This is a genomic window from Roseateles saccharophilus (assembly GCF_004342485.1).
In the GTDB taxonomy this organism is placed as follows: Bacteria; Pseudomonadota; Gammaproteobacteria; order Burkholderiales; family Burkholderiaceae_C; genus Pelomonas; species Pelomonas saccharophila.
This window is the reverse complement of record NZ_SMBU01000013.1, coordinates 1-56,612: the sequence shown is the minus strand read 5'-3', so window position 1 is coordinate 56,612 and position 56,612 is coordinate 1. Positions and strand designations below refer to the sequence as shown.

Below are 56,612 nucleotides of genomic sequence, written 5' to 3'. Positions count from 1 at the left end.
GACTGGGTGACGATCGCGTTCAGCGCAGCCAGCAGGTCGGCGTTGGCATTCGCCTTCGCGGTGTTCCACTGCATCGTGCCCTCGGCCACGAAGTCGTAGCTGACATTCACGGCGCCGCTTGGCATGCTGCCGGAGATGTAGCGGTTAGGCAGCGCGCCATCGAGGCGGACATAGCGCCACTTGGTGCCAGCCTCGACGTTTCCCTTGCTGAAGATACCCAGCGCATAGGCCGTGGAGGCGTTGTTGTCGGCATTGGTCAGGCAGGCAAGTGCGTCGCCCTCTGATAGGTTTTCAATCGTATTTGGGGTGCTGCCGTTGGCATTGGGCAACGGCTTGGTTGCGGTTGCTTGGCGGACAGCACTTAGGCCGTGGCCCGGGTCGCAGGGGGTGTTGTTGAGGAAGTACATTTGGGCAGCAGCCTGCGTGCCTGAACCTGGGTTTTCACGGCAGATATTGACTGTTTTGCCGTTGCCGCTGGTGCCCAATACCAAGCCCCAACCCTCGAGGCCGTCCGCACTTGTGTCTACGGCACCGGTCATGGCGGTGCGAATCCAGGTTCGGGGTAGGCTGGGACGGTTGGCGTCGTCATCCTTGGCGGTGTCGAGGCCTTGGGTCGCCTGCAGGGCTCGGTAGGCCTTGAGGTTGACGGCCACACCCAAGATGACTTGCATGTAGGGCTGCACGGTCAACGTGGAGAGATCGACAGGCAGTTTTGAATTGCTTTGCGGGTCGCCCAGGACGTTGTCCGTCAGGTTGGGCGACTGGTTCAGCAAAGGTGGCTCAATGTCTGAGATGCCGGCGTCGGGTGCGACCTGCTCGGTTTGCGAGCAGAGGGAGGTACGGGTGGTGATGTCTGTGTAGGCCGTGGGTTGCGAGCAGGAGGTCGCGCTCACCTTCATCATCTTGGTGGTTGCGTCGTTGGTGGCCACGTTTGCCACGCCAAATATTGCACCGCCGGTGTCTCGCTTGTGGATCAGTACCGGCGTGCCAGCGGCGTAGTTGCCCAGGGCCGTGGCCAGCGTGCAGGAGTAGGCGCGTGCGCCCGAGCCCTCGCCATCGCCGCTCGCGATCAGGTCGGCGGCGGAGTGGAAGACGTCGATGGTGCCAGCTCGGCAGATCGTCTGGACATAACCGGCGATGACGAAGCGGTAGGAGGAGGAGCCGGTCAGGCGGATTTCCTTCAGCGTGCTGTTGGCGCGCGCCGTGTCAACGGCCGTAGGGGAAAGGGCTTGGGCCGAATTTGCAGCCGCCAGAGTGGCGATGGCGATGAGCTTGATCTTCACGAGTTGACTCCCTGAAAAATACCGCTTACGGCGGCGCCAAACGCAAAAGAGCTATTCGCTGCACACGATGGCTCACCATTTCAGATGTGCAATGAATAGCCTTCCCGGCGACCTGTAGTTGAGGCCGTGCTGAAGGTTTCGACCGCAACAACACGGTAAAACCTAAAAAAAAATACGCCGGGCTCATTGAAAGGCCCGGGCCTTGAGCCCGGGTGTATCGAGGCAAGACTCGGGGCAGGTGACAGGCACCCGCCCCGAGCAGTGCCCTGCTTAGAACGTGTTGTAGATCGAGCAGCTGTCGCTCACGCCGTTCACTTGCGTGGCGTGCAGCAGGCGCGAGGAGTAGGGCTGCTGGGCGGCGGTCAGCGAGGTCCAGCTCGCCTGGATGTTGGACCACACCAACGGGGTGGCCATCACGCCGTCGGGCGAGTTGGCGGAGGACGTGACGGGCAGTGCGGCGATCGCGTCCGGCGTGTTGGACACGGTGGCGATGTTGGTCAGCGCGGCCAGCAGGTTGGCGTTAGCGCTCACCTTGGCGGTGTTCCACTGCATCGTGCCTTCGCCGACGAAGTCGTAGCTGCCGTTCACGGCACCGCTCGGCACGGTGCCAGCGATGTAGCGGTTCGGCAGCGCGCCGTCGACGCGGACATAGCGCCACTGCTTGCCGGTTTCCACGTTCTCGCGGCTGAAGAAGCCGATGGCGTAGTCCGTCGCGGCGTCGTTGTCGGCGGCGGTCAGACAGTTCAGCACGTCACCGGTCGACGAGTTCTCGATCACGTTCACGCCGCCGGTGTTTCCGTTGGGGGCCGGCTTGGTCGCGCCGGCTTGGCGGGCAGCCGCCAGACTCTCGGCCGGATTGCAGGGGTTCTGCAGGAAATAGGCCTGCGTGGTGGCTTGCGTGCCCGAACCCGGGTCGCGACGGCAGATGTTGACGGTCTTGCCGTTGCCACCGGTGCCGAGCACCAGACCCCAGCCTTGCAGGCCGGCGGAGCTCGTATCGACGTTGCCGGTCAGCACGCTGCGGATCCAGTTCTTGGACAGGCTGGGACGGTTGGCGTCGGTGTCGTCCTGGGCCAGGCCCTGGGCGGCCTGCAGGGCGCGGTAGGCCTTCAGGTTGACGGCCACGCCGAAGATGGCCTGCCAGTAAGGCTGGATGGTCAGCGCGGAGAGGTTGACCGGCGCCTTCGAGCCGCTCGTCGGGTCGCCCAGCGTGTTGTCGATCAGGTTGGGCGACTGATTCAGCATGTTGGGCTCGAGGTCGGAGAAGCCGGCGTCGGGCGCCACGTTCTCAGTCAGCGAGCACTGGGACGTCTTGGTGGTGATGTTGGTGTAAGCGACCGGGGCCGAGCACGAAGCCGCGCTGACCTTCATCATGACGGTCGTGGCGTCGTTGGCGGCGACGTTGGCCACGCCGATGATGGAGCCACCGGTGTCGCGCTTGTGGATCAGGATCGGCGTGCCGGCGGCGTAGTTGCCCAGGGCGGTGCCCAGCGTGCAGGAGTAGGCGCGGGCGCCCGAGCCGGCGCCGTCGCCGTTGGCGATCAGGTTGGCGGCCGAGAAGAAGACGTCGATCGTGCCGGCCTGGCAGATCGTCTGGATGTGGCCAGCGATGGCGAGGCGATAGGCGGAAGAGCCGACCAGGCGGATTTCCTTCAGCGTGCCATTGGCGCGGGCCGTGTCGATGGCGGCGGGCGACAGCGCGTGGGCGGAACCGGCGGCCACGAGGGCGGCCATGGCGATAAGCTTGAGTTTCATGAGTGGACTCGCAGAGGAAGAAGGGATGTAAGAGGCCACGGCCAGCGCGGCGGCGCCGCGGGCCGGATTGACTGCTCCTGCCTGGCGGTGATCGCCACCAGGCGGGGCACAGGACGGTGAGTTAGGCGCGGCGGCGGCGCACGACGAAGCCGACGGCAGCGAGGCCGGCGGCCAGCATCGCGTAGCTGCCGGGCTCGGGAATGGCAGCGACGGGGGCCGAGATGGACAGAGTGGAGCCGTCGAACGAGGCGCTGTAGCCGGTCAGCGTGGCGGTGGTCACCTTGGTGAGGGAGTTGGTGCCGTTGCCCTTCCAGTCCAGCAGCGTCGAGCTGGTGCCCACCGCATTGCCGATCTGGTTGCTCGCCTGGCCGATGGCAAAGAAGTTGGAGCCGAAATAGCCGGCCGTGCCGACGGCGTTGAAGCTGCTGCCATCGGCCACGGCGATGTGGTCGCTGGTGGCGCTGTCGAGTTGGTTGCTGGCAGTCTGGGCGATCAGGCCGGTGTTGTTGAACACGGAACCCTTGAAGGTCGTGTTGTTGATCGAGGCGAGCGTGGGCGTGGTGGTCGCGCGGGTGGAGATCAGTTCAACGTTGGAGTAGCCCGTGGTGCCAGTACCGTCGAACACGGCCAGCGCCCACTGCGGGGTGCTGCCGGCGACAAAACTCGAGAAGCCGACCAGGTTGGTCACGTTCTGGACGTAGGAGCTGAAGCTGGCGCTCTTCAGCGCGTTGACGGTGACGCCGGTGTCCAGCAGGAAGGAGCCCTTGTCGTTGCCGAGAACGAAGAAGAGTTCGGAGTTGCCGTTGGTCATAACGGCGATGCCGGCGTGGGCTTGCGAGACGGCGACGACCGCGAGGGCCGCGGCGGCGAGGGACTTGATCTTCATGTGAATCACTCCAAGGAGGGTTGGTGGTGGGGGCCCCAGCTTTTGGCTGGACGCCGTCACGCCTGGCTGCCTCCCCTGGATCGCTGCATCGCAATCGGCGGTGGCCTTGGGCGCCTGGGTCATGAAGACCCGCTTGTCAAAGAGCGGGGATCCGTGGATCCGATGGCCGGCATTCTTCTGGCGGCCGATGACATGCGCACCGGAGCGCAATTTGGTTCACAGTCCGTACGGACTACGTGCAAACCCTGAGGCCATCAAGTCAGGGGCACGTCGCGGCGGCGGGCCGCGGCCTGCGCGCCGGGCATGCTTTCCAGCAACTGCAGCGACATCGCCTGCGCCACGGCCTGGGCGCGGTTGGCGGCGCCCAGCTTGCGCAGGATCTTCTGCACGTGGTTCTTCACTGTCAGCGCGCTGATGCCGAGCTGCTCGGCGATCTGCTGGTTGCTCTTGCCCTCGCGCAGCCAGGTGAGGATCTCGCGTTCGCGTTGCGTGACGCCGCCGACCTTGATCGACGGGGGCACGGCCGCGCCGCCCGTGCCGACATCGCGCTCGACCGCCTGCACGCGCTGCCAGGCGCCGTGCACATGCGGGAGCAGCAGTTCCAGCCGCGCGGCATGCGCAGCGAGCGCGGCACCGTCCTGCGCCGCGAAGGCGAAGAAGCTCTCGATCTCCTGCGGGCGCTGCGGGCGCGACATGCCGTGCACGAGGATCTTCTCGAACTGCGCCGCCAGCAGCGCGTCGCGCACCGTGCCCAGTGAGGCGAAGGACAGCTCGGCCGTCGCGACGATGGTCGGGCGGCAGCGTGCTTCCAGCCAGCAGCCTTGCAGATGGCGCATCAGCAGGCTGCGCGCGTCGCCGAGGGCGTCCATCAGCACGGGTTCGAGGCCGAAGCTGTTGAAGACGTCGAACAGCAGTTCCCGTGAGGCACGGTCGTAGCTGCCGCAGACGGCGAGCTGGTGCGGGATCAGCCGGCCCAGATAGCTCTGCGTCCAGACGAAGAATTGGTAGCGGCGGCGCACGTTGAGTGCGGATTCGGCCGCGCGCACGATGGCTTCTACGGGATCGCTGGGGTTCAGCGTCACGGCCAGGGCGTCGTTGTGTGTCATGGGTGGCGCTTGAGCAGTGGGGGCGCGTCGTGCGCGAAGGAACAAAACTTCGCAGCGGACACACGAGGTCGAAACTCTAGGAAGGGCGGATGACCGTGCGTTGAAGGCCGGATGTCGGCATGAGCCGTTCGGCTCATGGTGTGCACAGGCCCTACTCCGAATGGATGGGTTTGTCCGCGGGAGGCGGCGCAACGAAGACCCAGTCATGTGCCGTCGAGCGGCCGTCGGCGGTCGCGAGCAGGTGGCGTGTCGAGCTGCTGCGCACGCCGACGATGCCGCGGCCGGCCTGTGGTTTCGGGGTCCCCTTGCCCTGGCTGTCGACGCCGGCGGCGATGGTCGCCTGGCCGAGCACCAGCTCCCAGTTGGGCCTGCCGGTGAAGGGATCGGCGTAGAGCTGGCGCAGGTGCCGCTGCGGCTTGGGGAAGCGTGTGTCGGCCAGCAGCTCCTCCAGCTGCTGGGGCAGCGGCAGATGGCCGACCGGCGTGCGCTCGGCGTAGCGCCCCAGCGCCGCGGCGATGGCCTCGCCACGAAAGCGCAGCTCGGCCTCGCGCTCGCGGCGCTGGCGCGTCTGCTCCAGTTCGCCCAGGGCCGCGAGCGCGACGCCGCCCAGGGCCAGCGCGAAGAGCAGCCAGAGGTAGGTGAAACCGCGAGTTTTGTGCCCCCACGTCGGCGAGTACGCCTCCTGCCCCCCACGGGGGCCGGCGCGCCTTGGGGCGGCCCGGCGGCGCGTGGGCGCGTCACCAGTCCGCATACAGGCTTCCATCGGGCGCCCGGCCGGCGGCGCCGCTGTGCACGTCGCCGACCTGGCCGCCCATCTCGGCCTCGGCCGGTGGTGGCTGCGTGACCCAGCTCGTGGCGCTTCCGGTCAGCGGGTCTTCGGGTAGCTGGCGCAGATAGCGGTCCTGCACGAGCTGATCGAGCGCGTCCGGGTAGTGCCCCTTGTCGGCCGCGTACTTGTCCAGCGCGTCGCGCATGACGGCCAGTGACGAGCGCAGGCTGTTGGCCTTGGCGCGGTCCACGGCGTTGAAGTAGCGCGGTGCCGCGATGCCGGCGAGCAGCGCCACGATCGCCATCACGACGATGAGCTCGATGAGGGTGAAGCCCGGCGCCCGTCGTTTCATCACCAGTCCCGGTAGCGTGAGCCGTCGAGGGCGACGGCGTCCGACATCGAGTGCACGTCGAACACGTCCTTGCCGGGCACGGGTGCGTCCGGCGGGCTGTCGTAGCTGCGCAGGGCCCAGGTCTGGGCGGCGGCCAGGGCCGGGTCGGCCAGCGGGTCGCGCGGCAGGCGGCGCAGGAAGTAGATGCGCTTCTTCTGCTGTGCGTCCCGGGCGTCGGGCACGCCGCGCACGAGGCTGTCGAGGTCGGGCGGGTAGCCGCTGTCGTCGGCCTTCAGCGTGATGCGGCCGTCCCTCGTCGCCTGGCGGTAGGCGTCGAGGGCGCCGCGCAGCGTGCGCAGCGCCTGGCGCAGTTCGGTCTCGCGCTGGCGCTTGTGCACCCAGACGGCCAGCGGCTGCGCCGCCGCGGCCAGGATGCCGACGATGGTGACCACCGCCAGCATCTCGACGAGGGTGAAGCCCCGCTCAGCGAACCTCGACATGGGAGCCGCCCTCCACCCGCACTTTCAGCGCCTCGCCGTTGGGCCCCGTGGCCTTTGCGTTCACGAACTGGAGCGAGCCGGAGCGCCCCGCCGCGTCGGGCCGGGCGCGCAGCACCACCACCTGCTGGGCTTCGGGCGCCAGCTCCACCTCGGCGAGGCCGCTGCCGGCCTGAGCGTCGTCGACGTCGGCCCGCGTGAAGAGGGCCGCGTCATAGGTCATCCTGCCGGCCACCGTGGCCCTGGACCGGTTGGCAAGCGTGACGGTCAGGTTCTCTCCCGCCGCGATGCTGTCCACCAGCTGCAGCTCGACGGTGGCCTCCTCGGGCTGGGCCGGGGCCTGGACCGGAGCCAGGGCCTGCTGCTGGCCCTGCGACCGGGCCGCCTGGGCCTTGGCGATGGCCGCAGACAACGGTCGGGCGCCCGCCGGCGTGGTGTCGCTCAGCGACGGCGCCGCCGCGTTGCCGCGCGAGGCGCGCAGCCTCAGGCCCTCGGCACCCGGGTTGGCGTCGAAGCCGGAGGCCAGCACGGTCTGGCCGGCGTCCGGCAGGCTGAGGTTGCGCAGCACATGCGGCGTGATCAGCAGCACGATCTCGGTCTTCTTGCGGCTGTCGGTGTGCACGCCGAACAGGCGCCCGAGCAGCGGTGTCTCGGACACATAGGGCACGCCGGCGATGGTCTTGCGGTCTTCGTCGTTGATGAGTCCGCCCAGCACCTGGGTCTCGCCGTCGCGCAGCCGCAGCGACGTGGACGCGTTGCGCGTGCCGATGCGGTAGGCGCTGGTGGGCTGCGGGCCGCCCGAGGTTTCCTTCACGCCCAGGCTGCTGACCTCGAGGTTGACCTTCATGACGACGTCGTTGTCCAGCTGCACGGTGGGTTCCACTTCCAGCTTGATGCCGACATCGATGTAGGTCACGGCCGTGGACACGCCGACGTTGGCCGTCGACGTGCTCGTGAACACGGGCACGCGGTCGCCGATCTGGATCTTGGCCTTCTCCTTGTTGCGAGCGCGCAGCTTGGGGTTGGCCAGCAGGTTGTTCGCGCCCGATTCGCCCTTGAGCCGCGCCGCGACGACGGGGTTGGCCACCAGCGTGCGAAAGCTGCCGCGGGAACTCCAGGGCACCATGGTCGCGGTGTCCGTGCTGCCGTAGGTCGCGTCGGTGGCCCAGTTCAGGCCGGCCTCGGCGCTGCGGTCGGTGCCCAGCTCGAGCACCTCCACGTCGAGCATCACCTCGGGCTCGGGCAGGTCCAGCCCGGCGACGAGCTGCTCGATCATCGCGATCACCTCGGGCGTGTCGCGCGCCACCAGCAGGTTCAGCCGCTCGTCGATGAAGACGTCGCGCGTCTTGGCCATCATGCGCACCAGCGCCTGGGCCTGCTTCACGTCGGCGTTGTTCAGGTAGAAGCTGCGCGTGACGAGCTCCTGGTGCTCGCGCTGCTTCTGCTGCGTGTTGGGGTAGATCAGCACCGAGTTGTCGTTGAGCAGCTTGCGTTCCAGCTGCTGCGTGCTCAGCACGATGCGCATGGCCTCGTCGACGCTGACGTCCTTCAGGTAGACGCTGACGCGGGCATCGGCCTTCACGTCCTTGTCGAACACGAAGTTGACGCCGGCCCCGCGGCTCAATGCCTCGAAGACGGTGCGCAGCGGCGCATCGCGGAACTCCAGACTCACGGGCTTCTGGTAGGCCGCCGCGAGCGTGGGCGCTGCGAGCGGCGGCGCGAAGGCCCGGCGCAGCTTCTGCTGGAGTGCCTGGGCGCGTGGCTGGCCGGGGTCTTCCGCCAGCACCTGGGCCACCGCCTCGCGCGCGGCATCCCGTTGGCCAGCCTGCAGCTGATGCTCGGCCTGGGTGAGCAGGGCCTCGTGGCGGCGCGCGCGGCCCAGCGCGAGCTGCAGCGCACGGGTGCGCGGCGCGAGCGGGTCTATGGCTTCCATGCGGAGCAGCAGGTCGGCGGCGGCCTCCAGCTGGCCGGCCGCGCGGGCGTTCTCGGCCTGCGCAGCCAGGCTCAGCAGGCCCAGCTCGGCCTCGCGCTGGCGCGCGCTGCGCAGTGCTTCGTCCTGCGGCGAGGCCGCGGCGGCATCGCGCAGCAGCCGCCAGGCGCTCTCGTGTTCACCCTGCCGGGCGAGCACCTCGGCCTCACGCAGAGCAGGGTGGCTGGCGCAGGCGGCCAGCAGCAGGACCAAGGCAATGACGGGAACGCGGCTCATGCGGAGGGTCTGGCAAAGGAGACGAACTGGGCCAGGCCCAGGGGCAAATAGGTCAGGCGCAAGCCACCGGCCTCGATGGCGTCGACGCGCCATTGGCCGTCCACCACGTCGCCCGCGGCGACCACCGCGCTGCGCTGCGCGTTGTTCAGGACGGCCCGGGGGCGCGAGTCGGTCATGCGGCCGACGAACTGGTACGGGAACGGCGGCGCGCTGGGCGGCGGCGGCGCGGCCTCGGCCTGGGCCGGCGGTGGCGCCAGCGGGGTCTCGCCCCAGGCGGCGCGGGCTTGCGGGTCGAGGGCCGGCCAGTCCGCGCGGGCGCTGGCGGCGGGGCCGGGCCAGTCGGCCATTGCCGATGCCGGCGTTGGCGTGGCCGAGATCGCGTGGCGCGGCCTGGCGACTGCGGCGGTGTCGGCCTCGTCGTCGCGCGACACCCAAAGCGTGGCTGCGAGGCTGAGGCCGAGGGCGCCGAAGAGCGCGAGCTGTCGTGGCGAGGGCCGCTTCATTTCGTGACCTGCATGTGCAGCACCCAGGCCAGCTCGGCCTTGAGCTGGCCGTCTGCATCGCGCCGCAGGCGGAGGGTTTCCAGCGCCAGCGCGGGGTCGCGCCTGAGCGCCTCGGCGACGAAGCCGCGCAGCGTGCTGTAGCGGCCGCTGAGCTGCATGGCGACGCGGTACTGTGCAAGGCCCAGCTCGCGGTCGGCCTGATAGCGGAATTCGCTGCGCGGCCAGGGAAGGCCGAGCTCGGTCGTCAGCGCCAGCAACGCGGCCGTGCGGGCCTGGCGCTCGGCGTCGGGGGGCAGGCTGGCAGCCAGCGCGGCGCCACCGTCCGTGGGAATGCTGGAAGAGGCTCGCGGCTGCAGCGCGGCGCGGCGGCTGGCGAGGTGCTGGCGCTCGGCGTCCAGCCGCTGCTGCTCGCGCGGCAGCCAGGCCGCGCCGACGACGGCGGCCAGCGTCAGCAGCAGCGCCAGCGCGGCCGGCCAGCCGAGGCGGCGGGCCATGTCGAGCCAGCGCTTCATCGCGCGCCTCCCGCGCGACGCACGAGTTCGAAGCGCAGCGCGCCGCCTGTTTCGTCCGCCACCGTGTCGGGCTTCTGCAGCCGGGTCAGCACCACCTCGTCGCCTGGCGCGGCCTGCAGCGTGAGCCGGTCGACGAGGCGGGTCACCGCGTCGGCATCGGCCGCCTGGCCTTCGAGGCGCAGTGACTGTCGGTCCAGATCCAGCGCGGCGAGCTGCAGGCCGGGCGGCAGCGCCCGCTCGACGTCGGCCCACAGCGCGGCCCAGTCGGTGCCGAGCTGGTTCGACACGGCCCAGGCGCGGGCACGCGCGGCCGGGTTGGGCGGCTTGGGTTTGGCTGCCGCGGCGGGGCGGGCGAGGCGGTCCAGCACGGCGGACTGCTCGGCCAGGCGTTGGGCCTCCTCACGCTGGCCCTGGGCCTGCAGCACGACGAGAACGCAGGCCGCAGCCGCGGCGGCGGCCCAGGCCCAGGCCAGCGGCCGCATGCGCGACGGCTGCGCGATGAAGTCCGGGCCCAGGCGCGCGCCGGGCTCGGTGAGAAGGTCGATGGCAGGGGCGATGCGCGCGCCTTCCAGTTCGCGCAGCAGTTCGTCGCTGACATGGCGCTGCTGCAGGTCGACGAGGCGGCCGCCGCTGCGGCGCAGCCAGGTCAGCATGTCGCCGTCGATGACGGCGGTGTCACCGTCCTGCGCGGCGCAGAGCGTCCAGCTCGGCCGCAGCGAGGCGATGCGCACGCGCTGCGCGGCTGCCGTGGCCTGCAGCGCAGCCAGGTCGGCGTCGGCCAGCGCGCAGGCGACGCGCTCGCTGCTGGCCAGCGGCCATTGCTGAGCCGCCGGCCCGAAGTAGTGCGTGAACTGCAGTCGCGCATAGCCCTGCAGGGCGTCCGCGTCGGCCAGCGGCAGGTCGGCGGGCACGAGCAGGCTGTGGGCCTGTTCGGCACCCACCAGCAGCTCGGCGCGCGCACCGGCATGGGCGGCGCACCAGGCCGCGAAGTCGGGCCAGGCCTGGCCCTGGGTGTCCAGCACCCGGTCGCCCGCCAGCAGCAGGCGTTCAGTCCGCGAGCGTGACACGTTCGAGTTCTTCCAGCGTTGATTCGCCACGCAGCACCAGGGCCACGGCCGCGTCGCGCAGCGAGCGCATGCCGCGCCCGCGTGCGGCCTCCTTGATGCGGGAGAGTGGCGCGCGGCCGGCGATCAGGTCGCGCAGCTCGTCGTCCAGCCACAGCAGCTCGCTGACGGCGCGGCGGCCCTTGTAGCCGGTGCCGCGGCAGTGGCCGCAGCCGCGGCCGTGCAGCACGGTGGCGTCTTCGGGCAGGCCGTGGTCGCGCAGCTGCGCGGGCGCCGTGGCCAGCGGTTCGACACAGTGGCGGCAGTTGATGCGCATCAGCCGCTGCGCCAGCACGCCGTTCAGCGCGGAGACGACGTTGTAGAGGTCCAGCCCCATGTGCATGAAGCGGCCGACCACGTCGAAGGCGTTGTTGGCGTGCACGGTGCTGAAGACGAGGTGGCCGGTCAGCGCCGCCTGCACGGCGATCTGCGCCGTCTCGGCATCGCGGATCTCGCCCACCATGACGCGGTCCGGGTCGTGGCGCAGCACCGAGCGCAGGCCGCGCGCGAAGGAGAGCCCCTTCTTCTCGTTGACCGGGATCTGCACGACGCCGGGCAACTGGTACTCGACCGGATCCTCGATGGTGATGATCTTGTCGCGGCCGGTGTTGACCTCGCTGATCGCGGCGTAGAGGGTCGTCGTCTTGCCCGAGCCGGTGGGGCCGGTCACGAGCAGCATGCCGTGGGGCTGGCGCGCCAGGGCCCGGATCTGCGCGCGCGCCTCGGGCTCGAAGCCCAGCGCGTCCAGCGTCAGCGCGCCCTGCGCCTCGACCTGGGCGCGGTCCAGCACGCGCACGACGGCGTCCTCGCCGAACACGCTGGGCATGATGGACAGGCGGAAGTCCACCTCGCGGCCCTGCACGCGCAGCTTGAAGCGGCCGTCCTGCGGCAGGCGGCGCTCGCCGATGTCGAGCTCGGCCATCACCTTCAGGCGCGACACCAGCTGCTCGGCGGCCTGCACGCCGTCGATCTGCTTGACATCGAGCATCACGCCGTCGATGCGGCTGCGGATCTTCATGCCGCGCAGCTGGCATTCGAAGTGGATGTCGCTGGCGCCGTCCTGCAGTGCGTCGTAGAGCGTGGCGTCGAGCAGGCGCACGACGGGGCTGGCCTGCTCGGCGAGGTGCAGGGCCGACAGCTCCTGGGCGGCCTCGGCTTCGTTGGCGTTGCCGAAGGACTCACTCAGCTCGCCGAGGGCGCGGTAGTCGGTTTCAGCGGCTTCGAGCAGCGCGTCGATCTCGGCGGGTTCGCAGGGCCACCAGAGGACGGGCTTCTTGAGCTTGGATTCGATGCGCAGGCGCAGCAGGGGTTCGAGCGGGCGGTCGGCGAGGAGGGCGAGGCGGCCTTGCGCCGAGGTCGCCATGACGGCGCGCCAGCGTTGGGCGTCGGCGTGGGGCCAGGGGGCGAAGCTGAGGGACCAGGGGGCGTCGGAGGCGGGGAGCCTGGTCAGCACGTCCTGTGGCTGTTGCAGGACGGCGTTCATGGTTTTTGCTCCGCTGGGTTTGTGGCGAGGCCCATGCCGGGAGTTCGCCCCGGCGGGCGACCTACTTTTTGGGCGACCAAAAAGTAGGCAAAAAGTCGCCCCTGAACCGCCCGGCCCTTTGCTTCGCAGCGGGCTGCCCTGTGCTGCTCAGGCCTTGAGGGCTCGCGCAAAACTCGCTTCGCTACGCTGCGCTCAAACAGTTGCGCGAAGTCAGTTCTCGAAGTGCGCTGCGCGCGCGCCCTCAAGTCCTTGCGCTGCTCGGCGGGCTCAGAGGGGGGGTGATGAACAGCCGGCGCCAGCCGGCTTTCGGGCTTGGCTGTTGGCTGTTCGGCTGTTTGGGGAACTCCCCTTCTAAACCGCCGAGAAGCGCAGGAGCCCGGGGCGCGAGCGCAGCGAGCCTCAAGTTCTGACTTCGCGCCCCATTGTTTGAACGGAGCGTAGCGAAGTGAGTTGGGCGCGGCCCCGGGCTTCGAGCATCGCAGGGAACCCCGCAGGGGCGGTTTTGCAGGGGCCGCTCTTTGCCTACTTTCTGGCGGGCCAGAAAGTAGGTCGCCCGCCGGGGCGAACTCCCGGCTGGGCTTGGCCATCAAGCCGTAGCAACGAAGAGGCAACCTGCGTACCCGCCCCATCACTGCACCTGATCCACCAACTGAAAAATCGGCAGATACATCAGCACCACCACCGTGCCGATCACCAGCCCCATCAGCAACATCAACACCGGATTGATCAACCGCGTCACCAGGTCCGACAGCCGCGACAGCTCCTCGTCGTAGAAGCCTGCCGCCTGCGCCAGCATCGCCCCCAACTCGCCGCTGTGCTCGCCCACGCGCAGCATGCGCAGCGACACCGGCGTGGTCAGGCCCTCGCGCTGCAGGCAGGCCGACAGCCGCTCGCCCAGGCGCACGGCCTCGGTGGCGCGGTCCAGCGCGGGGCGCAAGTGGGTTGCCGCGACACCGCGCGCATTCACCAGCGCAGGCACGATGGGAACGCCCGCCAGCAGCAGCATGGCCAGGCAGCGGTAGAGCTGGGCCAGGGACAGCAGATGCAGCTTCGGGCCGACCAGCGGCAGCTGCCAAAGCCGCGATTGCAGCGCCTCGCGCAGGCCACGCTGCCAGGCCAGCACGGGCAGCGCGACCAGGCCCGCCGTGATCAACAACAGCAGCGCCGGATGCGCGCCGCTGAAGGCGCCCACGGCGATCAAGGCCCTGGACGCCAGCGGCAGATCGCCGCCCACGCCGTCCAGCAGCCCGGCAAAGCGCGGTACGACGAAGAGGAGCAGGAAGAGCACGACGGCCGAGCCCGCCGTGATCAGCATGGCCGGGTAGATGGCCGCGGCCACGAGCTTGCCGCGCAGCTGCTCGACCCAGGCCAGATAGCCGGCCTGCTCGAACAGCGCCTGCTCGACCTGGCCGCTGCGCTCGCTGGCCTCCACGACGGCGACGAACAGCGCGTCGAAGGCCTGCGGCTGCGAGGCCAGCGCGGCGGAGAAGGACTCGCCGAGCTGGATGCGCGCGATGACACCCGTCAGCGCTACGGCGACAGCCGGCGGGTTGTCCTGCGACTGCAGCGTCTGCAGGGCCTCCAGCAGCGGAATGCCGGCGCGCAGCAGCACGGCCAGCTGCTGCGCGAACTGGCGGCGCGGGAAGCGGCCGCTGCGCGCCTTCAACGGTGCGGTCTCGACTGGCTCCACCGCGAGCAGCGAGGCCGGCGACAGGCCCAGCGCCGCCGCGACGCTGCCCACGTCCGCCGCCTGCACACGCCTCTCGGCGGTCTGCCGGGCGGCGTCGAGGTAGCGGACGTGGAACTCGGCCATGTCAGTGCCGCCCGGCCGCCCGAAGGCGCTGACGCGCCCCCTCGGGGGGCAGAGAGCGAAGCGAACGTGGGGGCACCATCCTCGTCACCAGGACACGATGTCGGCGTCTTCGCCTTCGCCACCGGGCCGACCGTCGCGCCCATAGCTGAGCAGGTCGTATTCGCCATGCTCGCCCGGCGCGCGGTACTGGTAGTCGTGGCCCCAGGGGTCCTTGGGCAGGGCCTTGCTCAGATAGGGCCCGGCCCACTTGGGCTCGTCGGCGGGCTTGGCCACCAGCACGGCCAGGCCCTGCTCGGTGCTGGGGTAGTGGCCGACATCGAGCCGGTACTGATCGAGCGACTTCTGCAGCGCGTCGATTTGGGCCTTGGCCGCCTTCACCTCGCTCTTGCCGATCTGGCCGAAGAACTTGGGGCCGACATAGCCGGCCAGCAGGCCGATGATGACCATGACGACGAGCAACTCCAGCAGCGTGAAGCCGCGGCGGCGGTGGGGGCGGTGTTGGGTGGTCATGGTCCGAACGGGTCAGGGCGGCGCAGCTTAGGAAGCCGCAATGACCGCGCCGTGAAAGACGGATTCATGACTGGCGCCGTGGTCCGCATGGCTCATGTCATGGCCTCTTCACCGCAGCGGCCTAACGTGGGCGCGTGATGAAGATGCAGCCCCTGCCCCCCCTGACCCCTGCGCCCCAACCGGCGTCGCGGGGAATTCGTGTCAACCAGTTCGTCGCCGCGGCGACGGTGACAGGCATCGTGGCCTTGTCCGTCGGGTTGGCCGCGCAGCTGCAGCCGCTGACGGCTGCCGTGCCGGCATCGCCCGCGGAGGCTGTGGCAGCGACGGTGCTGATCGTGAAGCTCGCCGACGGCGCGTCTCCCCGCAGCGCCGCCGAGCAGCAGGCCTTGCTGGGGCGGGTGATTGCCGACGCCGGACTGCCGTTGAAGGCCGGCCGCCCGCTGGGCCCGGGCTGGTGGCGGCTGCAGTCCAGCGCTTCGTACCAGGCCGATTGGCTGGCCCGCCTGCGCGCCGACACGCGTGTGGCTTATGCAATGCCCGACTTGCGCGAGCAGCGCGCCGCCGTTCCCAACGATCCGTTTTTCCGGGCGACGGACCCGGCCAGCGCCCAATGGTGGCTGGACGATCAGAACGACGCGAGCAATGCCGGCGCCGCCGGCTTCACCAAGGCCTGGGACACGACGAAGGGCTCGGCCGCCACGGTCATCGCGGTGCTGGACTCGGGCGTCACCTCGCATGGCGACCTGAATGCCAACGTGCTGCAGGGCTACAACTTCGTCAGCAATCCCGACTACGCGAACAACGGCGGCACAGGCCGCAGCGCCGGCGCCAACGACCCGGGCGATGCGCTGAGCCAGGCCGAGCATGACGCCAATCTCGCGCTCTGGGATGGCTGCCTCGTCAGCGCGACCAGCAGCTGGCATGGCACCCTCGTCGCGGGGCAGCTCGGCGCGGTGACGAACAACGGCAGCGGCGTCGCCGCCATCAACTGGAACGCGCAGATCCTGCCGGTGCGCGTGTCGGGCAAATGCGGCGCCTCGGTGGGCGACATGGTGGACGGCATGCGCTGGGCCGTGGGCCTGAATGTGGCCGGCGCGCCTGCCAATGCGACGCCGGCCAAGGTCGTCGTCATCGGCTTCGCCGGCGTGACCACCTGCGACACCAACGACAGCAACCCGGACGTCGCCGCGGCAGCGCGCCTGTATCTCGACGCGATTGCCGAGCTGCGCGCCAAGGGCGTGTTCATCGCCGCGGCGGCCGGCAATCTGCGCAGCGCCGTGGGCCGGCCCGCGAACTGCGCCGGGGTTTTCGGCGTGGCTGCGGCCAACCGGCAGGGCTTCAAGGCGATCTATTCGAACTTCGGCCCCGAGGTCCAACTGCTCGCCACCGGCGGCGACGCGGACTACAAGCGCACCTGCGACACCGAACTTGCCGACGCTGGCATCGTGTCGACGACCAACACGGGCACCACTTCGCCGTTGTTGGCGAGCTACGGTGCCGTCAGCGGCACGAGCTTTGCCGCGCCCCAGGTGGCCGGTACGGCGGCGCTGATGTGGGCGGCCAATCCCAACCTGACGCTGGCCCAGGTCGAAAGCGGCCTCAAGCTCAGCGCCCGCCCGCATGTGACGGCCTACGCGCTGGGCTATTGTTCGACCAGCAACAACAGCCGCTGCACCTGTACCACCAGCACCTGCGGCGCCGGCCTGCTCGATGCCCAGGAGGCCGTCAAGTACGCGACGAATCCGACCACCTACGCGGCGCCGGCGCGCACCTCTCTCGGCCTGCAAAGCGATAACCTGAGCATCTGCGGCCAGAAGCAGGGCAGCACCCCCATCCCGGTGCCCGCGCCAACGCCGGCACCGACGCCGGCACCGACGCCGGCACCGACGCCCGCACCGGCGCCTGCCCCTGCGAGTGGCGGGGGGGGCGCCGCATCGCCACTGTGGCTGCTCGGCCTGGCCGCTGCCAGCCTTGCGCTGCGCCGGCCGCGCCGCACGCGTTGAGCTTCAGTCGAGGCTGGCGTGCGGCCAGCCAGCGGCCGCAGCGTTGGCGCTGGCCCGGCCTTCGCGCCAGGCCTGTTGCCAGATCGCGGGCTCGATCACTTTGAGCCCGCGCACGACGCAGCCCGCGCTTGCTCCCGCGGCGGCGATGGCCGCGAGCTGCTCGGGCGCCAGCACGCCGCCGATGCCGACGACCGGCGCCGGCGCCATCGCGGCCCACCAGGCGAGGTTGTCCAGCCCCTGGGCCCGCCAGGGCATGGCCTTGGTCAGCGTCGGCCAGACCGGGCCGCAGGCGATGTAGTCCGGTGCCCAGGCCGCGGCGCGGGCCAGCTCCCACAGGCTGTGCGAGCTCAGGCCCAGGCGCAGGCCGCGTGAGCGTGCGGCCGCCAGCTCGTGGCGCTCGGCCTCGCCCAGCGCGAGCAGGTCTTCCTGGCCGAGGTGGATGAAGCCGACGCCGGCCGCCAGCGCCTCGCGCCAGTGGTCGTTCAGCACCAGCGTCGCGCCGCAGCGCTGTGCGGCGGCGAGCGCCGGTTTCAGCTCGGCGTGCAGCCGCGCGGGCCAGTCGGCCTCGGCATCGCCGCGCTTCAGGCGCAGCTGCACGGTCGCGAGGCCTTGCGCGAACAGCTCGGCCGCATGGTGGCCGCTGTCGGTGATGCCGTAGACGCCTGCGATGCCGCCGCTGTGCCGCTCGGGCCAGGCGCCGGGCTCGTGGTCGAAGAGGGCGGGCAGCAGGCTCGCGTCGTGGATGAAGTCGGCTCGCGGCCGCACCGGCCCGGCACCGGCACCTGGCGCGGCGCCATCGGCGAGGCCCGAGGTCGTCAGCATCTTGGCCAGCACGGCAGCATCGGCCGCGACGAAGCCGCGCGCCAGCGCCGCGGCCAGGCCGGTCGCGAAGCAGCAGCCGGTGCCGTGGTTGTTGGCCGCCTCGCGGCGCGGCAGCGCGAGCCAGCCGCTGGCCTGCGGGCTGGCCAGCCAGTCCAGCGCCAGCGCGTCGCCCTCGTCGCCGCCGGTGATGCAGACGCTCTCGACGCCCAGCGCCCTGGCCTGGCTTTGCGCGGTGCCGTCGCCCACCAATCGTGCGGCCTCGCGGCGGTTGGGCGTGATGACCGTCGCGCGCGGCAATAACTCCTCGCGGTAGGCACGCAGCAGGGCTTCGTCGGCCAGGCTGGCGCCGGTGGACGCGCGCAGCACCGGGTCGACAACCAGGGCCACGGGCGCCCGCTCGCGCAGCCGGTCGACCCAGCGCGTGACGACGCGCAGCTGCTCGACGCCGCCGAGCAGGCCGGTCTTGATTGCGACAGGCGGCAGGTCGCTGGCGAGCGCGGCGAGCTGGGCGTCGAGCTGCTCGGGCGGCGTGGGGAAGACGGCCTCGACGGCGACGCTGTTCTGCGCCGTCAGCGCCGCGGCGACGGGGCAGAGGTGGACTGCAAAAGCATCGGCCGCGCGCTGGTCGGCCGACAGGCCTGCGCCGCCGCCGCTGTCCAGGCCGGCAACACTCCAGATGACGGGTGGCTTCATCATCGTCATGCGATCAGGAAGGGCCGGCCGCCCACCGGCGTGCTGGCCACGGCCATGTCCTGGCGCGCCATCACGCCGGCCTCGAAGCCCAGGCGTCCGGCCGCGATGGCCTGGCCGAAGGCGGCGGCCATGCGCACCGGGTCGCCGGCCTGGGCCACGGCGGAGTTCAGCAGCACGCCGTCATAGCCCAGCTCCATGGCCTGGGCCGCGTGCGAGGGCGCGCCGATGCCGGCGTCGACGATCAGCGGCACGCCGGGCAGGCGCTCGCGCAGCGTGCGCAGCGCGAAGGGGTTGATGAGTCCCTGGCCCGAGCCTATGGGCGCGCCCCAGGGCATCAGCAGCTCGCAGCCCGCGTCGAGCAGGCGGCGGCAGGTGACGAGGTCGTCGGTGCAGTAGGGGAAGACCTGGAAGCCTTCCTTCACCAGCTGTTCGGCGGCCGTGACCAGCTCCCAGGGGTCAGGCTGCAGCGTGTACTCGTCGCCGACGACCTCGAGCTTGATCCAGGCCGTGTCGAAGAGCTCGCGCGCCATCTGCGCGAGCGTGACGGCTTCGCGCGCCGTGCGGCAGCCGGCCGTGTTGGGCAGCAGCTGGCCGCCGGTTTCCTTCAGCGTCGCGCGGATGGCCGCGACGAAGCCGTTGTCGCCGGCCGCGGCCAGCGTGCGCTTGAGGCCGACGGTTAGCACCTGGGCGCCGCTGGCCCGCACGGCCTGGCGCAGCACCTCGGGCGAGGGGTAGCCGGCCGTGCCGAGCAGGAAGCGGCTCGTGAGCGTTTTGCCGTAAAGGGTCCAGGTCATGTCATCCCCCTGTGATGGGTTGGATCAGCGTCAGCGCGTCGCCGGGCTGGATCAGCGTGGCCTCGCGGCGCCCGCGCGGCAGGAAGGCGCCGTTGAGGGCCGTCGCGACGGCGTCGGGTGCGCGCTCCAGCTCGGCCAGCAGCGCGGCCACGCTGAGGCCTTCGCGCCAGGCCTGGGCCTGGCCGTTGAGCGTGTACTCAGACATGCCGAAGTGCTTCCTCGGCGAGTGCCGGTGCCAGCAGCCAGCCATGGCGGAACAGGCCGTTGATGCGCAGCAGGCCGGCCTGGTGTTCGATGCGCGGGCGGTGATCCGCAAAGGCCGGGCGCAGGTTGACGTCGAGATGCACGATGCGCGCCTCGGCCAGGCCGGGGAGCACGCTGTGGGCCGCGGCCATCAGCTCGACGGCGCTGCGCAGGCTGACCGGCGAGCGGTCCTCGCTCTCGATCTCGGACGCGCCGACAACGATGAGGTCGCCCGGCCGCGGCACGATGTAGACGCGGTGGCGCGGGTGCAGCAGGCGCACGGGGCGGCGCAGCTCGACGCCCGGCGCGTGCAGCCAGACGACCTCGCCGCGCACGCCGCGCAGCCCGGGACAATCGAGCTTTGCGCCCAGGCCGCGGGTGTCGATGACGAGGTCGGCGTCGATGCGGCTGCCGTCGTCGAGCTGCAGCGCATGCGGCTGCACGCCGACGGCGCTGCGGCCCCAGCGCCAGCCCACGCCGCCCGCCGGCTCGGCCAGCGCCGCGAGCATCTCGCGCGGCAGCAGCTGGCCCTCGCCGGGCAGCAGCCAGGCCTTGAGGTCGGGCGCAAGTGCCGGCTCCAGTGCCTGCAGCTCGGCGCGGCCCAGCGGTTCGAGGCTGTCCGGCAACCGGGCCAGCACGCGCTGCGCGGCGCCCGCGTCGCTGCCATGAGCCAGCAGCAGGCTGCCCTCGGTGCGCACCAGCTCGGGCCGGCCCAGCGCCGCGGCGATGGCCGGCCACAGCTGCAGCGAGCGCCAGCCCAGGGCCGCGACCTCGGGCTCGGCATGCTCCTGCTCGGCCAGCGGGCTCAGCATGCCGGCCGCCGTGAAGCCGGCCGCGCCGGGCTCGGTCGGGCCGGCCGCCGGGTCGACGACCTGCACGCGATGCCCGGCCCGCGCCAGCTGCCAGGCGAGCAGCCGGCCCATCACGCCGGCGCCTGCAATGGCGATGTGCATGATCAGACGGGCTTGATGGGAACGTAGAGCTCGCCGCCCGCCGCGCGGAACTCGGCGGACTTCTTCGCCATGCCCTCGGTGGCCACGTCTGCGGCCTCCAGGCCCTGGGCCGCCGCATAGTCGCGCACGTCCTGCGTGATCTTCATCGAGCAGAACTTGGGGCCGCACATCGAGCAGAAGTGGGCCTCCTTGGCCGAGTCCTTGGGCAGGGTCTCGTCGTGATAGTCCCGCGCGGTCTCGGGGTCCAGGCCGAGCGCGAACTGGTCGTTCCAGCGGAACTCGAAGCGGGCCTTGCTCATCGCGTCGTCGCGTGCGCGGGCGCCGGGGTGGCCCTTGGCCACGTCGGCCGCGTGGGCGGCGATCTTGTAGGCGATCAGCCCCTGCTTCACGTCGTCGCGGTCGGGCAGGCCGAGGTGCTCCTTGGGCGTCACATAGCAGAGCATGGCCGTGCCCATCCAGCCGATCATGGCCGCGCCGATGGCGCTGGCGATGTGGTCGTAGCCGGGCGCGATGTCGATGGTCAGCGGCCCCAGCGTGTAGAAGGGCGCCTCGTGGCAGTGCTTCAGCTGCTCGTCCATATTGGCCTGGATCATGTGCATGGGCACATGGCCGGGGCCTTCGATCATGGTCTGCACGTCGTGCTTCCACGCGATCTGCGTCAGCTCGCCCAGTGTGCGCAGCTCGGCGAACTGGGCCTCGTCGTTGGCGTCGGCCAGGCTGCCGGGGCGCAGGCCGTCGCCGAGCGAGAAGGTCACGTCGTAGGCCTTCATGATTTCGCAGATCTCTTCGAAGTGCGTGTACAGGAAGTTCTCGCGGTGGTGGGTGATGCACCACTTGGCGAGGATGGAGCCGCCGCGCGACACGATGCCGGTGCGGCGCTGCGTCGTCATCGGGATGAAGGGCAGGCGCAGGCCGGCGTGGATGGTGAAGTAGTCCACGCCCTGCTCGGCCTGCTCGATCAGCGTGTCGCGGAACACGGCCCAGCTCAGCTCCTCGGCGATGCCGCCGACCTTCTCCAGCGCCTGGTAGATGGGCACGGTGCCGATGGGCACGGGCGAGTTGCGGATGATCCAGTCGCGCGTCGTGTGGATGTTGCGGCCGGTGGAGAGGTCCATCACCGTGTCCGCGCCCCAGCGCGTGGACCAGACCAGCTTCTCCACTTCCTCCTCGATGCTGGACGTGACGGCCGAGTTGCCGATGTTGGCGTTGACCTTCACGCCGAAGTGGCGGCCGATGATGGTCGGTTCCAGCTCGGGGTGGTTGATGTTGGCCGGGATGACGGCGCGGCCGCGGGCCACCTCGTCGCGCACGAACTCGGGCGTGATGACGGCGGGCATGCGCGTGCCCAGCGCAATGGGGGCGAGGCGTTGCTCGCGTTCGGCAACATTCAGGTGATCGCGCAGCCATTCGCGCTTGCCGTTCTCGCGCAGCGCGACGAACTCCATCTCGGGCGTCACGATGCCGCGGCGCGCGTAGTGCATCTGGCTCACGTTGGCGCCGGCCAGCGCGCGGCGCGGCTGGCGCTGCAGGCCGGCGGCCTCGGCGCGCAGGGTGGCGATGCGGTCGTTGCCCTCCTTGCCGCCGTCGTCCAGCGCGTGCTGCATGCGGCCCGCGTAGGACTCGGTGTCGCCGCGGTCGGCCACCCAGGCGGCGCGCACGGGCGCGAGGCCCTGGCGCACGTCGATGTCGTCGGCCGGGTCGGTGTAGGGGCCCGAGGTGTCCGCCACGACGACGGTCTCGCCATTGCTCAGCGAGATCTCGCGCATCGGTACGCGCACGTCGGGCCGGCTGCCTTCGACATGGATCTTGCGCGAGGCGGGGAAGGGCTCGCGCGTCAGCGACAGGCGGGCATCGAGCGAGAGATTGGGGTCAGCGGCATTCACGGCGGTCTCCTGGGTGGCTGTGTCTGCTCCAGGGCCGCCGGGCCGCGCGCCGCGCTGCCCCTGGGTGGGGCCGCACTGCACGCCGCTTGGCATGCGCTCTCCTTACGCCGGTACTAGCCGGTTCAAGTTCACGGGTTCGATCTCTGGATCGTCTCAGCCCCGGACCGCTTGCGCAGCCCGGGCACCCCGGAGCGGGGCGGATTGTGCGGGCCGCTGCCCTGCGCTGTCAAACGCGGGCCAGAATCGGCGGCCGCGGAGGACAGCATGAAACGACATGTCATCAACGCACTGGGCGTGCTCGACAACCCCAACCGCCAGCTCGAATCCCATGGCGACGACCGCCAGGCCATGGCCTACAGCAGCAGCGGCCAGAACGTCGACGCGCGCTCGCTGGCCGATGCGCGCGTGGCCGGCCTCACGGCCGTCAACATCACGCTCGGCCATGTGGCCGGCAGCGCCGAGCCCTTCGAGGCAACGGTCGCCGACATCGCCGCCTGGGACGCCTTCATCCGCGCGCGGCCCGACGCGCTGCTGAAGGCCCACACCGCGGCCGACCTCGACGCCACGCGCGACGCGGGCCGCATCGCCGTCGTCTACGGCTTCCAGAACACCGAGATGCTGGGCACCAGCCTGGACCGCGTCGCGCTGTTCGCCAACCTCGGCGTGCGCGTCATCCAGCTGACCTACAACGGCCGCAATGCCGTCGGCGACGGCGCGACGGTGGCGGACGACCGCGGCCTGAGCGGCTTCGGCCACGCCGTCGTCGAGCGGCTGCAGGCCGAGGGCGTGCTCGTCGACCTCAGCCACAGCAGCGAGAAGACCTGCCTGGACGCGCTGCGCGCCGCGCGCCGGCCGCTGGCCATCACGCACACCGGCTGCCGCGCGGTGGCCGACCACCCGCGCAACAAGAGCGACGCCGAGCTGCGCTTGCTGGCCGACAAGGGCGGCGTGGTGGGCCTGTACTTCATGCCCTATCTGCGGCTCGAAGGCCAGCCGCTGGCGGCTGACCTGATCGCCCACCTGGAGCATGCGATCGCCGTCTGCGGAGAGGACCATGTCGGTCTCGGCACCGACGGCGGCACGACGGCCATCGACGACATGGCCGCCTACCGCGCCCAGCTCGCGGCCGAGACCGAGCTGCGCCGCACGATGGGCATAGGCGCGCCGGGCGAGTCGGCCGACATCAGCCTCTTCCTGCCTGACCTCTGCGGGCCGACGCAGTTCCAGCGCCTGGCCGAACTGCTCGCGGCGCGCGGCCACACGGCGGCTCGCGTCGACAAGATCCTCGGCGGCAACTTCCGCCGGCTGATGCAGGAGGCCTGGGCATGAAGGCCTTCGCATTCGCGATGCTGCTGCTCGGCGGCAGCGTGTCGGCCCGCGAGGACCGCGTGCAGATCCACGGCACCGAGGCCGGCGCGCAGGCGATCAGCCAGCCCGGGAAGGGCGTCACCGCGGCGCACTACAGCTTCAACGACCGTGGCCGTGGCGACGTCGTCGACGCGCGCTGGCAGCTCGACGCCCAGGGCCTGCCGACGCGCTACGAGGCCGGCGGCAACGACTATTGGAAGGTGCCCTTCACCGAGAGCTTCGAGCGCGACGCGGCCGGCAAGGCGCGCTGGAAGAACCGCATCGAGGTGGGCGAAACGACCGCCGCCGGCTTCTATCTGCCCGCCAACCCGCCGCCCGAGTTCATGGGCGTGCTGGCCCGCGCGCTGCTGAAGGCGCCGGGCCACAGGCTGGCCCTGCTGCCGGCCGGCGAGGCCAGCCTGGAGGGCGGTGAAACTAGCGTGGCGGCGGCCGGCCGCCGCCTGACGCTCCATCGCATCGCCGGCATCGAGTTCACGCCGGTGCCGGTGTGGCTGGATGAGCAGGGCGAGACGGCCGCCGTCGTCGACGACTGGTTCGAGGTGCTGCCAGCGCCCCTGCTGCCGGCGCTGGCCCAGCTGCAGCGCGAGCAGCAGACCGCCGACCAGGCCTGGCATGCGGCGCTCGCTAGGTCGCAGGCCCACCGGCCGCAGGGTGCGCTGCTGATCCGCGGTGCGCGCCTGTTCGACCCCGTGGACCTCGGCGTGCGCGAAGGCGTCAGCGTGCTCATGCGCGGGGAGCGCATCGTGCGCGTCGAGCCCGATGCCGAGCTCGACGTGCCGCCCGATGCGGAAATCATCGAGGCCAAGGGCCGGCTGCTGCTGCCGGGCCTGTGGGACGTGCACCAGCATTTCAGCGGTGTCGATGGCGTGTTCGACCTGATCGCCGGCGTGACCAGCGCGCGCGACATGGCCAACGACAACCTGCCCATGCTGGCCCGCGTGCAGCGCTTTGACAGCGGCGCCGAGCTGGGCCCGCGCGTGACGCTGGCCGGCATCATCGAAGGCATCGGGCCCCTGGCCGGGCCGACCGATGTGCGCGTGGACACCGCCGACAAGGCCCGCGCGGCGGTGGACTGGTATGCCGACCACGGCTATGCCCAGGTCAAGATCTACTCGTCCTTCAGTCCGGCCCTGGTCGCCGCCGTGGCCGACCGGGCGCATGAGCGCGGCCTGCGCGTCAGCGGCCATGTGCCGGCCTTCACCTTCGCGCGCGCCTTCGTCGAGGCCGGCGCCGACGAGATCCAGCACCTGAATTTCATCCTGCTGAACTTCTTCGCCGACGAGGTGAAGGACACGCGCAGCCGCGACCGCTACACGGTGCTGGCCGACAAGCTCGCGCAGTTCGACCTGGGCGACGGGCGCTTCGCCGAATTCGTCGAATTCCTGCGCCGCCACCACACGGTGCTGGACCCGACGATGGTCGTGCTCGAAGGTCTCTACTCCGGCGAGCCGGCCCGCGCGGCGCCGGCGCTGCGGCCGGTGGTGGCGCGCTTTCCGGCCGTCGTGCGGCGCCGCCAGCTTTCGGGTGCCGTGGCCGTGCCGCCGGGCAAGGAGGTCGCCTACGCGCAAGCCCTGCCGGGCCTGCTGCGCATGCTGAAGATGCTGCACGACGGCGGCGTCACCCTCATGCCGGGCAGCGACGGTTTTGCCGGCTATAGCCTGCACCGCGAGCTGGAGCTGTATGCCCAGGCCGGCATCCCCAACGCCGAGGTGCTGCGCATGGCGACGCTGACGTCGGCCCGCGTGCTCGGCGTCGAGAAGGACCGCGGCAGCATCGTGCCGGGCAAGCTGGCCGACATGGTCCTCGTCGACGGCGACCCGCTGCGGCAGATGAGCGACATCCGCCGCGTCTGGCGCACGGTCAAGGGCGGGCTGGTGTTCGACCCGGCGGCGCTGGAGCGGGCGATGGGGATGGGGGCGCGGTGAGGTGGGGGTACTTCTTCGGGCGGGTGCCGTCGCCCCTGCGCCAAGTGGATGGCTAAAATGGCCATTCGCGCGTCTGCGCCAACAGTTCGAGGAGCCCGCCATGCGCGTGACCGCCACCGAAGCCAAGAACCGTTTTGGAAGTCTCTGCGCCCAGGCCAAGCGCGAGCCGGTGTTCGTGGAGAAGGCCGGCCAGATCGATACCGTGATCCTCTCGGCCGAGCAATATCAGGCCCTGAAAGCCGGCCAGGACAAGGCCAGCCGCGCTGCGCGCAAGAAGGCCTTCGAAGCCGAGTTCGGCGACTGGATCGCCGCCCAGAACGCCCGCGTCGAAACGCAGGGCATTCCTGGCGCCGACCTGCGGCCGTGGTGAGGGGCCGATGGCCCAGTACGACGTCTTCGCCAACCCCAGCAACAGCGCTGCCGACGGCATACCTTATGTGGTCGTGATCCAGAGCGACCTGCTCGATGCGCTGGCCACGCGACTGACCATTCCGCTGGCCGTGCTCGACGAAGGGAAAAAGGTGCCGACCGCGCTTTGCCCCGTCATCACGGTCAAGGGCAAGCGCCTGCGCGCGCTGGCCCACTATGCGGCGCCCCTGCCAGCGAAGGCCCTGCGGCGCCCGGTGGACAACGTGGCGGCACAGGCCAGCGCACTGGTATCGGCCATCGATGCGGTGTTGTCTGGCGTTTAGGGCAGCGCTGAACGCGTGGGAAGACTTTTGCGCCAGGCAAGCGTCTTTCAGGGGGCGTAAGCGGAATCCGCCGTGTCTGGCGCACGGTCAAGGGCGGGCAGGTGTTCGATCCGGCGGCGCTGGAGCGGGCGATGGGGATGAGTGCGCGGTGAGGTGGCTGTCGGCCACAACCTGCCGGTCGCGGCGAGAGCATTGAATTCGTAGTGCACTTGCACGACGATGTGATCATGAAAGACGCAGTCATCCCCCAAGTCCGTGTCGAGCGCGAACTGCGTGCCAGCCTCGACGCGGTGCTGCGCCCGGGCGAAACGCTGGCCGACTTTGTCGAGGTCGCCGTGCGCAACGCCGTTGAGTACCGGCGCGTTCAGACCGACTTCGCTGCGCGCTGCGACGCATCCCTGGCCGAGTACGAGCGCACAGGCGTGTCCATCCCCGCCGCCCAGGTCATTGCCAAGCTCGAAGCCAAATTCGCCAAGCGCCGCAAGCAACTGGGCGGATGAGCTACGCCGTCGAATTCACGCAAGGCGTTGAGGACGACTTGGTGCGGTTCTACGACTTCCTGCTTGATCGCGCCGAAACGCTCGAAGAACTCGATCTGGGCCGACGAGGCGCTCAAGGTCATCCGCCAAGCCGCGTTGAGCCACCTGTCGACAACGCCGTACAGCTACCGCAAGGTCGGTGCCCGGTCGACGCTGCGCGAACTCATCATCCCGTTCGGCACAACCGGCTACATCCTGCGCTTCGACATCCGCTCGCCCGAGTTGGTGCTCGTGATCGGCGAACGCCACCAGCGCGAGGAAGACTTCCATTGACTCTTCCAGGCGGCCCTCAAGTAATCCGCGGCGCACGGATCTGTCTGTACCGGCTGTCGGCCGTCTCCAGACATCCATGTCCGACCGGTAGGAAGCCGTTCAATCCGGTCGGTGAAGATACGACCGCGGTCCGCGAACCGGCTCTGGCCGGGTCAAGACGGTCTGGTTGATTATTGTATCGTTTGGGCTACACTCAACCAATGCGAGTTGAGAAGACCGACGAGTACCGTGATTGGCTCGATGGGCTGAAGGACCGCATGGGTAGGGCGCGGATTCTGGTGCGCGTGGATCGCTTGATTGATGGAAATCCTGGACAGCACCGGGATCTCACGGATGGTGTCTCCGAACTCAAGATCGACGTAGGTCCGGGCTATCGCGTCTACTACACGCAGCGTGGAAGCCGGCTATTGTTGTTGCTGATTGGCGGCGACAAGGCCACACAGCAGAAAGACATTTCGCTAGCAATTCATCTGGCCAAGAACTTCAAGGAGTAGTCCCCATGCCAAGAACCGCGACCACGAAATCCACGAAGACATCGTCGTATGACGTGGCAGAGCATCTGCGTACGCCGGAAGAAATGGCAGCTTACCTTGATGCATGGCTTGAGGAGGCACCTGATGACGCTGCCGGAATTGCCAAGGCACTCGGAAACATTGCTCGCGCGAAGGGCATGACGCAAGTCGCCAAGGACGCAGGGTTGAGCCGCGAGAGTCTGTATCGCGCTCTGGGCGCAGGTGGAAACCCGAGCTTCGCAACGGTACTAAAAGTTGCAAGGGCGTTGGGTGTCAAGCTTCACGCGTCACCTGCCTAGCTCCAAGTTGGGTGAATCGGTCGCTCGAGCGAAGTCCCTCGGCAAGCCTCGGTCCCTTGCTCAGCTTCAACCCAAAACCCCGGGGCGCGTGTCCGCTGAGTGGCCGGTATAGGGCGGCAAAATCGGGCCTGGCTACTTCCGGTTTGGGTCGGTCGCGACCGACCAGTTGGTTTCTGGGCCTCCCGCCGCATTCAGCCTAAGGCCGGTAACACGTGAACCGATCCTTCGCTGGCGCAGGTGATCAACGGAAACGGAATCCCCATGACCCACGACATAGAACGTTTCAACAGCGGCCAGGTCGTGCCGGCCGGCGTGCCCTTTCCGGAGGGCGTGCGCGTCGGGCAGATGCTGTATCTGTCGGGCCAGCTCGGCAATGTGCCGGGGCAGCTGAAGCTCGTCGATGGCGGCCTGCGGGCCGAGGCGAGGCAGACGCTGGAGAACATCCGCACCGTGCTGCGCGGCCAGGGGCTGGACCTGCAGCATCTCGTGCGCTGCACGGTGATGCTGGCCGACATGGCCGACTGGCCGGCCTTCAACGAGGTCTACCGCGAGTTCTTCGGCAGCACGCCGCTGCCGGCGCGCAGCGCGCTGGGCTGCAACGGCCTGGCGCTTGGCGCGCGGGTCGAGATCGAGTGCATCGCAGCGCTCAACGCACCGCGTTGACCAGCGCGTCGACGATGGCCGGGTAGACCTGATCGCCGGTCGCGCGGTCAAACAGGCCTGAGCTGTGATTGTCGCGCGCGGCGCCGGCGTCCCAGTAGACGGGCACCAGGCCGTGGGTCCAGGCGGAGCGGGCGATATAGGTGTTCCAGGCGAGGCGGTAGGTCTCGGCATCCGCGTACTCAGTGCGGCGGATGGCGGCGAACTCGCCGAGGATGACCGGGATGCCCTGGTCGACGAACCTAGCCTTCATCTTCTGGAACTGGGCGTCGGTGTAGGCCTCGTTGGCCCAGGTCTCAGTGGCCGCCGGGTCCGTCGCGCCAGCGCCCCATTGCCAGATGCTGCTCTTGTCGTTGAGCGTGAAGTCGTAGGGGTCGTAGTCGTGCACTTCCATCATCAGCCGGTCCTTCGCAGGGTCGGTCGGCATGACGGCGAAGTTCAGCGCATGGTCGATGTTGGTGTTGAAGCTCTGCACGACGAGGTGGCGCACCGCGTTGTTGCCGCCAGTGGCGCGCACGGCGTTGACGAACTGCTGGTTGAAGCCGTTCTGCACGCTAACGTATTCGGCCGTCGGTGTGCCGTAGTCGCCCGTCACCATGACCTCGTTGGTGCCGGCGAACAGCAGCGTGTCGTCGTGGCTCCTGAACTGGTTGGCGATCTGCGTCCAGAACTTGGTGATGCGCGCATTGGCCATGGCCTGCTGCGCGAAGGTGGGCTGCATCCAGCCGCCGTCCCAGTGGATGTTGATGATGGCGTAGAGGCCGGCGGCCTGCGCATAGCCCACGACCTCGGCGACGCGGCTCATCCAGGTGGTGCTGATGACGTCGTTGGCGTCGGCGTACTGCTTCCAGGACACCGGGATGCGCACGGTCTTGAAGCCGGCGGCCTTCACCGCCGTCAGCAGCGCCTGCGTCGTGGCCGGGTTGCCCCAGGCGGTCTCGCCGCCTATGGATTCGAGGGCGTTGCCGAGGTTCCAGCCGGCGCCCATCAGCTGGCTGAGCTGCAGGCTGGTCAGCGCGCGCATGCCGGTGGTGGTGGGCGTTGCAGCAGCAGGGGCCGGGGCGGGTGCGTCGGCCGCCGGGGCGGCTGCGGCGGAGCCGCCGCCCCCGCAGCCGGCGAGGGGCAGCAAGGCGGCAAGGGCATGGCGGCGCTTCATGCGGCCACCTTTTTTTGCAGGCTCAGCAGCAGCACGTCATGGCTGCGCAGCTTCAGCGTCACGGTGGCGGAGCCGGCGGCGCCGACGAGCAGCTCACGCTGCTGCTCAGGCTTGTCGGCGGTCAGCGCCTGCAGCTCGGCGAGCTGCTTCGCATCGAGATCCTTGGGCGATCCCATCTTCAGATAGGCGGTGTGCGCGTCGTTGGCTTCGAAGCCGGTGCGGCGCTGCGTGAGCCGGTAGCGGCCGGGCGGTAGGTGGCGCAGCACGACGTTGACCGTGCCCACGTCGTGAGAGGGCTGCGGCTTGCCGAAGAAGCTGCGATTGCTGAGCTTCTGCCCGGTGTTTCGCCAGTCCCAGACGACGGCCTGCAACTGCTGGCCGTCCGTCGCGGCCCAAGTGAAGGCGTCGCTCGTCGGCACTTCCCGGCCCTGCAAGGCTGCCAGATAGCGATAGGCGAACCACACGGGCTTGCGGATGCCCTCACGGGTCATCATGCCGAAGCCGCCGTGGAAGGGTGCATCCGGCGGCCCCGGCTCCTCGAAGAGGTCGGAGTAGGTCCAGTAGCTCATCGACTGCGCGATGCCCTGCGTTTGCTTCAACTTGGTCAGCACATAGGCCGCGCTCACATAGCTGTCGTGCACGAGGTCGCGCGGGTTGTAGCTGGTGCTCCACTCGGTGAAGAACAGCGGCAGGCCGGGCAGGTGCGAGGCCTCGATCTGCGCGCGCACGCGCTTCACGTCGCCCACGATGGCCTCGGGCGAGGGCGACAGCATGCGGTCCTCGACGCCGAACTCGTCCAGGAAGCCATGCTCCACGCCATAGGTGTGGGTGGTGACGAAGTCCACCGGCGAGTCCGTCGCCTTGGCGTGGGCCAGGAACTCCGGCACCCAGGCCGCGCCGGCCGTGGAGGGGCCACCGACACGCAATTGCGCATCCACCGCCTTGATCGCCCTGGCCGTGCGCGTGTAGAGGTCGAAGTAGGCGGCCTGGTCGGCCTTTTCCCAGAAGCCGTCGAGGTTGGGCTCGTTCCAGACCTCGAAATACCAGCTGCGCACCTCCGCCGCGCCATAGCGCTGCAGCAGGTGGCGGGCAAACGCGTCGATCAGCGCGACCCACCCGGTGGGCTCGGGGTGGGAGGTGTTGCCGGCCCAGTAGAAGATCTTCAGGTCCGAGGTCTTGAGCGCCAGCGGCGTGAAACCGAGCTCGACGAAAGGCTTGATGCGCCGCGCCAGCAGCGCGTCGTAGAGCTTGTCGATGCCGGTGAAGTCGAAGACGAGCTGGCCGCTTGCGTCGCGCGTGACCGTCTTCAGCACGTCGTGGAAGATGGCGTGGAAGCGCAGGTAGCGGAATCCCAGCTCGTCCACCGCCGTCTTCAGCTGGCCGAGCGAGTCGTCGCGGTAGAGCGTGCCCGGATAGTCGGAGCCGACGCAGTGGTCGAAGAAGCGGTCCAGTGGTTGCTGCGCCTGCGCGAGGTCGAGCACGATGCGGCGCTGGGGAGCCGCCGCGAGGGCCGTGGAGGCAAGCGGCAGCGCGGCGGCGGCGGCCAGCAGCTGGCGGCGTGAAGTCATGCGGTCAGTCCTCTGTAGACGAAATTGCGGGCGCGCACCTCGCCGGCGCCAGCGCTGAACAGCGCGGGCCGCAGGCTGACGAAGCCGCCGAAGACGTTGTGATGCAGGCCCGAGACCTCCATTTGCCAGGGGTGCTGGACCCAGGTCCGGCCGCCGTCATGCGAGTAGCGCCAGGTGATGACGTTCTCGCGGTTGGTCAGCTGGAGGTGGACCGAGCGCGTGCCGGAGGTCGAGGGCAGGGCCTCGCGCATCCAGGTTTGCTCCTGGCCATAGCCATAGGTCAGCATCTGCGTCGTGCTGAAGGCGATGCCGACATGGCCGCGCTCGTTGTAGAACAGCGCCAGGCCGCCCTGGCCGTCGCCGCTGATCTCCAGCTCCACGCTGCACTCATAGCTGCGGTCGCCGGCGCTGCAGGTCAGCGGCGAGCAATCGGCCAGGGACTGGCCCTTGCCGCGGATGAGGAGGCTGTGGTCCTGCCAGCGCAGCCGCGCGAGTTCATCCGGCCCCGGCGCATGAAAACTCCACTGCACGCCCATGCGGTTGCGCGAGAAGTCGTCGGACAGGGCCGCGCCGGCCGGGCTTGCCTTGCCGCCCCGCGGCTTGGACAAAGGGGACGCGAGCGTGCCGCCCTTGGCGCGGGGCCAGCCGTCGGCCGTCCACTCGATGGGCTCCAGCAAGGCCTGGCGCCCCAGCGTGCGGAAACCGTTCTCGTAGCCGTGGTAGACCATCCACCAGTCCCCGGCCGGGCCTTCGACCAGGCTGGCATGGCCGCGCGACCACCAGGGCTCGTCGGCACTGCGGGTGCGCACGATGGGGTTGTGCGGGCAGTGCTCCCAGGGCCCGTGGACGGAGCGCGAGCGGGCCACCGTGACCATATGGCTGGTGGGCGGCCCGGCCGTGCCACCAACGGCAGAGATCAGGTAGAACCACTCGCCGCGACGCAACAGCTTCGGGCCCTCGGGCGCGGACATCTCGACCACCCAGTCCTTGGGGTATTGCCAGGGCGTCCAGGCGTTGGCCTCGACCGGGCCGTCGGTCGCGAGGCCATCGCCCGTGAGGCGAACGCGCCGGCCGCCGTTGACGAAGAGGTAGCGTCGACCGTCCTCGCCCACGACGTGGCCGGGGTCGATGCAGCCGGGGATCTTCAGGTCGACGGGCGGGCTCCACGGCCCGCGGATGTCGTCCGCATGGATGACGTAGATGCCGGTGCCGTTGTCTTGCAGCACCGGGATGTAGATGAAATACCGCCCCTGGTGCTTGACCAGGTCCATGGCCCAGACCGTGCCGATGGGTTGCGTCAGCGCGGCGGTGACGGGCGCCCAGTTCACCAGGTCCTGCGAATGCCAGATCACGGCGCCCGGGTAGGACTGGAAGGACGAGAACGTCATCCAGTAGTCCGCGCCGTCCTTGAGGATGGTGGGGTCGGCATGGTCGCCGGGGACGATGGGGTTGCGATAAGTGCCATCGCCCAGGTCGGCGCGGCGCTGGCCCTCGATGCCGGCGCCAAAGCGCGGTGCGGCCACGGCCGGCAGCGAGGCGCCGGCCAGCGCGGCTTGCAGGGCCATGCGGCGTGACACCGTCATACCTGGCCTCGCGTCGCTTCGAGCTGGCCGCGGATCTCCAGCATGCGGGCTTCGGTCAGCTGGAAGCGCAGCAGCGAGACCAGCGCCAGCACCAGGCCTGCGACCGGGATGCCCGACAGCAGGATGCGCATCATGAAGATGGCATGCGGGTCTTGCACATCCAGCTTGGAATCGAAGCCCGTGAACTGCAGGATCCAGCCCGAGGCGCCGGTACCCAGCGCGATGCCGAGCTTGGAGATCCACGACTGGCAGGCCGCGAACGAACCCTCGCGGCGCTGGCCGGTCTGCAGCTCGTCGTAGTCGACCACGTCGCCCATCGTGGAGCCGTAGAGGGTCCAGAAGCCCGCGCCGGTGAAGGCGACGAAGCCGCAGGCCAGGAGCTGCAGATACGGCCGCGCCGGGTCGTAGAGCCACCAGTCCCCGATGAAGGCGCAGATGGCCAGCGACAGCGCGCAGGCCAAGCCGGCGCGCTTGCCCTTGTGGCGTGCAATCCGGGTGAAGAACGCAATGCCGGCAAAGCCGAAAGCAAAGCCGGAGATGCCCATGGCGGTGTTCCACGCCGCGCCCTGCACGACGTCACCGCGGCAGACGTAGTAGATGGTGGCGTAGTAGCCCAGCGTGCTCACCATGGCCGTGCCGGTGCCGTAGGCCAGCATCATGCCCAGCACGTGCCGGAAGGGCTTGCAGCGCAGCGTGCGCCACAGCGTGTCGGCCAGCGGGATGTGGGTCTGGGTGCGCGCCACCAGCTTCTCGTAGTAGCGCTCGCGCACCAGCAGGAAGATGGCGATGGACACCGCCACCATGATGGCGCCGAGGATGGCGCAGTAGGTCTGGGCGCCGCGCAGGATGTCGGGCTTGCCGTTGGCCTGGTTGAAGATCGCCAGCGTCGTGAACTGCGCGGCGCCGAACATCGCCAGCTCCGGCCCCTTCTGGATGATGGCGCGTACTGCCATCACGGAGGTGCGCTCGTGGTAGTCCGGCGTCATCTCCGCGCCCAGGCTGCTCCAGGGCATGTTGAAGCAGCTCATGATGGGCACGTAGATCACCATGCTGAGCAGCATGAAGACGAAGTATTCGCCATTGCTCCAGCCCCTGCCCACGGCGAACATCAGCGGCAGGCCGATGCCGGCCAGCACGCCGCCGACCAGGATGAAGGGCCGCCGCCTGCCGTAGCGGGTGCGCGTGTTGTCCGAGATCCAGCCGAAGACCGCGTCCGAGCCGGCGTCGATGAAGATCTTGACCATCTGCACCGTCGAGATCAGCCCGGGGGCGACGCCGAGGAAGATGTTGAAGACCTGGTAGGCCAGCGACGGGTAGAGCCAGTGGCCCCACATGTCGAGGATGGAGCCCAGGCCGAAGCCGATCTTCTGCCGCATGGGCAGGCGGTCGGCCACCGGCGGCAGGGCCTGGGTCAGCGGGAGGTCCGAGGCGTTCATACGATGCGGTGTTCGCAGATGACTTCGGCGTAGTAGCGGGCCGACAGCTTGGGTGTGCGCACCAGCGTGTCGTAGTCACAGTGCACGATGCCGAAGCGGCGCTGATAGCCGTCCTCCCACTCGTAGTTGTCGATGAAGCTCCACAGGAAGTAGCCGTGCAGCGGCACGCCATCGGCGATGGCGCGGTGGGCCTCGCGCAGGTGGTTGCGCAGGAAGTCGCGGCGGTGCAGGTCCAGGACCTCGCCGTTCACGACGGGCTCGTCGTTGTAGCCACAGCCGTTCTCGGTGATGTAGAGCGACTGGTGGCCGTAGAGCTCGGCGCAAAAGCGCGTGGCCCAGTAGATGGACTGGGGCGCGATGTGCAGCCAGGGGCTGTCGGCCTTGGGATAGTGGGCGGGCAGGGGCAGGGCCTCCCAGGCCGCGCCGTTCCCACCGGCGCGCACATAGGTGCCGGTGTAGATGTTCAGGCCCAGGTGGTCGGTGGGCAGGCTGATGAGGTCGAAGTCGCCGGGCAGCACCTCGGGCGCATCGGCACCCACGCGGGCCAGGTAGCTCTCGGGATAGCGGCCGGCATGCATGGCGCCCAGCACATGGGCGTTCTTCTCCAGGAACCAGGCCTGGGCGGCGGCGATGTCGGCGGGCGTCTCGGTGACAGGGATGCAGACATCGCAGTTGTCCGTCAGGCCGACGACGGCGCCGGCGCCGCCGAACTCGCGCACCGCGCGCACGCCGTGGCCGTGGCAGAGCAGCGCGTGGTGGAAGGTCTGGTTGACGATGGCCGGGCTTTCCTTGCGGCCCGGCGCCTTGGTGCCGTAGCCATAGGCCAGCTGCGTGAAGCAGCGGATCTCGTTCATCGTGATCCAGTGCTTCACGTCGCCCGCGAAGGCCTTCACCACCGTGTCGGCATAGCGGGCGAAGGCGTCCACCGTCACGCGCGAGGTCCAGCCGCCGCGGTCCTCCAGCGCCTGCGGCAGGTCCCAGTGGAACAGCGTGACCCAGGGCGTGATGCCGTGCTTCTTCATGCTGGCGAACAGGCGGCGGTAGAAGTCCAGCCCCGCCTGATTCAGCTCGCCGTTGCCGCTCGGGTAGATGCGCGGCCAGGCCAGGGACAGGCGGTAGTTCTTGACCCCCAGCGAGGCCATCAGCGCGAAGTCTTCGTCGAAGCGGTGGTAGTGGTCGCAGGCGATGTCCAGCGTGTCGCCGTCATGCACCTTGCCGGGCTGGCGGCAGAAGCGGTCCCAGATGGATTCGCCCTTGCCGTCGGCGAAGGCGGCGCCCTCGATCTGGGGCGCGGCGGCGGCGACGCCGAACACGAAGTCGGCGGGGAAGGGGCTTGAATAAGTCAGGGCAGTCATGAAGGTCAGAAGGTGTGAATGGACCCCGCGCGGCCGAGCAGGCCGTCGCGGCGTCGCCAATCAAGGCGCAAAGCGCAGCCGTAGCTCGGTCTACGGCGAGCATTTGCAACGCCGAGTGGCGGCGTTGCGGCGGGATGAGCGGGCGTGTGGGGTTCGTTCACACCTTCTCAGAGCCAGGGGGTGAGAGTTGCGTCCAGGCTGCGGGCCCAGATGTCGTAGCCCTGCGGGCTGAGGTGCAGCCAGTCGGGCAGGATGTCCTTGGACAGCGTGCCGTCCGGGTTCATGAGGGCGCGGCCGATGTCCAGGAACACGACCTGGCGGCCGTCGGCCAGCGCGGGCAGCAGCGCATTGACCTTGTCGTTATGCCGGCGCGTCACGTCGTCGGGCTTCTCGCCGCGTGGGAACAGGGCCAGCAGCAGCACCTTGGCCTGCGGTTGGCGCCGACGGACTTCGTCGAGGTTGCGCTTGATGCCGGCGATGGTCAGCGCCGGGTCTTCCAGCCGGTCGCCGGTGTTGTTGGTGCCGATCAGCATGATGACGGCCTTGGGTGCCATGCCGTCCAGTTCGCCATGCTGCAGCCGCCACAGCAGGTTCTCGGTGCGGTCGCCGCCGAAGCCCAGGGCCACGGCGTTGTACTTCGCGAAGTGCTCCGCCCAGACCTGCTTGCCCTCGTTCTCCCAGCCCTGGGTGATGGAGTCGCCAAGGAAGACGAGGTCCACGCGCCGGCCGGCCTCGCGGTGGGCGCGGACCTCGGCCAGCTTGGCCTCGTGGCGCGGCAGCCACCAGTCCATGGCCCAGGACTCCTGCAGCCGCTCGGGCGTGACGGACTGGCTGCGGTAGTCGGGACAGGCGGTCGTGGCCTTGCCCTGCCGGTTCAGGCGCAGATGGTTCACCGCGATCTCGCCGCTGCCCGTGCCTTCGAGCGTGAAGGGCAGCGGCACAGCGCTGAAATCGTCGCCCTCGCGCCAGAAGCATTTCAGCGCGAAGCTGATGTGCTGCGGGCCCTTGCCGATCAGTTCGCGGCCGGCGAACAGGAAGGGGATCTTGCGCTCGCAGTCGGTGCCGCAGCCGAGCTTGAACTTCATGCCGCCGTGGGCGAGGTCGATGACGCGCAAGTCGAACTCGACGGTGCCGTTGGCCAGATAGGGCCGCAGGTCCAGCGGCTTGCCGCCTTGCCAGCGCAGTTGCGCGATCCAGGAGTTGCTGAACTGCAGCGTCAGCGCGCCGTCGCTGCCGCGGCGCGCGGCGACATGGCTGTCGGGCACGCGCGGGCTGGCGGGCTTGGGCACGGTCACGCGGTCGGTGTCGAGCAGGGCTTCGCCCTCGAAGTCGGTGACGGCGATTTGCCAGCCCTTGCCGAGGTCCAGGGCCGGGGCCGACAGCGGCAGCAGGGCCGCCAGTGCGAGTGCGAGGAAGCGGTTCATTCGAAGTCCTTGGCCGACAGCGAACGCTGCTGGCCGGGTTGGAGCCTGAGCTCGATGAGGTGCGTGCCGAAGCGGACGACACCGCCGCCCGCGCCGGCCACCGAGCGCACGGTGGCGCTCGTCGGCCTGCCGCCGGCCCAGGCCATGTCGACCTCGAAGCCGCCGCGTGCGCGCAGGCCCCTGACCGAGCCTGCCGGCCAGGCCGCCGGCAGCGCGGGCAGCAGCTCGATCACGCCGTCCTGCGACTGCAGCAGCATCTCGGCGATGGCGGCGGTGGCGCCGAAATTGCCGTCGATCTGGAAGGGCGGGTGGGTGTCGAAGAGGTTGGGATAGGTGCCGCCCTGGTTCACCTCGGCGCCGCCGCGTGCGGCACGCGAGCCGGGCTGGGCCAGCAGGCCGCGTAGCAGCTCGTAGGCATGGTCGCCGTCACGCAGCCGTGCCCAGTAGGCCATCTTCCAGGCCATGGACCAGCCGGTGCTGACGTCGCCGCGCGCGGCCAATGTCGTGCGGGCGGCGGCAGCCAGCTCGGGCGTGCGCGCCGGCGAGATCTGGCGACCGGGAAAGAGGGCGAACAGATGGGACACATGGCGGTGGGTGTCGCGCGGCGTGTCGAGCAGCGGGTCCTTCAGCTCGTCTCGCCACTCCAGCAGCTGGCCCCAGCTGCCAACGTGCGGGGCCGCGAGCCGGTCGCGCAGCGCGGCGGCGTGGTCGTGCGCGGCCTGGTCGCCGAGGACGTCGGCCGCCTGCGCGATGTTGTCGAACAGGTCCCACAGGATCTGCTGGTCGTAGCTCACGCCGTCCTGGATGGGGCCATGCTCGGGCGACCAGCCGTTGGGTGCGACGAGGCGGCCATCGGGCGCCTCCTTGAGTCGGTCTTCCCAGAACTCGCCGACCTCCTTCAGCACCGGCCAGGCCTCGTCGCGCAGGAAGTCGCGGTCCTGCGTGAAGGCGTAGTGCTCCCAGAAGTGACGGGCATACCAGGCATTGCCCGTCATGTTCCACAGATAGCCCAGCGCACCGAAGGGGTTGGTCTCGGTGCGCAGCGCCCAGCCGCGTACCGGCCTGCCCGCCGCGGCGAGGAAGGTCTCGGCCGGCGGCTGCACGGACTTGTCCCAGGGCGGGGTTTCAGCGGGCAGGGCCTTGGGGTCTTTCAGCGCGAGCGAGGCGCGTTCGCTGACGGCGCGGCGCCATGCGGGGATCAGGCGCTGCACGAAGCGATGCAGGGGCCGCGCGGCCTCGGCCAGGTGGGTCGGCTCGGCCGGCCAGTAGTTCATCTGCAGATTGATGTTGGAGTGGTAGTCGCTGTTCCACGGCGGCGTGGGGCTGTCGTTCCACAGGCCCTGCAGGTTGGCGGGCAGCGAGTCGCGCGAGCTGCTGACGAGCAGGTAGCGGCCGAACTGGAAATACAGCGCCTCCAGCTCGGGGTCGCCGCCGTGCTGCGTGTAGGCGGCCAGGCGCGCATCGGTCGTCAGCGCGCGGCGCTCGGCCGGGCTGGCGCCGAGGTCCAGCTGCACGCGGCCCAGCAGCGCCTGCACGTCGCGCTCGTGCTCGGCCTGCAGCTGCGGCCAGGGCTTGGCCGCGGCGACCTGGGCCTGCACGCGCGGCAGCGGCGGCTGGCCGTCGGCATAGCTGGTGTCGGCGCCGAGGATGAGGGTCAGCGCGTCGACGCCGTGGAACACCAGCGTGTTGCCGTCGGCCGTGACGCTGCCGCCGTCGTTCAGCACGCGCAGCTGGCTGGCGTAGGCCAGGCCGTTGGGCAGCGTGCCCGCGGCGGCCAGCGATTGCCGGGCCACGCCGAGCGCCGCGCCGTGGCGGTCGGTCAGCGCGATGCGGCCGCTGTAGCGGCCGGGCTGGTCGGCCGTCAGCCGCCACGCGATGACCTGCGCGGGGTGGCTGGCAATGACCTCGCGCGTGAAGCGCACGCCGGCCTGCGTGTAGCTCAGGCGGTTCAGCGCGCGGCCGATGTCCAGCTCGCGGCGGTAGTCGCTGACCGGCGCGTCGGCGCCGTCCAGCGTCAGCAGCACATCGCCGAAGGGCTGGTAGGCGCCCATCTGCTGCGTGTCGCCGGTCCACAGCGTGATGTCGTTGAACTGCAGCCGGTCGCGCGCGACCTGGCCGAACAGCATCGCGCCCAGGCGCCCGTTGCCGATGGGTAATGCTTGCTGCTCCCAGCCTTGGGCCGTGTCGGGCGCGGGCCGGTCGTAGTGCAGCACCGACTCGGCGGCCTGGAGCGGCAGCGAGACGGCGATGCACAGCGCGAGCAGGAAACGCTTCATGCGCGCGGCTTGCCGATGACGACGCCGCGGCCCTCGGGCGCGACGTAGACGACACCGAACTCCAGTGGGTCGGCGGCCATCGCGTTGAGCCGCCCGTAGCGGTGGCGGTCGTCGTTGATGCGCTGCCAGCTCGATCCGGCGTCGATGGAGCGGAACAGGCCTTCCGTCGGGTCGCCGTTGACCAGCACCCGGCCCCACAGATAGACCGCGTGATAGCTCGCGCCTTCGGCCGCCTTGCCCACGGCCACGCGCCAGGGCTCGACGACGCCGGGCATGGTCTTGGCTCGCGCGTCCATGCCGGGGAAGTGCATCAGCCCGTCGGGCAGGGCCAGCCACAGGTCGCGCGGCTGGCCCGGCGCGCAGACGAGCTGGGCGCCCTGCCAGGTCTCCAGCCTGGGCAGGCCGGTGATGCCGGGCTGGAAGCTGGCGCCGCCGTCGATGCTGACGAGGATGCGGCCGTTGGCGCGGTCGTGCACATAGAAGGCGCCTTCGACGGCGCGGTCGGCCACGGGGCTGAGCACGATGTCGCGCTCGGCGGGCCAGCCCTGGCTCTGGGTCCAGGTCTTGCCGTGGTCGCGCGAGAACAGCGCCGGCTGCTTCTCCGGCACCCACAGGAAGAAGCCGCCCTGGGCCGACACGGCGACCTGGCCGGTGGACGCGCGCCAGCCCTCGGGTGTCTTGGCTGCGCGCGACGGCGAGGGGCCGAAGGGCCGCCAGCTGGCACCGCCGTCGGGCGACCAGTAGCCGCCGTTGGCCGCCATGTCGGATGTGCGCGCGAGGACGGCGGGCTTGAGTTCGGCGAAGGCGACGGCGCGGCAGGTCTCGCCGGCCGGCAGGAAGAGGCCGGCCTTGGGGCCTTGCGTCAGGTCGTCCCAGGCGGCGCCCGCCACGTCGCCCATCGCGGCCAGCAGCGAGGCGCCACCCGAGGGGCTCTCGAGGCCGAGGGTGGCCGTCTCCTCGATGTTCTCGACCCTGAAGTCCCAGTGCACCTGGGCGGCGCCGAGGTCCTGCGTCATCCACAGGCCGTAGCCGGTGCCGTAGAGGGCGTGATTGCCGTCGTGCGGGTCGATCTTGATGTCGGCCAGCCAGTGGCCGAGGGCGTGGGGCTGCTTGCGCTGGTAGGCCTGCAGCCAGGGGTGGCGGCCATCGTCGAAGCGCGAGCGTGGGCTCAGCGGCGCCCAGCTGGCGCCGGCGTCGTCGGAGATGAAGATCTCGTCGCCGCCGCTCCAGCGCTCGATGGTGGACACGACGAGGCGGCCGGGGCGCTGCGCGTCCACGTCGAGGCCGGAATAGCCGAAGGGCTGGGCGGCGGTCGGCCTGGCGGGCGTGATGTCCTGCCAGCGGCCGTCGGGCCTGCGGCGCCAGACGCTGCCGGTCTTGGCATAGCTGGGGTTGACGACTTCGCCGGCCGCGCCGGCGGCGAGGGTCACATAGAGCGCGCCGTCCGCGCCGAAGGCCGCGCGCTGCGGTGCCTGGGCGGGCAGCTCGGCGATGCGCGTGAAGCTCTGGCCGGCGTCGTGGGAGACGAAGAGGCCGGGCTGGTCGTGGCTGCCCACGTAGACGGTGCGCGAGCCCTGGCCGGCCTGGCCGCTGCTGGCGTCGAACAGCACCAGGGACACATGCCGGGCCGGGAAGCCGCCCAGGGCGCTGAAATGCTGGCCGCGGTCGGTGCTTTGCAGCAGGCCGTCCTGCGAGCTGCCGAGCAGCAGGCGCTCGGGCCGGTTCGGGTCCACCTGCAGGCGCTCGCCCGAGCCGCGGCCGGGGCCGTTGCCCAGCAGCTTGAGGCCGAGCTCGTGCACGGTCCACGTCGCGCCGCGGTCGGTGGATGCGAGCAGGGCCGCCGTGCGTGCCCATTGACTGGTGTAGAGGCCGCAGGCGGCATAGACGCGGTTGGCGTCGCTCGGGTCCACCGCGAGGCTGAGCACGCCCATCAGGTCGGCGTCGGCCTTGGAGAGATGGTCCAGCAGCGGCAGCCAGCGTTTGCCGGCCGGATCGAAGCGGTAGGCGCCGCCGATGTCGGTGCGGCAGTAGAGCAGGCCCTTTTCGCGCGGGTGGAAGACGAAGCCGTCGATGAAGCCGCCGGCGCCGAACGTGAGGCTGCGCCAGTCGTAGGCAGGGGCGCTTTCGGCGCCCCAGGCGGGCAGCGTGGCCAGCAGGCCGGCGGCCTGCAGCAGGTGGCGGCGGCGCATCACTTCGGATGCCCCATCGTGAGCTTCAGCATCACGGGCTCGTTCGGCAGGTTCAGGCCGTAGTCGACCTGGTCCCCGTTCCAGACCCGCTCCATCTGCCAGCGGCCCTGGGCGTCGAAGTGGCCCTGCTCGGCGCGCAGCATGATGCCGCTGCTGCCGGGCGCGGCCTCCATGCGCACTCGGGTGGTCTGGCCGATGACGAGGAACTCGTCGGCGCCGATCTGCGCAATGGCGACGCCGCCTCCGGGCTTCTCGGTGCCGGGTGGCGGCGACGCGAACTCGCCGCCCCAGCTGCTCTCGCCGAAGCGCCACTCGCGGTAGCTCAGCTTCGCCACCCAGCCGGGGAATTCCAGCGTCTGCGGCTTGCGGTCGTCGCCCTCGGCGGCGCCGCGCGTGCGGCCCTCGAAGGCCCATTGCGCCCATTGGCGCTGGATGGGGCCGAACATGCGGTAGACGCGCTCGAAGGGCTCGGTCAGCGACTTGTCCACGGCCGCAGTGCCCAGTGGGTGGTTGCTGTAGTTGAAGTAGTCGATGCCGAAGGGCGACACGCCAATGGCGCCCCTGCCGAGGATGGCGTAGAGGTAGCGGCCATAGATCGCCTTGTTGCTGATCTCGGGCACCCACAGCGCGTTGTCGGCGCGCTGGAAGAGGCCGAGGTTGGCGTTCACCTGGGCGGATTCGGCGTTGTAGATGTCGGGCCCGACGATGTCGAGGGCGGGCGCGGCGGCCTTGTAGATGGCTATGACGTCGTGCGTCGGGCCGCCGCTGGCGAAGTCCTTGTTCCAGGGCCTGGGCGGCTGCTCCAGCGGGTTGCGCAGCGCGTTGTTGACGTACATCGGCAGGTCGTAGACGGCGCGGCCGGCCGCGGCGATGTCACCGATGTAGCGGGCGATGGCCCAGGCGTGGAAGTATTCGTCGGCATAGTCGCCGTAGACGGCGCGCCAGCTGCCGGTCGCGGCAGCCACGGGCTTCTTGTGGGCGAGCACGGCGGCCGGCACGTCCTGCTCGAAGGCGGCCTGCGCCTCCTTGCCGAAGTCGCGCACCAGGCCATAGGTGCCGACCTCGTTCTCCACCTGCACCATCAGCACGGTGTGCTTGTCGGCGTCGAGCTGCTTCAGGTGCGTCATCAGCGCGACGAAGGCGCGTTTGTCGGCCTTCAGCGTCTCGGCGCCGAAGGGGCTGAGGCAGTAGCTGGCCTGGCCCTCGCGGTCGCGCATCGCCGGGAAGCGCCGCGTGTCGAGCTTGACCCAGGCGGGCGTGTATTGGGGGCTGGTGTTCTTCCAGGTCGCGAACCACAGCAGCACGACATGCTTGCCGTGCTCGCGTGCCTGCTTCACCAGCGTGTCGACGAAGCCGAAGTCGAAACGCCCCTCCTCGGGCTCGACCTGCTCCCAGGCCACCGGTACGAGGACGGTGTTGGCGCGCACGTCGGCCACGGCCGGCCAGACGGACTTGAGCGCCTCGGCGTAGTTGCTGGAGTTGTGCACCTGGGCGCCCAGCATCAGGAAGGGCTTGCCGTCCACCAGCAGCGCGTGGCGGCCGTCGCGCTCGACGAGGCGGGGCAGGTCGGCGGCCGTGGTGGCCTGCGCGGTGAACACGCAGGCCAGGGCGGCTGCGAGCAGGAGTCGCTTCTTCATCGGGAACTCGGTTTGCGCAAAGAAGGCCCGGCGGCCCGCCAGGACCGCCGGGCGAGTGCCGGCGTCAGAAAGAGTAGCTGGCCTGCACGGTGTAGCGGCGGCCCGTGTAGTTCACGCCGCGGGTCATGAAGCCGATCTGCTGCTGCATCAGCTGCCGCGCCAGCGCGTTGTTCAGGTTCTGCCCTTCCAGGCTGAGGCTGAAGTGGTCGTTGACGCGGTAGGTGACGCCGGCATCGAGCTGGCCGTAGGCGTCGCTCCAGGTCGGCAGGGCATAGGCCACCTGGGTGCCGTCCGGCAACCGGCCGTCGCCGTTGTGGGTGCCGTTGGCGCTGACGGCCTGCAGGTACTTGGAGCGCCAGCTGTAGGCCAGGCGGGCCGAGAACTGGGCGTAGTCGTAGAGCAGCGCGAAGTTGTAGGAATTCTTCGACAGGTTCACCAGCGGCAGGTTGCCGAAGGTGTGGCCGTCGGTGTCGCAGCCGTTGATGTTCAGGTTGAGGTTGTCGGCGCCGGTGCTGGTGCCGGCGCAGTAGGCGCTCTTGACCGGGTTGTAGGGTGTGGTGGCGCTGTTCACATAGGTGTAGTTGGCCTGCACGCCGAAGCCCGACATCCAGCCCGGGAACATGTCGAAATAGCGCTGGAAGGCGATCTCGAAGCCGCGGGCGTGGCCCTTGGCGCCGTTGACGGGCGAGGTCACCGTGAAGTTGACCGGCGTGCCGTTGCCGTCCTTGAGCGCCACGGTGGAGGACTGGTTGACGATGATGTCCTTCAGCTCCTTGTCGAACAGGGCCAGGGTCAGCGAGCCGGTCTTGGCGAAATACCACTCGCCGGTCAGGTCCAGCTGGTTGCTCTTGACGGGCTTGAGCATGGGGTTGCCGTCGGCCGTGCCGCTCAGCGAGACGCTGTCGATGACGATGGTGTTGCCGACGGTGTGCTTCTGAGTGTCCAGCGACAGCGAGGTATAGGCCTGCAGCTGCGAGAAGTCCGGGCGCGACATGGCCTGGGCCGCCGCGAGGCGGAACTGCAGCTGGTCGCTGGCCTTCAGGCGCAGGTTCAGGCTGGGCAGCACGTCGGTGTAGACCTGGCCGGCGTCGATGGCCTTGGAGAATGCGGCCACGCCGGGGATGGCCACGCCGCCCAGGGTCTCGCCCGCTTTCAGGGTCGGCGCGTTGTTCGTGAAGACCATGTAGCCGTTGGCCTTCATGTCGGTGCGAACGACGCGCAGGCCGACATTGCCGTCCACCGGCATGGGCTGGTCCTCCCAGCCGAAGCGCAGCTGGCCATAGGCGGCCTGGGTTTTCTCGTGCTGGGCATTGGTGCCCTCGGGGTCGCTGCCGAAGGTGGCCGGCGTCCAGGCTTCGCCCGCCCAGGTCTGCGTGCATTGCCAGGCGTTGGCGCCGTTGGCGGCGGCGCACAGGGCCTCGGGGTAGCTGTGCAGCGTGGCGTAGCTGGCCGGGAAGCCCTGGGCCAGCGACACGCTGGGCACGTAGATGCTCGGCACGTTCTGGCCGCCGAAGAAGTTCTTGAACTGGTGCTGCGTGACCCCCGCGTTGAAGCGCGGGTCGCTCAGGCGCGCGAGATTGCCGCCGTAGAGCCAGCTCGCCCAGGGCTGAGTGATGGGCGACCAGTGGTAGCTCGGCGAGGAGTTGACGGTGGTCGCGTTGGCGTCGGTCATGCGGATGCCGAACTGCAGGTCCTGCAGCACCGCGCTGTCGAAGTTGAACTTGCCGTCGGCGCGCCAGACCTTGGAGTCGGCCTTGCTCTGGTCCTGGTGTTCCATCGTGAACGCCCAGAAGTAGTTGCTCTTGTCCTGGAGTGCAGCCAGGTCGGAGGCGTCGAAGGTGACGCGCGGGATGGAGCCCGACAGGTCCAGCGTCTCCTTGGGCATGATCAGGCCGGTGGCGACGGTGGAGTCCAGTGCGCTGGTCGTGGACTTCACGAGCTGCACATCGGTGCTGAAGCTCCAGCGGTCGTTGGCACGCCACTTCAGGTTCCAGCCCAGGTCGCGGGTCTTGGAGTCGCGCGTCATATAGCGCGTATCGGCGCCGAAGGCGATGCCGCTGTCGGCGGTGTCGGTCAGCGTGCCCTTGAGCAACTGGCTATTGGCGCCGTAGGTGGCACCGGGAGAGACCTGCAGATTGAAGGGCGTGGACTGGGCAAACAGCGCGTTCTCGTCCCAGTGCATGCGGTACTTGGATTGGAAATAGGTCAGCGAGCTGCTGACGTCGTCCTTCTTCCACTGCAGCGCGCCGTAGATGCCATCGCGGTTGCGGTCGAAATTGGAGTCGCGCCACTGTGCGCCCTTGGGAACCCAGTGCGTGCCGTCGATGTTGTAGTAGGGCTCGACCTGCCAGAGGTCGGTGCGCGTCGTCGTCTTGTTGTGCGCCAGGCTCAGCAGCGCGCCGAACTCGCCGGCATCGGTCTTCCAGCGGTTGGACAGCAGCCCCGAGACGGCCGGGCTGGACTTGCCCTGCAGCTGGTTGTAGTTGCCGCCGACGGTCAGTGCGCCCTTGAAGCCGGCGTAGTCGAAGGGCAGGGCGGTGCGCAGGTTCACGAGGCCGCCGACGGCGCCCTCGACCTGCGAGGCCGACGGGTTCTTGTAGACGTCCACGCCGGCCATCAGCTCGGGCGGCACGTCCTCGAAGTTCAGCGCGCGGCCGCCGTTGGCGGAGAAGGTGTCGCGGCCGTTCACCTCGGAGCGCACATAGGACAGGCCACGGATGTTCACGCCCGAGCCTTCCACCGAGTAGTGCTCGGGGTCGCCCTTGGCCATCGTGCGGTCGATGGTCACGCCGAAGATGCGCTGCAGCACCTCGGTGACGGAGTGGTCGGGCAGCTTGCCGATGTCGTCGGCATTGACCGAGTCGACGATCTCGTCGGAATCCTGCTTGATCTTCTGCGCCGACTGCAGCGCCGCGCGGCGGCCGCTGACGACGACGGTCTCGATCTTCTGCGCCTTGGCCTCGGGGGCGGATGCAGGTGCGTCGGGCGCGGGGGCCGTCTGGGCCAGGGCCAGGCTGCTGCAGAGCAGCGCGGCCTGGGCGGCGGCAATTGAAATGGCGGTGCGGCGGGGGTGGTTCACAGTGTCTCCTCTCGTTGTGGTGTCGGGCTCGGGGCCTGGCTATGTCGGACTGCTGGTTCGGCGGGAAGGTTGCCCGGCATCAACATCGCGCGCGGCGATGTCGGGCGGGAAGTGGGTGATGGTTCATGGCAGCGTTGTCTGTCCGGGGCGGAGTGGATGCGCTGTCTCGTGTGGTTAGCCTGCGTCAGCCGCAGAAGCGGTTGACGAGGTTCTCCAGGGCTTCCTGGCGGGCCGACACGGGTGCCACGTCGGTATTGCGCTCGAGCACCTGGTCGGCCAGTTGGCCGAGCGTGTGGCGGCCCTGCAGGATGTCCTGGCCGGCGGGTGTGTCCCAGCCGGCGTAGCGGGCGTCGACGGCGGCCTTGAGGCGGCCGTCCTCGATCATCTTCTCGGCCGCGAGCAGGCCCTGGGCGCAGACGTCCATGCCGCCGATGTGGCCGTGGAAGAGGTCGGCCGCATCCAGCGACTGGCGGCGCACCTTGGCGTCGAAGTTCAGGCCGCCCGAGCCGAGGCCGCCGGCCTGGATGACGTGATAGAGGGCCAGCGCCGTCTCGGGCACGTTGTTGGGGAACTGGTCGGTGTCCCAGCCCAGCTGCGGGTCGCCGCGGTTCATGTCCAGGCTGCCGAGGATGCCCAAGGCCCCGGCCGTCGCGATCTCGTGCTCGAAGCTGTGGCCCGACAGCGTCGCGTGGTTGGCCTCGATGTTGACCTTGACCTCCTTCTCGAGGCCGTAGCGCACGAGGAAGCCGTAGACGGTGGCGACGTCGAAGTCGTACTGGTGCTTGGACGGCTCGCGCGGCTTGGGCTCGATCAGGATGGCGCCCTTGAAGCCGATCTTGTGCTTGTAGTCCACGACCATGCTGAGGAAGCGGCCGAGCTGGTCCAGCTCCTGGCCCAGGCGCGTGTTCAGCAGCGTCTCGTAGCCCTCGCGGCCGCCCCAGAGCACATAGTTCTCGCCGCCGAGCTTGAGCGTGGCGTCCATCGCGTCGCGCACCTGCAGCGCGGCCATCGCGAACAGGGCCGGGTCGGGGTTGCTGGCCGCGCCCGACATGAAGCGGCGGTGGCTGAACAGATTGGCCGTGCCCCACAGCAGCTTCATGCCCGTGGCCCGCTGCTTCTCGGCCAGCAGCTCGACGATGCGCTTGAAGTTGTCCTGGCTCTCGCGCGGCGTGGCGCCCTCGGGGGCGACGTCGCGGTCGTGGAAGCAGTAGTAGGGCGCGCCGAGCTTCTGGAAGAACTCGAAGGCCGCGTCGGCCTTGGCGCGGGCCAGCTCCATCGGGCTGCCGCCGTGGAACCAGGGGCGCTCGAAGGTCGCGCCGCCGAAGGGGTCCAGGCCGGTCCAGACGAAGTTGTGCCAGTAGCAGACGGCGAAACGCAGCTGGTCCTCCATGCGCCGGCCCAGCACGATGCGGTCCTTGTCGTAGTGCTTGAAGGCCAGCTCGCTCTGGCTGTCGGGGCCCTCGTAGCGGATCGGGGCGATGTGTTCGAAGTAGCTGCTCATGAGAATGGGGCGGAAGGGTCAGGCGCCGCACAGGCGGCGGTAGAGGTCACGGAAGCGCGCCAGCCGGGGGGCCAGGCGCGCATGGCGTTTGGGGTCGGGGCGGTGATGGGCCGTGATGGCGGGGCGGCTGCAGACCGCGGAGATATCGCCGCCGGCGGCGAGCCAGGCCAGGCGGGCCGCGCCCAGCGCGCCGCCGGCTTCGCTGCCGGCGTGCACGAGGATGTCCACGTCCAGCGCATCGGCGATCAGCTGGGCCCACCAAGGGCTGCGCGAACCGCCGCCGACGAGGGAGAGTTGCCTCACCTCGGTGCCGGCCGCGCGCAGTGCGGCGAGGCCGTCGGCCAGGCCGAAGGCCACGCCTTCCAGCACGGCATGGGTGCAGGCCGCGCGGTCGCTGGCATGCGTGAGGCCGAAGAAGACGCCGGGCGCGAAGGGGTCGTTGTGCGGTGTGCGCTCGCCGGCCAGATAGGGCAGGAAGAGCGGTGCGCGCTCGATGACTGCGCTGTCATTTTGCGCAAGTTCGGCCAGCAGCGTGGCCTCGTCCGCGCCGACGAGCTGGCAGAACCAGCGCAGGCAGCTCGCGGCCGACAGCATCACGCTCATCTGGTGCCAGCGCTGGGGCAGCGCATGGCAGAAGGCGTGTACGGCCGACGCGGGGTTGGGCGAGAAGCGGTCGTTGACGACGAAGAGCACGCCCGAGGTGCCCAGCGAGATGAAGCCGTCGCCGGGCTTCACGGCTCCGATGCCGATGGCGCTGGCCGCGTTGTCGCCGGCGCCGCCGGCGATGACGACCTCGGGGCCGAGGCCCCAGGCGCGCGCCAGCTCAGGCTTCAGCACGCCGCTGGCTGCGTTGCTTTCGACCAGGCGCGGCATCTGCGCGCGGCTCAGGCCGCAGGCGGCCAGCAGTTCGTCGGACCAGTCGCGGCGCGCCACGTCCAGCCATAGCGTGCCGGCCGCGTCGGAGGGGTCGGAGACCTTGTCGCCGCAGAGTGCCAGGCGCAGCCAGTCCTTGGGTAGCAGCACGCTCTTCACCCGGGCGAAGACCTCGGGCTCGTGCTTCTTCACCCACAACAGCTTCGGCGCGGTGAAGCCGGGCATGGCGAGGTTGCCGGCGATGGCGTGCAGCCGCGGCGCGGCGGCCTCCAGCTCGGCGCATTCGGCGTGGCTGCGGCCGTCGTTCCACAGGATGGCGGGGCGCAGCACCTCGTCCTGCGCGCCGAGCAGCACGGCGCCGTGCATCTGGCCCGACAGGCCGATGGCGCGCACCTGCGCCCAGGCTTCGGCGTGGCGCTCGCGCAGCGTGGCGACGGCGGCCCCGGTGGCATGCCACCAGGCTGCCGGGTCCTGCTCGGACCACAGCGGCTGCGGGTGCTGCACATCCAGCGCGGCGCCGGCCTGGCCGACGACGCTGCCGCCCTTGTCGAGCAGCAGCAGCTTGACTTCCGAGGTGCCGAGGTCGATGCCGAGGAACATCAGGCCGCCTCCCTGGCCACGGCGTCCATCGCCGCCGTGGAGATCAGCGGGCGGGTCAGCCGGTAGCGGGCCAGCGCCGCGGCGCCGATGGCGACGGCATCGCTGCCGAAGCTGGAGACGCGCACGGTCGGCGGCGCCAGCCGCGCGGCGGCGGCATAGCCGGCCAGCGTCTGCAGCGCGGGCTGCAGGAAGGCGTCACCCAGCTCGACGGCCGCGCCGCCGACGACGATGCAGGCCGGGTCGTAGGCGGCGGCGAGGTTGTTCAGCAGCACGCCGAGGTATTCGCCGGCCTGGCGCACGGCGGCGGTCTGGCCGGCATGGCCGGCGGCCAGGCGGGCGCGGATCTCGTTCAGCCCCTCGGTTTCGCTGCCCGGCAGGCTGCGCAGCATCGCGCGCGGGCCGATCAGCGCCTCGGCGCAGCCGCTCCGGCCGCAGGAGCATTGCGGGCCGCCCAGCTGCAGCACGATGTGGCCGACCTCGCCGGCAAAGCCGCGGTGGCCGGTCAGCAGCCGGCAGCCGACGATGACGCCGGCGCCCACGCCCTGGTTGATGCTGACGTAGAGCAGCGGGTCGGTCAGCGGCGAGGGGTTGAACTCCAGCTCGCCGAGGGCCGCCACGTCGGCCTCGTTCTGCACGAACAGCGGCACATCGGCCAGCGCGGTGCCGGCGAACTTCTCGCGCAGCAGCGCGCCCACGGGCACCTCGCTCCAGCCCAGGTTGGGCGCGAAATGCAGGAAGCCCTCGGCCTCGTCCACGCCGCCCGGCAGGCCCACGCCGATGCCGATGATGCGGTGCTGGGTGGCGTCGAACTGGCGGCGCAGTTTCAGCAGGGCCGTGGCCAGGCTGGCGATGCTGGCCTTGGCGCTCTTGCCCGGCCCGTGGCTGGCGACGGCGTGGGCCTTGACCTCGCCGGTCAGCGAGGTGGCGACGACGCGGGCGGAATCGATGTCGACCTCGGCGCCGAGCAGCAGCAGCCGGGCCGGGTCGATGAAGAGGGGCGTGGGGCGGCGGCCGAGGTCGCCGGTCGCGACGACTTCGCGCTCCTCCAGCCAGCCCTCGGCGACGAGGTCGCGCACGAGCGCGCTGACGGTGGACTTGGTCAGGCCCACGGCCGTGGCCAGGTCGGCGCGCGACTGGCCCGGCTTGGCGCACAGGTGGCGCACCAGGGCCATGCGGTTGATGTCCTTGAGCAGCTGCTGGCTGCCGGTGGCCTCGACGGGCAAGTTCTGTCTCCGTTGTCTTGTGTGAGCCGGGCGCATGCCGCTCCGGCCTTGTGCAAACATTATTAGTTCGTGCGGCGAACCAACTAAATAAGGGGAAACACCCTCCCGCCCCGGCCGGGCAGGCCGCAGACTCGCGGCCCGGTGCCAACGCAGCGCCGGTACAAGCCATTACAGGAGACATGCAGTGACCCCGACCCGACCGGGCGGCTGCCTTGCGCCCTGCGCTCACGCAGGCGCCGGGAGGCGGCCATGAGCAACAGCGCCATCCGTCGCATCGTCATCGTCGGTGGCGGCACGGCCGGCTGGATGACGGCGGCCCCGTTGGCCCAGCGCTTCGAGAAGGCGGGCGCTGGGCGCTGCGAGATCGTGCTGGTCGAGTCGCCGGACATCGGCAGCATCGGCGTCGGCGAGGCCACGCTGCCGCCCATCCGCGCCTACAACCGCACGCTGGGCCTGGACGACGCCGACTTCGTCAGGCGCACCCAGGGCAGCTTCAAGCTCGGCATCGAGTTCCGCGACTGGGGCCGCCTGGGCCGGCGCTTCTTCCATGGCTTCGGCGACTTCGGCCCGGCCATCGACAACCGCTCGCCCTGGCAGCACTGGCTGCGCCTGTCGCGCATCGTGGACGGCCTGCCCGGCTACGAGGACTGGTCCATGGCCACGGTGATGGCGCTGCGCAACCGCTTCACGCCGCCCGTGGACGGCGCGCCGTCGGCGGCCAATGCCTATTCCTTTGCTTACCACTTCGACGCCGGCCTCTACGCCGCCTATCTGCGCGAGTACGCGCTGGCGCGCGGCGCCCAGCGCGTCGAGGGCACCATCGTCGACGTGGAACTGCGGCCCGAGGACGGCTTCGTCGCTGCCGTGAGGCTGGCCGACGGCCGCCGCGTCGACGGCGACCTCTTCATCGACTGCTCGGGCTTCCGGGCGCTGCTGATCGCCGGCGCGATGCAGTCGCCCTTCGAGGACTGGAGCGCGCTGCTGCCCTGCAACAGCGCGCTGGCCGTGCCGAGCGAACGTGTCGCACCGCTGACGCCCTACACGATGTCCACCGCCAAGCCGGCCGGCTGGCAGTGGCGCATCCCGCTGCAGCACCGCACCGGCAACGGCCATGTCTACTGCAGCGGCTTCATCGGCGACGACGAGGCCGCCGCCACGCTGCTCGCGGGCCTGGACAGCCGCGCGCTGGACACGCCGCGCCAGCTGCGCTTCACGACCGGCCGGCGCCGCCAGGGCTGGGTGAAGAACGTCGTCGCCATCGGCCTCTCCGGCGGTTTCCTGGAGCCGTTGGAGTCCACCAGCATCCAGCTCATCATGGACGGCGTCGGGCGGCTCATCCAGCTCTTCCCGGACAAGCGGTTCAAGCCGCATCTGGCGGCCGAGTTCAACCGCCGCATGGCCGGGCAGTACGAGTCCATCCGCGACTTCATCGTGCTGCACTACAAGCTGACCGAGAGGCGCGACAGCGAGCTGTGGCGCTACTGCGCGGCCATGCCCATCCCGGACTCGCTGGCTCACCAGATCGAGCTTTTCCGCGGCGCGGCACGCGTCGCCATCTTCGACCCCGAGGGCTTTGCCGAGCCGTCCTGGGTGTCCCTCTTCCTCGGCCTGGGCCTGCAGCCCGAGAGCCACGACCCCTTCGTCGATCACATCGACGCCAAGGCCCTGTTGCAGCACTTCACGCGTCTGCGCCAGGCCATCGCGCAGACCGCGGCCGGCGTGCCCGACCACGGTGACTACATCGAACGCCACGTGAAGGCGCCACCCCAACCCTGACCCCCTGAAGAGACCCAAGAACCACCATGAAGTTCACCGATGGACAGTGGCTGCTGCAGCCTGGCATCGCCGCGCACTACGCGGCCGAGGCCTATGCGCTGGAAGCCCACGAAGAGCGCCTCGTCGTGCTCGCCACGACGCGGCCGATCAAGCACCGCGGCGACACGCTGCAAGGCCCCACGCTGACCGTGACGCTGAGCTCGCCGCTCGAGGGCGTCATCCGCGTCAGCGTCGAGCACTACGCGGCCTCCACGCCGCCGCGCCTGCATGTGCCGATGCCGGGCGCCGGCCGGCCTGTCGTGCAGATCGTCGACGGCGAAACGACGGCCACGCTGACCTCCGGCGCGATCTCGGTCGACGTGAAGAAGGGCGAGGGCTGGAGCCTCACCTTCCGCGAAGGCGAGCGCGTGCTGACCAAGAGCGACTGGCGCGGCCTGGGCTACATCCAGTGGGTCGGCAAGGGCAACCATGTGCACGAGCAGCTGACGCTGGCCGTCGGCGAGAACGTCTACGGCCTGGGCGAGCGCTTCACGCCCTGGGTCAAGAACGGCCAGGTGGTGGAGAACAGCAACAAGGACGGCGGCACGGCCTGCGAGCAGGCCTACAAGAGCGTGCCCTTCTACATGACCAGCCGCGGCTATGGCGTGCTCGTCAACGAGGCCGGCCCGGTGTCCTTCGAGGTCGGCTCCGAGAAGGTCGCCCGCGTGCAGTTCAGCCGCGAAGGCGAGAGCCTGGACTACTGCGTCATCGCCGGCCCCACGCCCAAGGAGGTTGTCGGCCGCCTGACCGCGCTGACCGGCCGCGCACCGCTGCCGCCCGCCTGGAGCTTCGGCCTGTGGATGACGACCTCGTTCACGACCCAGTACGACGAGGCCACGGCCACCCACTTCATCGACGAGATGGCGCGGCGCGAGCTGCCGCTGTCGGTCTTTCACTTCGACTGCTTCTGGATGCGCGAGTTCCAGTGGTGCGACTTCGAATGGGACCGCCGCGGCTTCCCCGAGCCCGAGGCCATGCTGAAGCGCCTGCATGCCAAGGGCCTGAAGATCAGCCTCTGGATCAACCCCTATGTGGCGCAGAAGTCGCCGCTGTTCGCCGAGGGGGTCACGAACGGTTACTTCATCAAGAGGACGAATGGCCTGACCTTCCAGACCGACCAGTGGCAGCCCGGCATGGCCATCGTGGACTTCACAAGCCCTGCTGCCAAGGCCTGGTACCAGGGTCATCTGCGCCGCCTGCTGGCCATGGGCGCCGACTGCTTCAAGACCGACTTCGGCGAGCGCATCCCGAGCGAGGGCGTCAGCTACTTCGACGGCTCCGACCCCGCCGAGATGCACAACCTCTACGCGCTGCAATACAACCAGGCCGTGTTCGAGCTGCTGCAGGAGGTGCAGGGCCCCGACGCCATCGTCTTCGCCCGCTCCACCTATGCCTCGGGCCAGCGCTTCCCGGTGCACTGGGGCGGCGACTGCTGGAGCACCTTCGAATCCATGGCCGAGAGCCTGCGCGGCGGCCTGTCGCTCACCAGCTGTGGCTTCGCCTTCTGGAGCCATGACATCGGCGGCTTCGAGGGCAACCCGCCGCCGGCCGTCTACAAGCGCTGGATCCAGTTCGGCCTGATGTCCTCGCACAGCCGCCTGCACGGCAGCAGCAGCTACCGGGTGCCATGGCTGGTGGACGAGGAGAGCTGCGACGTGCTGCGCGTCTTCACGCGGCTCAAGCACCAGCTGATGCCCTACCTCTACGCGAAGGCCCACGAGGCCACGCAGACCGGCGTGCCGCTGATGCGCTCCATGCTGATGGAGCATCCGCAGGACCCCGCCTGCGCGACGCTGGACCGGCAGTACCAGCTCGGCGAAGCCCTGCTCGTCGCGCCCGTCTTCACGGAGAGCGGCGAGGTGGACTTCTACCTGCCCGAGGGGCGATGGACCCATCTGCTGTCCGGCGAGAAGAAGCCCGGCGGGCGCTGGCACCGTGAGACGCATGGCTTCCTGTCCATGCCGCTCTATGCCGCGCCGAACAGCGTCATCGCCTGGGGCGCCGAGATGCAGAAGCCCGACTACGACTACGCCCGCGGCACCGTGCTGCGTGTGTTCGAGCTGGACGACGGCGCCTGTGCGGCCTTCACGGTCGTCGGGCTGGACGGGCAGGTCGCCGCGCGCGGCACGGTCAGCCGCCAGGGCCAGCGCTATGCCGCCGAGGTGAGCGAAGGCGCGCTGCGCGACTGGGCGCTGGAGGTCGACGGCCGGCGCAGCCCCGTGCAGGGCGACGGCACCGCGCTGTACTGGACGACGGCCTGATGCGCCGCCTGCTGCTGTCCCTGGCGATGGCGGCGGCGGGCGCTGCCGGCGCCGACGGCATTGCCGTCAACCAGCTCGGCTACCCGCCCGGCGCGGCCAAGGTCGCGGGCGTGGTGGGCGGCGAGGCCGGCAGCTTCCGCGTCGTCGATGCCGGCACGGGCCGCGTCGTGCTGCGTGGCCGGCTCGGCGCGTCAGCGGTCTGGGAGCCGGCCGGCGGGGCCGTGCGCCTGGCCGACTTCTCCGCGCTGCGGCGGCCCGGCCGCTACCGCCTGCATGTCGACGGCCTGCCCGACTCGCCGGCCTTCGACATCGCCGCCGACGTCTATGCGGCCGTGAACGTGGCGGCCATCAAGGCCTATTACTTCAACCGCGCCAGCACGGCGCTGCCGGGCGTGTACGCCGGCCGCTGGGCGCGGCCCGCCGGCCATCCGGACGACCATGTCCTCGTGCACGCCTCGGCCGTCGGCCCGGGGCGGCCCGAGGGCACGGTCATCGCGGCGCCCAAGGGCTGGTACGACGCCGGCGACTACAACAAATACATCGTCAACTCCGGCATCACGGTCTACACGCTGCTGGCCGCCTGGGAGCATTTCCCGGAAGTCTTCAGGCAGCAGAACCTCCACATCCCGGAGAGCGGCAACGGCCTGCCCGACCTGTTGAACGAGGCGCTGTGGAACCTGGACTGGATGCTGGCCATGCAGGACCCGGCCGATGGCGGCGTCTACGCCAAGCTCACGAACAAGGGCTTCGACGGCGTCGTCATGCCGGCCGATGCGACGGGGGAGCGCTACGTCGTCGGCAAGAGCACCGCGGCGGCGCTGGACTTCGCCGCCGTCATGGCCCAGGCCAGCCGTGTGTTCGCCGCCTTCGATGCGCAGCGCCCGGGCCTGTCCGCGCGCATGCTGGCCGCCGCGCGGTGCGCCTGGGACTGGGCCCAGGCCCATCCTGCCGAGGTCTACCGCCAGCCGCCCGACATCCGCACCGGCGACTACGGTGACGTCGAACTGTCCGACGAATTCGCCTGGGCCGGCACCGAGCTCTGGATCGCCACCGGCGAGGCGGGCTACCGGCCTGATCTCGACAAGCTGGCCATCAGCCTGCCGTCCTGGGGCGATGTGAAGGGCCTGGCATGGCTAACCCTAGCCCAGCAGCGCCACAAACTCGAACACAATGACAGCGTTGTCGTCGAATCTCGTGTCGTGGTGTTTGCAAACGAACTGCTGTCCAGCTGGCGGGCCTCGGCCTGGCGTGTCGGCCTGCGCGCGCAGGACTTCGACTGGGGCAGCAACTCCGGCGCGCTGAACCGCGCGCTGATGCTGATCCAGGCCTACCGCCTCCAGCCCCGACCCGAGTTGCTGGCCGCCGCGCAGGCGCTGTTCGACCATGTGCTGGGCCGCAACCCGCTGGGCCGCTCCTTCGTGACGGGCTTCGGTGCCCAGCCGCCCGTGCACCCCCACCACCGCCCCTCCGAGGCCGATGGCGTTGACGAACCCGTGCCCGGCTTCCTCGTCGGCGGCCCCAACCCCGGCCAGCAGGACCAGGCCGGCTGCCCGGTGCGCTACGCGTCGAAGCGGGCCGCGCTGTCCTATCTCGACCACTTCTGCAGCTATGCCAGCAACGAGGTCGCGATCAACTGGAACGCGCCGCTGGTCTATGTGTCGGCGGCCTTGCAGGCCCTGACGCCGCGTCCGCACTGACCAAAAAACAATACGGAGACTCCATGCCATCGACCCGTCGCCATCTGCTGACCTGGGTGCCCTCGCTCTACCTCGCCATGGGCCTGCCCAATGTGATGGTCGGCGTCGTCGCGGCCATCATCTACAAGAACCTCGGCATCGCCAACGAGGACATCGCCCTCTACACCTCGCAGATGTACCTGCCCTGGGTGCTCAAGCCGCTCTGGGCGCCGCTGCTGGAGGCCTACCGCAGCAAGCGCTTCTGGGTCATCAGCATGGAGTTCACGATGATGGCCTCGCTGGGCCTCGTCGCGCTGTGCCTGCCCACCGAGGGCTTCTTCAAGCTCTCGCTGGCCTTCTTCTGGATCACCGGCTTCGCGTCGGCCACGCAGGACACCTGCGCCGACGGCGTCTTCATGACCACGGCCTCCAAGACCGACCAGGCGCGCTACTCCGGCCTGCAGGGCATGTGCTGGAACCTCGGCGCCGTCATCGCCTCCGGGCTGCTGGTGTCGCTGACCGGCTGGCTGCACAACCAGCAGGG

Annotated in this window: 46 protein-coding genes and 1 riboswitch (1 of these 47 running past the window's edge); of the genes, 14 read left to right on the top strand and 32 right to left on the bottom strand. The window is 69.9% G+C overall.

Annotated features, from left to right (window positions below):
- The 14 genes from EV671_RS12930 to gspG all read right to left on the bottom strand — a co-directional run.
- Positions 1 to 1,283 carry the 5' portion of a hypothetical protein gene (locus EV671_RS12930; RefSeq protein WP_132571923.1) on the bottom strand. The gene continues 208 nt to the left of window position 1, outside the view, so only the first 1,283 of its 1,491 coding nucleotides appear in the window; its start codon is at positions 1,281 to 1,283; its stop codon lies off the left edge, out of view.
- Between the two features lie 270 nt (positions 1,284 to 1,553).
- Positions 1,554 to 3,038 carry a hypothetical protein gene (locus EV671_RS12925; RefSeq protein ID WP_132571920.1) on the bottom strand — a complete coding sequence of 495 codons (1,485 nt, stop codon included), beginning with the start codon at positions 3,036 to 3,038 and terminating at the stop codon, positions 1,554 to 1,556.
- Positions 3,039 to 3,159: 121 nt separating this feature from the next.
- On the bottom strand, positions 3,160 to 3,924 hold the full coding sequence (locus EV671_RS12920; RefSeq protein WP_132571917.1) for a PEP-CTERM sorting domain-containing protein: 765 nt from the start codon (positions 3,922 to 3,924) through the stop codon (positions 3,160 to 3,162).
- Between the two features lie 254 nt (positions 3,925 to 4,178).
- The gene (locus tag EV671_RS12915; protein WP_165917549.1) at positions 4,179 to 5,030 is read right to left on the bottom strand and encodes a helix-turn-helix transcriptional regulator; all 852 of its coding nucleotides are present in this window, start codon (positions 5,028 to 5,030) and stop codon (positions 4,179 to 4,181) included.
- Between the two features lie 151 nt (positions 5,031 to 5,181).
- Positions 5,182 to 5,781 carry a type II secretion system protein gene (locus EV671_RS12910; protein ID WP_132571911.1) on the bottom strand — a complete coding sequence of 200 codons (600 nt, stop codon included), beginning with the start codon at positions 5,779 to 5,781 and terminating at the stop codon, positions 5,182 to 5,184.
- A complete protein-coding gene (locus tag EV671_RS12905; protein ID WP_132571908.1) occupies positions 5,768 to 6,151 on the bottom strand; it encodes a type II secretion system protein in 384 nt (127 codons plus the stop codon). The genes EV671_RS12910 and EV671_RS12905 overlap by 14 nt, the downstream gene beginning before the upstream one ends.
- Complete coding sequence (locus tag EV671_RS12900; protein WP_132571905.1) at positions 6,151 to 6,630, bottom strand: type II secretion system protein; 480 nt, start codon at positions 6,628 to 6,630, stop codon at positions 6,151 to 6,153. The genes EV671_RS12905 and EV671_RS12900 overlap by 1 nt, the downstream gene beginning before the upstream one ends.
- Complete coding sequence (locus EV671_RS12895; RefSeq protein ID WP_132571902.1) at positions 6,614 to 8,833, bottom strand: secretin N-terminal domain-containing protein; 2,220 nt, start codon at positions 8,831 to 8,833, stop codon at positions 6,614 to 6,616. Before EV671_RS12895 ends, EV671_RS12900 begins: the two co-directional genes overlap by 17 nt.
- Positions 8,830 to 9,336, bottom strand: coding sequence for a hypothetical protein (locus tag EV671_RS12890; RefSeq protein WP_132571899.1), 507 nt, complete (start codon positions 9,334 to 9,336; stop codon positions 8,830 to 8,832). The genes EV671_RS12895 and EV671_RS12890 overlap by 4 nt, the downstream gene beginning before the upstream one ends.
- On the bottom strand, positions 9,333 to 9,848 hold the full coding sequence (locus tag EV671_RS12885; protein ID WP_132571896.1) for a hypothetical protein: 516 nt from the start codon (positions 9,846 to 9,848) through the stop codon (positions 9,333 to 9,335). Before EV671_RS12885 ends, EV671_RS12890 begins: the two co-directional genes overlap by 4 nt.
- Positions 9,845 to 10,915, bottom strand: coding sequence for a PilN domain-containing protein (locus EV671_RS12880; RefSeq protein WP_132571893.1), 1,071 nt, complete (start codon positions 10,913 to 10,915; stop codon positions 9,845 to 9,847). The genes EV671_RS12885 and EV671_RS12880 overlap by 4 nt, the downstream gene beginning before the upstream one ends.
- On the bottom strand, positions 10,896 to 12,434 hold the full coding sequence (locus EV671_RS12875; protein ID WP_132571890.1) for a GspE/PulE family protein: 1,539 nt from the start codon (positions 12,432 to 12,434) through the stop codon (positions 10,896 to 10,898). Before EV671_RS12875 ends, EV671_RS12880 begins: the two co-directional genes overlap by 20 nt.
- Positions 12,435 to 13,062: 628 nt before the next feature.
- Positions 13,063 to 14,247, bottom strand: coding sequence for a type II secretion system F family protein (locus tag EV671_RS12870; protein WP_132571887.1), 1,185 nt, complete (start codon positions 14,245 to 14,247; stop codon positions 13,063 to 13,065).
- Positions 14,248 to 14,331: 84 nt separating this feature from the next.
- Positions 14,332 to 14,757: a type II secretion system major pseudopilin GspG gene (gspG, locus tag EV671_RS12865; protein WP_132571884.1), complete on the bottom strand. Its 426-nt coding sequence runs from the start codon at positions 14,755 to 14,757 to the stop codon at positions 14,332 to 14,334.
- Positions 14,758 to 14,894: 137 nt separating this feature from the next.
- On the opposite strand from gspG, the gene EV671_RS12860 reads away from it, so the two are divergent.
- Positions 14,895 to 16,760: a S8 family serine peptidase gene (locus tag EV671_RS12860; protein ID WP_243655705.1), complete on the top strand. Its 1,866-nt coding sequence runs from the start codon at positions 14,895 to 14,897 to the stop codon at positions 16,758 to 16,760.
- A gap of 3 nt (positions 16,761 to 16,763) precedes the next feature.
- Here the strand turns inward: EV671_RS12860 and EV671_RS12855 are convergent, their stop codons facing one another.
- The 5 genes from EV671_RS12855 to thiC are packed head-to-tail and all read right to left on the bottom strand — an operon-like array spanning position 16,764 to position 22,148.
- Entirely contained in the window at positions 16,764 to 18,278 is a 1,515-nt protein-coding gene (locus EV671_RS12855; protein WP_207911145.1) for a PfkB family carbohydrate kinase, read from the bottom strand.
- Between the two features lie 2 nt (positions 18,279 to 18,280).
- Complete coding sequence (locus EV671_RS12850; protein ID WP_132571878.1) at positions 18,281 to 19,069, bottom strand: thiazole synthase; 789 nt, start codon at positions 19,067 to 19,069, stop codon at positions 18,281 to 18,283.
- Between the two features lies 1 nt (position 19,070).
- On the bottom strand, positions 19,071 to 19,274 hold the full coding sequence (thiS, locus tag EV671_RS12845; protein ID WP_132571876.1) for a sulfur carrier protein ThiS: 204 nt from the start codon (positions 19,272 to 19,274) through the stop codon (positions 19,071 to 19,073).
- Positions 19,267 to 20,265: an FAD-dependent oxidoreductase gene (locus tag EV671_RS12840; protein ID WP_132571874.1), complete on the bottom strand. Its 999-nt coding sequence runs from the start codon at positions 20,263 to 20,265 to the stop codon at positions 19,267 to 19,269. The genes thiS and EV671_RS12840 overlap by 8 nt, the downstream gene beginning before the upstream one ends.
- 2 nt (positions 20,266 to 20,267) lie before the next feature.
- The gene (gene thiC, locus EV671_RS12835; RefSeq protein ID WP_277592398.1) at positions 20,268 to 22,148 is read right to left on the bottom strand and encodes a phosphomethylpyrimidine synthase ThiC; all 1,881 of its coding nucleotides are present in this window, start codon (positions 22,146 to 22,148) and stop codon (positions 20,268 to 20,270) included.
- A gap of 82 nt (positions 22,149 to 22,230) precedes the next feature.
- Positions 22,231 to 22,347, bottom strand: a riboswitch (TPP riboswitch).
- A gap of 65 nt (positions 22,348 to 22,412) precedes the next feature.
- On the opposite strand from thiC, the gene EV671_RS12830 reads away from it, so the two are divergent.
- The 9 genes from EV671_RS12830 to EV671_RS12790 all read left to right on the top strand — a co-directional run bounded on the left by EV671_RS12830 (position 22,413) and on the right by EV671_RS12790 (position 28,419).
- Positions 22,413 to 23,477, top strand: a complete 1,065-nt coding sequence (locus EV671_RS12830; protein WP_132571869.1) for a dipeptidase — start codon at positions 22,413 to 22,415, stop codon at positions 23,475 to 23,477.
- Positions 23,474 to 25,441, top strand: coding sequence for an amidohydrolase family protein (locus EV671_RS12825; protein WP_132571866.1), 1,968 nt, complete (start codon positions 23,474 to 23,476; stop codon positions 25,439 to 25,441). Before EV671_RS12830 ends, EV671_RS12825 begins: the two co-directional genes overlap by 4 nt.
- A 100-nt stretch (positions 25,442 to 25,541) precedes the next feature.
- Positions 25,542 to 25,811, top strand: a complete 270-nt coding sequence (locus EV671_RS12820; RefSeq protein WP_132571863.1) for a type II toxin-antitoxin system Phd/YefM family antitoxin — start codon at positions 25,542 to 25,544, stop codon at positions 25,809 to 25,811.
- 7 nt (positions 25,812 to 25,818) lie between these two features.
- Positions 25,819 to 26,133 (top strand): CcdB family protein, encoded by a 315-nt coding sequence (locus EV671_RS12815; RefSeq protein ID WP_132571860.1) that lies wholly within the window; start codon positions 25,819 to 25,821, stop codon positions 26,131 to 26,133.
- A gap of 227 nt (positions 26,134 to 26,360) precedes the next feature.
- Entirely contained in the window at positions 26,361 to 26,633 is a 273-nt protein-coding gene (locus EV671_RS12810) for a YlcI/YnfO family protein (protein WP_132571857.1), read from the top strand.
- 63 nt (positions 26,634 to 26,696) lie between these two features.
- Entirely contained in the window at positions 26,697 to 26,945 is a 249-nt protein-coding gene (locus EV671_RS12805) for a type II toxin-antitoxin system RelE/ParE family toxin (RefSeq protein WP_243655704.1), read from the top strand.
- A 200-nt stretch (positions 26,946 to 27,145) separates the two neighbouring features.
- Positions 27,146 to 27,439 (top strand): type II toxin-antitoxin system RelE/ParE family toxin, encoded by a 294-nt coding sequence (locus tag EV671_RS12800; RefSeq protein ID WP_132571854.1) that lies wholly within the window; start codon positions 27,146 to 27,148, stop codon positions 27,437 to 27,439.
- 5 nt (positions 27,440 to 27,444) lie between these two features.
- Positions 27,445 to 27,756 (top strand): addiction module antidote protein, encoded by a 312-nt coding sequence (locus EV671_RS12795; RefSeq protein WP_132571851.1) that lies wholly within the window; start codon positions 27,445 to 27,447, stop codon positions 27,754 to 27,756.
- Positions 27,757 to 28,017: 261 nt separating this feature from the next.
- A complete protein-coding gene (locus EV671_RS12790; protein ID WP_132571848.1) occupies positions 28,018 to 28,419 on the top strand; it encodes a RidA family protein in 402 nt (133 codons plus the stop codon).
- On the opposite strand, the gene EV671_RS12785 is transcribed toward EV671_RS12790, so the two are convergent.
- From EV671_RS12785 to EV671_RS12725, 13 genes are all read right to left on the bottom strand, one after another.
- The gene (locus tag EV671_RS12785) at positions 28,403 to 29,572 is read right to left on the bottom strand and encodes a glycoside hydrolase family 5 protein (RefSeq protein WP_132571845.1); all 1,170 of its coding nucleotides are present in this window, start codon (positions 29,570 to 29,572) and stop codon (positions 28,403 to 28,405) included. The genes EV671_RS12790 and EV671_RS12785 overlap by 17 nt on opposite strands.
- The gene (locus EV671_RS12780) at positions 29,569 to 31,140 is read right to left on the bottom strand and encodes a GH39 family glycosyl hydrolase (RefSeq protein ID WP_132571842.1); all 1,572 of its coding nucleotides are present in this window, start codon (positions 31,138 to 31,140) and stop codon (positions 29,569 to 29,571) included. The genes EV671_RS12785 and EV671_RS12780 overlap by 4 nt, the downstream gene beginning before the upstream one ends.
- Complete coding sequence (locus EV671_RS12775) at positions 31,137 to 32,723, bottom strand: family 43 glycosylhydrolase (RefSeq protein ID WP_132571839.1); 1,587 nt, start codon at positions 32,721 to 32,723, stop codon at positions 31,137 to 31,139. Before EV671_RS12775 ends, EV671_RS12780 begins: the two co-directional genes overlap by 4 nt.
- Complete coding sequence (locus tag EV671_RS12770; RefSeq protein ID WP_132571836.1) at positions 32,720 to 34,159, bottom strand: MFS transporter; 1,440 nt, start codon at positions 34,157 to 34,159, stop codon at positions 32,720 to 32,722. The genes EV671_RS12775 and EV671_RS12770 overlap by 4 nt, the downstream gene beginning before the upstream one ends.
- Entirely contained in the window at positions 34,156 to 35,514 is a 1,359-nt protein-coding gene (locus EV671_RS12765) for a GH1 family beta-glucosidase (protein ID WP_132571833.1), read from the bottom strand. The genes EV671_RS12770 and EV671_RS12765 overlap by 4 nt, the downstream gene beginning before the upstream one ends.
- Positions 35,515 to 35,681: 167 nt before the next feature.
- On the bottom strand, positions 35,682 to 36,938 hold the full coding sequence (locus EV671_RS12760; RefSeq protein ID WP_132571831.1) for a GDSL-type esterase/lipase family protein: 1,257 nt from the start codon (positions 36,936 to 36,938) through the stop codon (positions 35,682 to 35,684).
- Positions 36,935 to 39,214: a glycoside hydrolase family 95 protein gene (locus tag EV671_RS12755; RefSeq protein WP_132571828.1), complete on the bottom strand. Its 2,280-nt coding sequence runs from the start codon at positions 39,212 to 39,214 to the stop codon at positions 36,935 to 36,937. The genes EV671_RS12760 and EV671_RS12755 overlap by 4 nt, the downstream gene beginning before the upstream one ends.
- Positions 39,211 to 41,403, bottom strand: a complete 2,193-nt coding sequence (locus tag EV671_RS12750; RefSeq protein WP_132571825.1) for an exo-alpha-sialidase — start codon at positions 41,401 to 41,403, stop codon at positions 39,211 to 39,213. The genes EV671_RS12755 and EV671_RS12750 overlap by 4 nt, the downstream gene beginning before the upstream one ends.
- Positions 41,403 to 43,040: a DUF5597 domain-containing protein gene (locus EV671_RS12745; protein ID WP_132571822.1), complete on the bottom strand. Its 1,638-nt coding sequence runs from the start codon at positions 43,038 to 43,040 to the stop codon at positions 41,403 to 41,405. Before EV671_RS12745 ends, EV671_RS12750 begins: the two co-directional genes overlap by 1 nt.
- Before the next feature lie 64 nt (positions 43,041 to 43,104).
- Entirely contained in the window at positions 43,105 to 46,119 is a 3,015-nt protein-coding gene (locus EV671_RS12740; RefSeq protein ID WP_132571819.1) for a TonB-dependent receptor, read from the bottom strand.
- Between the two features lie 184 nt (positions 46,120 to 46,303).
- The gene (xylA, locus tag EV671_RS12735; RefSeq protein WP_132571816.1) at positions 46,304 to 47,620 is read right to left on the bottom strand and encodes a xylose isomerase; all 1,317 of its coding nucleotides are present in this window, start codon (positions 47,618 to 47,620) and stop codon (positions 46,304 to 46,306) included.
- An 18-nt stretch (positions 47,621 to 47,638) separates the two neighbouring features.
- Entirely contained in the window at positions 47,639 to 49,093 is a 1,455-nt protein-coding gene (xylB, locus tag EV671_RS12730) for a xylulokinase (protein ID WP_132571813.1), read from the bottom strand.
- Complete coding sequence (locus EV671_RS12725; protein WP_165917548.1) at positions 49,093 to 50,316, bottom strand: ROK family transcriptional regulator; 1,224 nt, start codon at positions 50,314 to 50,316, stop codon at positions 49,093 to 49,095. The genes xylB and EV671_RS12725 overlap by 1 nt, the downstream gene beginning before the upstream one ends.
- 249 nt (positions 50,317 to 50,565) lie before the next feature.
- On the opposite strand from EV671_RS12725, the gene EV671_RS12720 reads away from it, so the two are divergent.
- From EV671_RS12720 to EV671_RS12705, 4 genes are all read left to right on the top strand, one after another.
- A complete protein-coding gene (locus EV671_RS12720) occupies positions 50,566 to 52,092 on the top strand; it encodes a tryptophan halogenase family protein (protein ID WP_132571807.1) in 1,527 nt (508 codons plus the stop codon).
- A 26-nt stretch (positions 52,093 to 52,118) separates the two neighbouring features.
- Positions 52,119 to 54,392 (top strand): alpha-xylosidase, encoded by a 2,274-nt coding sequence (gene yicI / locus EV671_RS12715; RefSeq protein WP_132571804.1) that lies wholly within the window; start codon positions 52,119 to 52,121, stop codon positions 54,390 to 54,392.
- A complete protein-coding gene (locus EV671_RS12710) occupies positions 54,392 to 56,089 on the top strand; it encodes a glycoside hydrolase family 9 protein (protein WP_132571801.1) in 1,698 nt (565 codons plus the stop codon). Before yicI ends, EV671_RS12710 begins: the two co-directional genes overlap by 1 nt.
- Before the next feature lie 23 nt (positions 56,090 to 56,112).
- Positions 56,113 to 56,612: MFS transporter (locus EV671_RS12705; RefSeq protein ID WP_132571798.1), on the top strand; the 500-nt coding region annotated here is incomplete at its 3' end.

What these genes read in the sequence shown, in the direction of transcription:
- EV671_RS12925 (WP_132571920.1), bottom strand. Translation starts at nt 3,038, where the DNA reads ATGAAACTCAAGCTTATCGCCATGGCCGCCCTCGTGGCCGCCGGTTCC.
- EV671_RS12920 (WP_132571917.1), bottom strand. Translation starts at nt 3,924, where the DNA reads ATGAAGATCAAGTCCCTCGCCGCCGCGGCCCTCGCGGTCGTCGCCGTC.
- EV671_RS12915 (WP_165917549.1), bottom strand. Translation starts at nt 5,030, where the DNA reads ATGACACACAACGACGCCCTGGCCGTGACGCTGAACCCCAGCGATCCC.
- EV671_RS12910 (WP_132571911.1), bottom strand. Translation starts at nt 5,781, where the DNA reads ATGCGGACTGGTGACGCGCCCACGCGCCGCCGGGCCGCCCCAAGGCGC.
- EV671_RS12905 (WP_132571908.1), bottom strand. Translation starts at nt 6,151, where the DNA reads ATGAAACGACGGGCGCCGGGCTTCACCCTCATCGAGCTCATCGTCGTG.
- EV671_RS12900 (WP_132571905.1), bottom strand. Translation starts at nt 6,630, where the DNA reads ATGTCGAGGTTCGCTGAGCGGGGCTTCACCCTCGTCGAGATGCTGGCG.
- EV671_RS12895 (WP_132571902.1), bottom strand. Translation starts at nt 8,833, where the DNA reads ATGAGCCGCGTTCCCGTCATTGCCTTGGTCCTGCTGCTGGCCGCCTGC.
- EV671_RS12890 (WP_132571899.1), bottom strand. Translation starts at nt 9,336, where the DNA reads ATGAAGCGGCCCTCGCCACGACAGCTCGCGCTCTTCGGCGCCCTCGGC.
- EV671_RS12885 (WP_132571896.1), bottom strand. Translation starts at nt 9,848, where the DNA reads ATGAAGCGCTGGCTCGACATGGCCCGCCGCCTCGGCTGGCCGGCCGCG.
- EV671_RS12875 (WP_132571890.1), bottom strand. Translation starts at nt 12,434, where the DNA reads ATGAACGCCGTCCTGCAACAGCCACAGGACGTGCTGACCAGGCTCCCC.
- EV671_RS12870 (WP_132571887.1), bottom strand. Translation starts at nt 14,247, where the DNA reads ATGGCCGAGTTCCACGTCCGCTACCTCGACGCCGCCCGGCAGACCGCC.
- gspG (WP_132571884.1), bottom strand. Translation starts at nt 14,757, where the DNA reads ATGACCACCCAACACCGCCCCCACCGCCGCCGCGGCTTCACGCTGCTG.
- EV671_RS12860 (WP_243655705.1), top strand. Translation starts at nt 14,895, where the DNA reads ATGAAGATGCAGCCCCTGCCCCCCCTGACCCCTGCGCCCCAACCGGCG.
- EV671_RS12855 (WP_207911145.1), bottom strand. Translation starts at nt 18,278, where the DNA reads ATGATGAAGCCACCCGTCATCTGGAGTGTTGCCGGCCTGGACAGCGGC.
- EV671_RS12850 (WP_132571878.1), bottom strand. Translation starts at nt 19,069, where the DNA reads ATGACCTGGACCCTTTACGGCAAAACGCTCACGAGCCGCTTCCTGCTC.
- thiS (WP_132571876.1), bottom strand. Translation starts at nt 19,274, where the DNA reads ATGTCTGAGTACACGCTCAACGGCCAGGCCCAGGCCTGGCGCGAAGGC.
- EV671_RS12840 (WP_132571874.1), bottom strand. Translation starts at nt 20,265, where the DNA reads ATGCACATCGCCATTGCAGGCGCCGGCGTGATGGGCCGGCTGCTCGCC.
- EV671_RS12830 (WP_132571869.1), top strand. Translation starts at nt 22,413, where the DNA reads ATGAAACGACATGTCATCAACGCACTGGGCGTGCTCGACAACCCCAAC.
- EV671_RS12825 (WP_132571866.1), top strand. Translation starts at nt 23,474, where the DNA reads ATGAAGGCCTTCGCATTCGCGATGCTGCTGCTCGGCGGCAGCGTGTCG.
- EV671_RS12820 (WP_132571863.1), top strand. Translation starts at nt 25,542, where the DNA reads ATGCGCGTGACCGCCACCGAAGCCAAGAACCGTTTTGGAAGTCTCTGC.
- EV671_RS12815 (WP_132571860.1), top strand. Translation starts at nt 25,819, where the DNA reads ATGGCCCAGTACGACGTCTTCGCCAACCCCAGCAACAGCGCTGCCGAC.
- EV671_RS12810 (WP_132571857.1), top strand. Translation starts at nt 26,361, where the DNA reads ATGAAAGACGCAGTCATCCCCCAAGTCCGTGTCGAGCGCGAACTGCGT.
- EV671_RS12800 (WP_132571854.1), top strand. Translation starts at nt 27,146, where the DNA reads ATGCGAGTTGAGAAGACCGACGAGTACCGTGATTGGCTCGATGGGCTG.
- EV671_RS12795 (WP_132571851.1), top strand. Translation starts at nt 27,445, where the DNA reads ATGCCAAGAACCGCGACCACGAAATCCACGAAGACATCGTCGTATGAC.
- EV671_RS12790 (WP_132571848.1), top strand. Translation starts at nt 28,018, where the DNA reads ATGACCCACGACATAGAACGTTTCAACAGCGGCCAGGTCGTGCCGGCC.
- EV671_RS12785 (WP_132571845.1), bottom strand. Translation starts at nt 29,572, where the DNA reads ATGAAGCGCCGCCATGCCCTTGCCGCCTTGCTGCCCCTCGCCGGCTGC.
- EV671_RS12780 (WP_132571842.1), bottom strand. Translation starts at nt 31,140, where the DNA reads ATGACTTCACGCCGCCAGCTGCTGGCCGCCGCCGCCGCGCTGCCGCTT.
- EV671_RS12775 (WP_132571839.1), bottom strand. Translation starts at nt 32,723, where the DNA reads ATGACGGTGTCACGCCGCATGGCCCTGCAAGCCGCGCTGGCCGGCGCC.
- EV671_RS12770 (WP_132571836.1), bottom strand. Translation starts at nt 34,159, where the DNA reads ATGAACGCCTCGGACCTCCCGCTGACCCAGGCCCTGCCGCCGGTGGCC.
- EV671_RS12765 (WP_132571833.1), bottom strand. Translation starts at nt 35,514, where the DNA reads ATGACTGCCCTGACTTATTCAAGCCCCTTCCCCGCCGACTTCGTGTTC.
- EV671_RS12760 (WP_132571831.1), bottom strand. Translation starts at nt 36,938, where the DNA reads ATGAACCGCTTCCTCGCACTCGCACTGGCGGCCCTGCTGCCGCTGTCG.
- EV671_RS12755 (WP_132571828.1), bottom strand. Translation starts at nt 39,214, where the DNA reads ATGAAGCGTTTCCTGCTCGCGCTGTGCATCGCCGTCTCGCTGCCGCTC.
- EV671_RS12750 (WP_132571825.1), bottom strand. Translation starts at nt 41,403, where the DNA reads ATGCGCCGCCGCCACCTGCTGCAGGCCGCCGGCCTGCTGGCCACGCTG.
- EV671_RS12745 (WP_132571822.1), bottom strand. Translation starts at nt 43,040, where the DNA reads ATGAAGAAGCGACTCCTGCTCGCAGCCGCCCTGGCCTGCGTGTTCACC.
- xylA (WP_132571816.1), bottom strand. Translation starts at nt 47,620, where the DNA reads ATGAGCAGCTACTTCGAACACATCGCCCCGATCCGCTACGAGGGCCCC.
- xylB (WP_132571813.1), bottom strand. Translation starts at nt 49,093, where the DNA reads ATGTTCCTCGGCATCGACCTCGGCACCTCGGAAGTCAAGCTGCTGCTG.
- EV671_RS12720 (WP_132571807.1), top strand. Translation starts at nt 50,566, where the DNA reads ATGAGCAACAGCGCCATCCGTCGCATCGTCATCGTCGGTGGCGGCACG.
- yicI (WP_132571804.1), top strand. Translation starts at nt 52,119, where the DNA reads ATGAAGTTCACCGATGGACAGTGGCTGCTGCAGCCTGGCATCGCCGCG.
- EV671_RS12710 (WP_132571801.1), top strand. Translation starts at nt 54,392, where the DNA reads ATGCGCCGCCTGCTGCTGTCCCTGGCGATGGCGGCGGCGGGCGCTGCC.